Below are 57,018 nucleotides of genomic sequence, written 5' to 3'. Positions count from 1 at the left end.
CGCGCGTCGGTTCGCCGGGCAGCTCGATTCCACCGTCAGCCATGCTCATCATCATCCTTCCTGCCTGCGCCTCGACGCCCGCGGGCGTCGCCCGGCCTGCCGGGTGACACCGCCGTTCTTTGGACGAAATCGCCCGTGGTTGCAAGGCGGGCGGGTTGACAGCAGGCGCCCTACGGGCGCTTCTGGCCGCTCCACGACCGCCGGAGTGATCATGATAGAAGAACCGTCCCTGCTGACCATCGTCCGCCCCGCCGCGCGCCGCCGCCCGACGGCTGCACAGATCGCCGCCTTCGCCGACCTGCCCACCGGATTCGTCGTCGACGCGATGGACGGCCGCGGCGCGATGGACATGGCCATCAAGCCCGTGCCGGGCCTGCCAAGCCGGCTGCACGGGCCCGCGCTGACCTGCGACAACCGGCCCGGCGACGTGATGGCGCTGCTGGCCGCGCCGAGCCAGGCGCAGCCCGGCGACGTGATCGTCAACGCCGTCGCCGGCTGGCAGGGCTGCGCGGCGCTGGGCGACCGGATCTGCGGCATGGCGCGCAACGCCGGCGCGGCGGGCATCGTCACCGACGGCCCGGCGCGGGATCTGGCCGGGATCCAGGCCGCCGGCCTGCCGCTGTTCTGCACCGGGCTGACCCCGAACTCGCCGGTGACCAGCGGGCCGGGCGCGATCGGCCTGCCGGTCCTCGCCGGCGGCCTCCACGTCGAGACCGGTGACATCATCGTCGCCGACGAGGACGGCGTCGTCGTCGTGCCGTTCGCGCGCATCGACGGCGTGCTGGAGCGGGTCCGGCAGGTGATGGCGCTGGAGCAGGCGCTGGACGCCCGCGTGGCCGAGGGCGAGACCGGCATCGACCGCGTCCGCGCGATCCTCGACGGGCCCGGCGTCACCTGGATCGGCTGACGCCGCGGCCGCGCAACCGGCCGGCGACCCCCGGCCGGTGAAGCTCAGTCGGTGAAGCTCAGTCGGTGAAGCTCAGTCGGTGAAGCTGCGGCTGTCCTTGACCTGATCCCAGGCCCAGACGACCTCGGCCAGGCGATCCTCGTCGTCGCGCTTGCCGCCGTTCATGTCCGGGTGCAGCACCTTGACCAGCGCCTTGTAGGCGGCGCGCAGCTCGGACTTGGTCGCGGTGTCCGACACCTCGAGGATCGTCAGCGCCTTGCGTTCGGCCGGCGGCAGCCGGCGCTGCGGGCGGGCCTCGGCGTGCTGCGCGGCGCCATTCTGGGTGCCCTTGTCGCCCAGCACCTCGAACGGATCGTCGAAGCCGAAGCGCTGCCAGGCGCGGCCCTCGGGATGGCCCTCGGGGCCGTTCTTGAACGGCTTGGTCGGGCGTTCCCACACCTTGTCGGCGGCGAACTGGCGCTCCAGCTCGGCCTCGGAATGATTCTCGAAGAAGTTCCATTTCAGATTGTACTCGCGCACATGCGCCAGGCAGAACCAGTGGAACTCCTCCAGATTGTCCGGCGACTTCGGCGCGCGGTACTTGCCCGGGCTGTCGCAGGCGGGATGCTCGCAGGTCTTCGACGACGACTCGACGGCGCCGGTCATCCCGCGCGCGCGCTGTCGGCGGCGCTTGTCGGCGCTCACCGAGATGTCGAAATCGAAGGGCGACTTGCCTGTCCTGGGAGCCATCCTGTTTCCTCCTTCCCGAGTCGGAGCCGAGAGTTTAAAGGTTCTGGAGCCCGCGCCAAGGGCGCATGTCCACACAGCCGGAGCGGAAATGAATACCGCGGAAATCATTGAGAAAAAGCTGCGCGAGGCGTTCCGGCCCGCGCGGCTCGAGGTCATCGACGACAGCGAGGCGCACCGCGGCCACGGCGGCTGGCGCGAGGGCGGCGGCACGCACTTCAAGGTGGTGATCGCCGCGCCGGCGTTCAACGGCCTGGGCCGGGTGCAGCGCCAGCGGGCGGTGCACAAGGTGCTGGCCGAGGAACTGGCCGGACCGGTGCACGCGCTGTCGTTGCAGGTCGAGGACGGCTGAGACGGCTCAGTCCTCGCGCTCGCCCGGGGTCAGGCGCATGGCGCTGAGCGGCGGCTCGGTGGCGGCGCGGCCGGTGCGCGAGAAGCGCGGCTCCTTCGGCTCCTTCGGTTCCTTCGGGTTGGGGCGCGGGGTGTCCTCGACCTCGTCCTCGGTGGGCGCTTCGGCCTCGACGGCGCGGGCGGCGTTGCGGCGTGCGACAGCGGGCTCGGAGACCACCGAGGACACCGGCCGGCGGAACACCAGCACGGTCTGGTAGACCTCGGTCGGGTTCGACAGCATGCCCTTCTTCTCTTCGGCGGGCAGGGTGTCGGCGCGCAGGTATTCCCAGCCGTCGCGGGCCTCGGCGTTCATCACCTCGCTCAGCATGAAGGCGAAGCGCTCGGCGGGGGTCTTCGCGCCCTTGGCGCGCTTGGCGCGGCGCGGGGCGGCGACGACCTTGTATTCGAAGTGCTGCATCGGGGCCTCCGGTTGGGCGTGCCGGCGGACACTATAGTATCCGCCGGGTCCGGGGGAAGGGGGCATGGCGCGATCGGCGGCAATCCCCGAAATCCGGCGGATTTCACCGTGAAAACCCCATCAAGTCATTGAACTGGCTGATGAAATGAATGTGAAAACAGTGTTAACGCGCCTCAGTGCGCGACGTCGACCGGCCGGCCGGTCCTCGACGAGGTCTCGATCGCCTCGATCAGCCGGTGCGCGGCCAGCGCCTCGCGTCCCGGCACGATCGGCGCACGCCCGGCGCGGACGGCAGCGATGAAATCCTCGATCACGCCCCGGTGCCACGCGTGCTGCGCGACCAGCGCGCCGGAATCGTCCGCGTCTTCACCGGTGGCGGCGTCGGCCTCGAAGCGCCCGTCGCGCCAGGACAGTTGCAGGGAATTGCGGCCCAGACGCAGGGATGCATGTTCGCAATGCAGCGTGACCGCTTCCTCGCGGTGCGGAAAGGTCGCGGTGCTGACCACCAGCGAGCCGACCGCGCCCGAGGCGAAGCGCAGCCCGGCGACGGCCAGATCCTCGGCCTCCATCCGGTGCAGCGGGGTGGTCGCGGTCATCGCCTGCACGCTGGCGACGGGGCCGGTCAGGCTGAGCGCGAGGTCGATGGTGTGGATCGCCTGGGTGATCAGAACGCCGCCGCCGTCGCGCGCATAGGTGCCGCGTCCAGGCTCGTCGTAATAGGCCTGGTCGCGCCACAGGGGCGCGGCGATCTCGACATGGCCGAGCCTGCCCAGCCGGCCGCCGGCAAAGTGCCGCACCGCCGCCTTCGACGCCGGGCGCACCCGGTGCTGGAACAGCACGCCGAGGGTGACGCCGGCGCGCGCACAGATCTCGACGACCCGCTCGGCCTCGGCGGTGGTGCGGGCCACGGGCTTTTCCAGCAGGATGTGCTTGCCCGCGCCGGCGAGTTCCTCGATCAGCCCGATCCGCACGCTGGGCGGCGTCGCGACGATCGCCACCTGCACGTCCGCATTGCCGGTCACGGTTCCGAGGTCCGAGCAGAACCGGGGCGGCGGGCCGGCATAGTGCTCGGCAAGGTGTTCCGCCCGTTCGGGGTGGCGCGTGATCACCGCATCGAGCCGCACCCGGTCGCGCAGGTCCGACAGCGCCGCGACATGGGTCTTGCCGATCATGCCAGCGCCGATGAGGGCGACGCCGGTGCGCTGCGTGTCTGGTGTGTTGTTCATGATTTACGTTAACGATTTATGATATTATTGAGTAACATTGTAAGCTGCGTATATGGGGGCTTCAATGAGTAATTCGCATTACAGTTTTGATCGAGCTGCCCACTCAGATTTTCTAGTCCATTGGACCGGGCGGGATATTGATAGTTATGGTGATCATAATTGGTGCGACCGTGATCACAAGTCAATTACAAGTCAATCTGAGTGCGCGAAGTATGTTAAACGATTGAAAGATATACTGACCTATGGACTTTGGATGACTGAAGAGGATGCGCGTACGTATTTCGTGGGATCAAAGAAAGTTACAATCCCTCCCTCACCGCAATGCTGCTTCACGGAGTTGAAGCTGTCTGAGGCCAGGCGCCATGCTGCACGATACGGTCGTCTAGGCATAGGTGTGAAGAGACCGTTTTTATTTAATAGATTTGGCCGGCCAATGATCTATTTCGGATTCGATGCCAGTGCAACAAATGACAAATTTCTCAGTGCCTGCCTTGCAGATATAACGGAAAAATCACTTCTGAATTATTTCAAGCCAATGAACAGTAATATTAAAATGTTAAACTATGATTTTTATTCTGAATCTGAATGGCGAATTATACTATTTAATGAGTTGATTGATAAGGGGTATATAAAAGATCCGTCCGATCACCGTAACAAGAAGGAATTTGAATACTATAAAGGATTAAGTGATCAAGAAAAATCGAAGCTAAAATATCTTCTTCCTCTAGATCATTGGTTTTCGTTGATAATCTATCCGAGTGTTGACGTAAAGGTCATGTGCCAAGAGGGCAATGGTGAGTATATTTCAAACCAAATAAAAAGGATCAAGTCCGAGCGAGGAGCATCAGGCTCCACACTCGGCGGCGGCTGGCCAATTGAACTGGACTTGGATGCGTGTCGCAATTTCTAGTGAATTGCCTCACCAGTTGCTCAGATCCCCAGCTTGGCGCGGATGATCTCGTTCACCGCCTTGGGGTTGGCCTTGCCGCCGGTGGCCTTCATCACCTGGCCGACGAACCAGCCGGCCATCGACGGCTTCTCCCTGGCCTGCGCGGCCTTGTCGGGATTGGCGGCCAGCACGTCGTCGACCGCGGCCTCGATGGCGCCGGTGTCGGTGACCTGTTTCATGCCGCGGTCCTCGACGATCTGCGCAGGATTGCCGCCTTCGGTCCAGAGGATCTCGAACAGGTCCTTGGCGATCTTGCCCGAGATGTCGCCCCTGGCGATCAGGTCGATGATCGTGCCCAGCTGCGCGGCGCTGACCGGGCTGTCGGCGATGCCGTGGCCTTCCTTGTTCAGGCGGCCGAACAGCTCGTTGATCACCCAGTTCGCGGCGGTCTTGCCGTCGCGGCCCGTGGCGACCTGCTCGAAGAAGGTCGCGTTGGCGGTCTCGGCGGTCAGCACGCTCGCGTCGTATTCGGTCATGCCGTAGTCCTGCACGAAGCGGGCCTTCTTCTGGTCCGGCAGCTCGGGCAGGGAGGCCCTGATCCGGTCGACCCAGGACTGCTGGATGGTCAGCGGCAGCAGGTCGGGGTCGGGGAAATAGCGGTAGTCGTGCGCCTCTTCCTTGGAGCGCATCGAGCGGGTCTCGCCCCTGGTCGGGTCGTAGAGGCGGGTTTCCTGGTCGATCTTGCCGCCGTCCTCGAGGATCGCGATCTGGCGGCGGGCTTCAAAGTCGATCGCCTGCTGGATGAAGCGCATCGAGTTCATGTTCTTGATTTCGCAGCGGGTGCCCAGATGGCCGAAATCGCCGGTCTCGCGGTACGTCTCGTAGGCGCCGGGGCGGCAGACCGAGACGTTGACGTCGGCGCGCAGCGAGCCTTCCTGCATGTTGCCGTCGCAGGTATCGAGATAGCGCAGGATCTGGCGCAGCTTGCGGACGTATTCGGCGGCCTCTTCGGGGCCGCGGATGTCGGGGCGCGAGACGATCTCCATCAGTGCGACGCCGGTGCGGTTGAGGTCGACGAAGGACATGGTCGGGTCCATGTCGTGGATCGACTTGCCGGCGTCCTGTTCCAGGTGGATACGCTCGATCCGGACCCGGCGGGCGACGCCGGGTTCCATGTCGACGATCACCTCGCCCTCGCCGACGATGGGGTGGTAGAGCTGGCTGATCTGGTAGCCCTGCGGCAGGTCGGGATAGAAATAGTTCTTGCGGTCGAACTGGCTGAACAGGTTGATCCCGGCCTTCAGGCCCAGCCCGGTGCGGACCGCCTGCTCGACGCAGAACTCGTTGATCACCGGCAGCATGCCGGGCATCGCGGCGTCGACCAGCGCGACGTTGGTGTTCGGCTCGGCGCCGAAGGTGGTCGAGGCGCCGGAGAACAGTTTCGCCGTCGACTTGACCTGGGCGTGCACCTCCATGCCGATGACCAGCTCCCAGTCCTCGCGGGCGCCGGCGATCGTCTTCGGCTTGGGTTCGGTGTAGGACAGCTCGCTCATGGAAACCCCGTCTCGGTGCGTCGGGGCGGGTTTAGAGCGGCGGCGCGCAAACGGCAAGGGCCGGGGGGCGTCAGCCGTGCAGGATCCGCCGCAGGTCCAGCAGCCCGGCGGCGACGTCCTCGGGCAGGGCGCCGTTCTCGGCGAAGATGCGGTGAGTCATCCGCTCCATGTCGGGCAGCGTCGCGGCGCCGGTCAGCCGGTGCAGCCGGCGCGACAGCCGGATGACGGCCTGGCCCGGCGTGCCGCACTGGTCGGCTATCCAGCCGCCGAGCGCGGCCAGTTCGCGCGCCTCGGCGGCGGGGATGTCGATACACCGACTGCATCTGCAGCACCATCGCCGTCTGCCGCGAGTCGGTCAGCGGGCCGAGCGACCTGGCCAGCGCGTTGAGGATGCCGCTGGCGGCGACCCGTGCATCGTCGATGCTGTCGGCGGGGTGAAGGGTCGCGCGGCGGCGGAAGCCGAAGCGGCGGGCGGCGAGGCGCACGTCGCGGGCGGCGTCGGTCAGTTCCGAGGCGATGTCGGCGGCGTGGCGGGCGCGGTAGTACCAGACCAGCGCGGCGCCGGCGATGGCGAGCAGCCCGAGGATGATGTGCATGTGGCCGGTCCCGGTTCCCGTTGCGGGCGTTGCCTAGCACGAAAACCGGGGCGGAATGATGACCCGCCGGGACCGCCGGCGGGTCGGGATCCTGCGACGTGGCGCCGCGAAAGCCGGTCAGGCGGCCTTGCGCGGGTGGCGGCCTTCCTTGACTTCCTCGATGATCTTGGCGGTGAACGCCTCGAGATCGCCGGGGTTGCGGCTGGTGATGATGCCGTTCGAGATCGCGACGTCCTTGTCCACCCAGTTCGCGCCGGCGTTGATCACGTCGGTCCTGATGGAATGGTAGGAGGTCATCTCGCGGCCTTTCGCGACGCCGGCCTCGATCAGCAGCCAGGGCGCGTGGCACACCGCGGCGACGATGCGGCCGGTCTCGGTGAAGGCGCGGACCAGCGCCACGGCGGTCTCGTCGGCGCGCAGCAGGTCGGGGTTGATCTGCCCGCCGGGCAGCACCAGCGCGTCGTAGTCCTCGGGCGAGGCGTCTTCGATCTTCAGGTCGGCGTCGACGGTCCTGCCCCAGTCGTCCTTGTCCCAGCCCTTCGCCGGCTTGCCGTCGGGGGTGGCGACGTGGACCGTCGCGCCCGCCTCGCGCAGCCTTTCCAGCGGCGTGAACAGCTCGGACTGCTCGAAGCCGTGGGTGGTCATGATCAGGATGCTGGTGTCGGTGATGTCGGGCATGAAGGGCTCCTTTCCGGTTGCCTTGGCGCGACAACGCCCCGGTGGAGCCGATGTTCCTACGGCAGCGGCGGGTGTCGCCGCGTCAGGCGCCGGGAAGCGTCGCCGCGACGGCGCCGGGCAGCCGGTTGCCGAAGATGGCCAGGGCGATGCGCCGCTGCGCCGCGGGGGCCGGCCCGCCAAGCTGGCCGAGCCGGGCGGACAGCGCCGGCACCGCCTGCAGCGGCGAGGCGTACTGGTTCGCCACCCAGGCGCCCAGCAGCGCCAGCTCGCGCGCCTCGGCCGCGTCGATGGCGAAGGTGGCCTGCATCTGCGTGAGCAGGCCGCGCTGGTGCGCGGTGGAGGCGCCCTCGACCGTGATCATGGCGTGGAACAGCGCCGCGGCGGCGATGCGCGGGTTGTCCACCCCTACCACCGGGGCCAGCAACTCGGGCGCGGCCGCGCGGCCGCCGCCGGCCAGCGTGACCGCCGGGAACGCGCCGTTGCGCATGAAGTGCAGCAGCAGCAGGACGGTGGCGGCGAAAGCGAACAGCGCGGTCATCATGTCGGATCCTCCGAGGGCCGGTCGGTCCCGGCGACAGCTGCGGAGGGTGGCGGCGAATTGTGGCACCGCGGGGTCGGAACGGCGGTGGTTTCGTGCCGGTGGCCGCGGCCCGCGGTCAGTGGCCGGTCAGCGCCCGTTCAGCGCCCGCCGGAGACCTTGAGGATCTCGCCGGTGACGTAGGACGCCTTGTCCGAAAGCAGCCACAGGATCGCCTCGGCGACCTCGTCGGCGGTGCCGGCGCGCCGCATCGGCAGGTCCGGCGCCATCCGCGCGGCGCGGTCGGGGGCGCCGCCCTTGGCGTGGATCGGCGTCTCGATCACCCCGGGGCGGACCGCGTTCACCCGCAGCCCGTGCGCCGCCTGCTCGGCGGCGAGGCCGATGGTGAAGCTGTCGATCGCGCCCTTGGTCGCGGCGTAGTCGACATACTGGTTCGCCCCGCCCAGCACCGCCGCCACCGACGAGACGTTGACGATCGCGCCGCCCGGCCCGCCGTGTGCGCGCGACAGCCGGCGCACCGCCTGCGCCGCGCACAGGAAGCTGCCGGTGACGTTGACCGCGAACAGCTGCGACAGCCGCTCGGCGGTGATCTGCTCGACCCGCGCCGCGGGGGCGACGATGCCGGCGTTGTTGACCAGCGCGTCGAGCCGGCCGAGCCCCTCGTCGAGGCGGTCGAACATCGCCGCGACCTGCGCCGGGTCGGCGACGTCGGCCTGCAGCAGCAGCGCGCGCCCGCCGGCGGCGCGCACCGCCTCGGCCGCCGCCTCGGCCCCGGCCCGGTCGGAGCGGTAGTTGACGCCGACGTCCCAGCCGGCGCCCGCGGCAAGCCGGGCGGTGGCGGCGCCGATCCCGGCGGAGGCGCCGGTGACCAGCACCACGGGGCGGGCGGCGGCGTTTTCGGATGTGGGCATGGCGGCTCCTCAGGCTGCGGGGGCGTCGAGAATGCGCCCGACGATCTCGGTGGTGTCGCGCGACAGCGCGTCGCGGTCGGCGATGCGCTGCAGCTGGTGCAGGATCAGCGCCTGGCGCCCCTCGTCGAACTGGCGCCAGGTCTCGAACGCGCCGGCCAGCCGCGCGGTGGTCTGCGGGTTCACCGGGTCGAGCTTGATCAGCCAGTCGGCGAGGAAGCGGTAGCCGGCGCCGTCGGCGCGGTGAAAGCCGGCCATGTTGCCCATCGCGAAGCTGCCCACCACCGCGCGCAGCCGGTTCGGCGTCTTCCAGTCGAAATCGGCGTGCTCGGTCAGCGCCTGCACGGTCTCGACCGCGCGCTCGGGCGGGGTCAGCGCCGCCTGCACCGAGAACCACTTGTCCAGCACCAGCGGGTCGTCCTTCCAGCGGGCGTGGAACGCGGCCAGCGCGGCGTCGGCGTTGTCCGAACGGACCAGCAGGCCCAGCGCCTGCATCGTCTCGGTCATGTTGTCGGTGCGGGCGAACACCGCGCGCGCGGTGGCGGCGTCGGGTTCGAGCCGGGTCAGCAGCCCCAGCAGGCGGCCGCTGAGCGCCCGCCGACCGGCGCTGTCCGCGTCCGGGCTGTAGCGGCCGGGAACCGCCAGCGCACGGATCCGTTCGGGCAGGTCGGGGATCAGCCGCGCCAGCGCCGTGTCGAGCCGGATCAGCGCGACGCGCACCTCGGCCGGATCGGGCGGCGGGCTGTCCTGGCGCACGGTGCGGAACACGTCCTCGGCGGTGGGAAAGCCCAGCACCAGCGCCTTGAACGCCGGGTCCAGCGCCGGATCGTCGAGCGCGGCGACCAGCGCGGTCAGCAACTCGGGGTCGGCCGGGGTGTCCGGCGCGCGGACCATGCGGGCCAGCACGTCGCGGGTCAGCGCGTGCCCGGCCTCCCACTTGTTGAACGGGTCGGTGTCGTTGGCCAGCAGGAAGGCGCGCTCGGCGTCGTCGGCCGTGCGGTTCAGGATCACCGGCGCCGAGAAGCCGCGCAGCAGCGACGGCACCGGGCGTGCGGCGAGGCCCTCGAAGGTGAAGCTCTGCCGCGCCTCGGTCAGCTCCAGCATCCGGGTCGGCACGACCTCGGCACCCTGCCGGTCCAGCAGGCCGGCGGCGACCGGGATCACCAGCGGCCGCTTCTCGGCCTGGCCCGGCGTCGGCGGCGTGGACTGGGTCAGGGTCAGCGTGTAGGTGTCGCCCTCGAAGCTTTCCTCGACGCCGAGGCGCGGCGTGCCGGCCTGCGAGTACCAGCGCGCGAACTGCGTCAGGTCGCGGCCGGTGGCATCCTCGAACACCTCGATCCAGTCCTCGATCGTGCAGGCCTGGCCGTCGTGCCGCTCGAAATAGAGGTCGAGCGCGCGGCGGTAGGCGTCGGCGCCGACCAGCCGGTGCAGCATGCCGATCACCTCGGCGCCCTTCTCGTACACGGTGGCGGTGTAGAAGTTGTTGATCTCGATGTATTCCTGCGGCCGCACCGGATGCGCCAGCGGGCCCGCGTCCTCGCGGAACTGGCGCGTGCGCAGCATCTGCACGTCCTCGATCCGCTTCACCGGGCGGCTGCGCTGGTCGCCCGAGAACTGCTGGTCGCGGAACACCGTCAGCCCCTCCTTCAGGCACAGCTGGAACCAGTCGCGGCAGGTGATCCGGTTGCCGGTCCAGTTGTGGAAATACTCGTGCGCGATGATCCCCTCGATCAGTTCGTAGTCGCGGTCGGTCGCGGTCTCGGGGCTGGCCAGCACGTATTTCGAGTTGAAGATGTTGAGGCCCTTGTTCTCCATCGCGCCCATGTTGAAGTCGTCCACCGCGACGATCATGAACAGGTCGAGGTCGTACTCGCGGCCATATTCGGTCTCGTCCCAGCGCATCGAGCGCTTCAGCGCGTCCATCGCGTAGGCGCACTTGTGCTGGTCGCCGGGGCGGACGTAGATCTTCAGCGCCACCTCGCGCCCCGAGGCGGTGACGAAACCGTCGTCGTGCGAGACCAGATCGCCCGCCACCAGCGCGAACAGGTAGCTGGGCTTGGGGTGCGGGTCGTGCCATTCGGCCCAGCCGGGGCCCTGCGCGGTCGGGTTGCCGTTCGACAGCAGCACCGGCTGGTCGCCCTCGATCCGCACGGTGTAGGTTGCCATCACGTCGGGACGGTCGGGAAAGAAGGTGATCTTGCGAAAGCCCTCGGCCTCGCACTGGGTGCAGTACATGCCTTTGGACATGTAGAGCCCCTCGAGCGCAGTGTTGTCCTTCGGCGCGATCTCGACCTCGGCCTCCCAGGTGAAGGGTCCGTCCGGCAGCGCGCCGGCGGGCACGGTCAGCCCCTCGGCATCGGGGTTGAGCTCGATCCGCGCGCCGTCGATGGCGGCCGCGCGCAGCGTCAGCTTCTCGCCGTCGAGCCGCAGGTCCTGGCCCGGCGCGGCGTGCGGGTTGGGCCGCATCGACAGCCGCGCGGCAACGCGCGTGGCTGCCGGATCGAGCCGGAACGTCAGATGCACCGCGTCCACCAGGTAGGCGGGGGGCGCGTAGTCCGTCAGGCGGATGGTGGGGGGCGTGTCGGTGCGCATGGAAAACCTCGCTGTGTCGCCGCAGATGTAGCCCAAGGGGCGGCGGGTTGAAAGCCGGCGGCGGGCCCCGGTTCCGCCCCCGGCGGGACCGGGGAGAAAGGGAATGGCGCGTCAGCGCCTCCATCGGATCCGTCCGCTGGATCCGTCCGCTGGATCCGTCCGCTGGATCCGTCCGCTGGATCCGTCCGCTGGATCCGTCCGCTGGATCCGTCCGCTGGATCCGTCCGCTGGATCCGTCCGCTGGATCCGTCCGCTGGATCCGTCCGCTGGATCCGTCCGCTGGATCCGTCCGCTGGATCCGCATGCCGGCCCGGCCGGTGGCGGGAACGCGGGCGCGGGCTAGGTGGTTGTCCCGTTGCAATCCGCGCAGGAGGCCGAGATGAGCGCACCGCACGACAGCCCCGAAAAGCAGGCCAGGCGTCACAAGCCCGCGCTGGGCGGGATCGCGCTGAGCCTGATCGTGGGCGGCCTGTTCGCCCTGCTGATCGCCGCCTGGGCGATCCTGGGCGGCGATGATCCGGACGGCGCCGAGACCCGGATCGAGGGGCTGACCGGCGAGGAGGTCGAGGTCGAGGACGACGACCCGATCGAGACCGTGCCGGCGACCGAGACGCAGATCGATCCCGGCCAGTAGCGGCCAGTCGCGGCGCTTCACGGCACGGTGAGCGGCGCGGCCTGCTGACAGCATGCTGTCAGCAGGGCTGTGCGAGAACCATGGCACCGAAACGTGCTATGGGAGTCGCAGCATGACCTACCGACCCGACAACTTCACTGTCTGGACCGAGATCCCGGTCACCGACCTGGCCGCGGCGGTGGCGTTCTACAACGCCGTCACCGATGCCGGCCTCGAGATCGACGACAACGGCCCGAACCCGATGGCGATGTTCCGCCCGAAGGATCCCAGCGGCGGCGTCGCCGGGCATCTCTACCCGGGCAAGCCCGCCGCCGACGGCAGCGGCCCGACCGTGCACCTGGCGGCGCCGGGCCGGCTGGAGGACACGCTGGAGCGGGTGCGCAAGGCCGGCGGCCAGGTCGTCTCGGAGCCGATCGCGCTGCCGGTCGGGCGCTTCGCCTACATCCGCGATCCCGACGGCAACTCGATCGGCGTGTTCGAGACCCCGTGATGCGCCGCAGCGACCGCCTGTTCCAGATCGTGCAGTATCTGCGGGGCGGTCGCCTGACCACCGCGCGGCGTCTGGCCGCGCGGCTGGAGGTCAGCGAGCGGACGATCTACCGCGACATCGCCGACCTGCAGTCCTGCGGCGTGCCGATCGAGGGCGAGGCCGGCGTCGGCTACCTGCTGCGCGAGGGGTTCGATCTGCCGCCGCTGATGTTCACCCGCGACGAGGTCGCGGCGCTGGTCGCCGGCGCGCGGCTGGTGCGCGCCTGGGGCGGCGCGTCGCTGGCGCTGGCCGCCGAGGAGGCGCTGGTCAAGATCGAGGCGGTGTTGCCGCCCGAGGCGCGCGCCCGCGCCCGCGAGGTGCAGATCCACGCCGCCAGCTGGGACATGACCGACGCGCTGCGCGCCCGGCTCGACGCGATCGAGGCGGCGGTCGACGCGCGCACCCGGCTGGCGATCGCCTATGTCGACGCCGAAGGGCGCCCCACCGCGCGCACCGTGCGCCCGCTGGGGCTGTGGTTCTGGGGCAAGGTCTGGACCCTGGTCGCCTGGTGCGAGCTGCGCGAGGATTTCCGCATGTTCCGCATCGACCGCATCGGCGAGTCCGCCGACGCCGGCCGGTTCCGCGCCGAGCGCGGCCGCACGCTGGCGGATTTCTACCGCGCGATGCAGCTGAAGGGGCCGCCCGGCTGACGCCGGGACGAGGTCCGCCGCCTCGGCGGTTGCCTATCGGAAACGGAATCCCTTATTTGAGACCCATCCGAACCGGCCGGCGGTCCGGTGCCGCGGCCCGCAGGGGTCCGCGGTGCCGCCGCACGGGGCGGGCAGACACCTCAACTATTCGGTGCGGCTGTTCAGGGCGGCGCCGCGGAAATGGAGCGATTGATGACCGAGCGCGTCGAGAAGAGCGGATTGCAGGTGGAGGCCGCGCTGGCCCGGTTCCTCGAGCAGGAGGCGCTGCCGGGCACCGGCGTCGCGCCGCAGGCGTTCTGGGACGCGCTGGCCGGCATGGTCGCCGAGCTGGGGCCGCGCAACCGGGCGCTGCTCGAGACCCGCGAGCGGCTGCAGGCGCGGATCGACGACTGGCACCTCGAGCGGAAGGGCCAGCCGCACGACGCCGACGCCTACGAGGCGTTCCTGCGCGAGATCGGCTACATCGTCCCCGAGGGCGGCGATTTCACCGTCGAGACCGAGAACGTCGATCCCGAGATCGCCGCGATCCCCGGCCCGCAGCTGGTGGTGCCGGTGATGAACGCGCGCTACGCGCTGAACGCCGCGAACGCGCGCTGGGGCAGCCTCTACGACGCGCTCTACGGCACCGACGCGCTGGGCGACCGGCCCGCCGGCGGCGGCTACGACCCCGAGCGCGGCGCGCGGGTGATCGCCTGGGCCAGGGGGTTCCTGGACCGGGCGGTGCCGCTGCGGGGCGCTGCCTGGGCTGATGTCACCGGGCTGGCGGTCGCGGACGGCGCGCTGGTCGCGCGGATCGCCGGGGGGACCGCGGCGCTGGCCGACCCGGCGGCGCTGGCCGGCTTTCAGGGCACGGCGGCGGCGCCGGACAGCATCCTGCTGCGCCACAACCGCCTGCTGATCGAGGTGCTGATCGACGCGGACAGCCCGATCGGCAAGACCGATCCGGCGCACATCGCCGACGTGTGGCTGGAATCTGCGATCTCGACGATCATGGACTGCGAAGATTCGGTCGCCGCCGTCGACGGGCCGGACAAGGCGCTGGCCTACCGCAACTGGCTGGGGCTGATGAAGGGCGATCTGACCGAGGAGGTCCGCAAGGGCGGCCAGAGCTTCACCCGGCGGCTGAACCCGGACGCGAGCTACCAGACCCCGGACGGCGGCAGCCTCGAGGTCAAGTGCCGCAGCCTGATGCTGGTGCGCAACGTCGGCCACCTGATGACCACGCCGGCGGTGCTGGACGCGCAGGGCGCCGAGATCCCCGAGGGGCTGCTGGACGCGCTGTGCACCGTGCTGTGCGCGGTCCACGACCTGCAGAAGACCGGCGGGCCGCGGAACTCGGTCCGGGGTTCGGTCTATGTGGTGAAGCCGAAGATGCACGGGCCCGAGGAGGTCGCCTTCGCCGACCAGATCTTCGGCTATGTCGAGCGCGCGCTGCGGCTGCCGGCAAACACCGTCAAGATCGGCATCATGGACGAGGAGCGCCGCACCACGGTGAACCTGAAGGAGTGCATCCGCGCCGCGAAGCACCGGGTCTGCTTCATCAACACCGGCTTTCTCGACCGCACCGGCGACGAGATCCACACCTCGATGGAGGCCGGCGCGATGGTGCGCAAGGCCGAGATGAAGGGCACGAAGTGGATCGCCGCCTACGAGGACAACAACGTCGACGTCGGCCTGGCCTGCGGGCTGCGCGGCCGCGCGCAGATCGGCAAGGGCATGTGGGCGATGCCGGACCTGATGGCCGACATGCTGGAGCAGAAGATCGGCCACCCGAAATCCGGCGCGAACTGCGCCTGGGTGCCCAGCCCCACCGCCGCCACGCTGCATGCCACGCATTACCACCAGGTCGACGTGCCGGACCGGCAGGACGAGATCGCCAGGGGCGGACCGCGGGCCGCCCTGGGCGATCTGCTGACGATCCCGGTGGCGCGGGGCGTGAACTGGTCGGACGACGAGGTCCGCGCCGAGATCGAGAACAACGCCCAGGGCATCCTGGGCTACGTTGTGCGCTGGGTCGATGCCGGGGTGGGCTGCTCGAAGGTGCCGGACATCGACGACGTCGGGCTGATGGAGGACCGGGCGACCTGCCGGATCAGCTCGCAGCACATGGCGAACTGGCTGCACCACGGGGTGATCAGCGAGGCCCAGGTGATCGAGGTGATGAAGCGCATGGCCAAGGTGGTGGACCGGCAGAACGCCGGCGATCCGGGCTATGCGCCGATGGCGCCCGGCTTCGACGGGCCGGCGTTCCGCGCTGCCTGCGATCTGGTGCTGAAGGGACGCGCGCAGCCGTCGGGCTATACCGAGCCGCTGCTGCACCATTACCGGCTGAAGGCGAAGGAGGCGATGGCATGACGACGATTTCCCTCAAGGCCGCGCAGCGGATCATCGCCGCGGCGCTGGAAAAGGGCGGCGCGCTGTCGCTGAAGCCGCTGTCGGTGGTGGTGCTGGACCCAGGCGGGCAGGTGAAGGCCTTCGCCCGGCAGGACGGCGCATCGCCCGGCCGCTATGCCATCGCCCACGGCAAGGCCTATGGCGCGGTGATGCTGGGCATGGGCGGGCAGGCGCAGATGGCGCGGGCCGAGGCGCAGTCCTATTTCATGCTGGCCGCGAACGGCGCCTTCGGCGGCGCGGTGGTGCCGGTGCCGGGCGGTGTGCTGGTGCGCGGCGCCGAGGGCGCGGTGATCGGCGCGGTCGGGGTGACCGGCGATACCTCGGACAACGACGAGATCTGCGCCGTGACCGGCATCGAGGCGGCGGGGCTGACGCCGGAAGCCTGACCCCGGCCTAGATCCGGCCCGCCGCCGCAAGCCGCCGGAAGGCTTCGAACGTGTCCCGGATGCCCTGCGCCGGCGCGACCGACGGATAATCCCCGACCCGCGCGCGGAGCGGGGCGTCCGAAAGATCCGGCGGCACCGGCAGCGGCCTGCCGGTGGTCGTGATCCCGTGGCCGGGTGCGAGCTCGGACAGGATCGCCAGGCCGTCCTCGACCGACATGCAGGCGCCGTTGAGGTCGAACACGGCGGCGTCCGCGCCGTCGGTGCAGATCGCGGCGATGAACGCCGCGGCGGCCTCGCCGGCGTAGAGCCAGCTGACCGGGCCGCCGAAGGCGATCTCGAACGGCGCGCCGCGGGCGGCCGCCGCGATCGCCGCGCTGGTTTCCGAGGTCATCCCCTGGTCGCGCGCGACACCGTAGACGACGTTGGGCCGGATCCCCACCGACGGCACGCCCCAGTCCAGCCAGTAGACCTGCGCCGTGTGCTCGTTGGCGAGCTTGTAGGCGCCGTAGAGCGTGGCCATGAACCGGCCACCGGGCGGCATCCCGTGGACCGCGGTGGAGCTGGCATAGGCCAGCCGCAGCACTCCGCCCCGGCGGGCGGTTTCCAGGATGTTGATCGTGCCCTCGACGTTCACCCGCGCGCCGGCGGCGGGGGAGGCCTTGCAGAACGGCACCTGCAACCCCGCCAGGTGGATGATCGCGCGGATGCCGTGGCGGTCGCGGATGCCGTCCAGTGCTGCCGCGTCGGCGATGTCGCCTGTCTCCCAGGTCAGCGCGGCGGCGGCCTCGGGGCCGAGGAGCAGCGCCGGGCGGCGGCGGTCGTCGGTCAGGTCGAACGCCACCACCGGCACGCCGGAGCGGGCGAGGACGGCCACCGTCCAGGCGCCGATGCAGCCGCCGGCGCCGGTCACCAGCACCGGGCCGTCGATGCGCCCGGGTTCGACCAGAAAGGGATCGGTCAGGAAGTCCATGGGGTGTCTCCGTCGCTTTGCCTGACACCGGTCTAGCGCCTTTTTCGCGCGTTTGTCCGCAAACCGCGCACCTGCTGCCGCTTTTCCGGGCCGACACCGTGTTTCGATGAAACCACCGGCGCCGGGCCTTTTGCTTGGCTGCCGCGCGCGCTAGACCTTGAGTCGGCTATTGAGAAGGTGTTCGCATGTCCCGCCCCGTGGTCGGCATCGTCGGCAATTTCCACCTGGTCAACGACCAGTACCCGGCGCAGGCCTGCGGCGAGTCGAACATCGAGGCGGTGGCGCAGGTGGCCGGCGCTCTGCCGCTGGTGCTGCCGGCGCGGCCCGATCTGGCCGCCGTTCCCGACATCCTGGACGCGGTCGACGGCGTCGTGCTGCCCGGCGGCCGGCCGAACGTGCACCCCAGTTTCTACGGCCACGACGAGACCGAGGCGCACGGCACCTTCGATCTGAACCGGGACAACCTGGCGCTGCCGCTGATCCGCGCCTGCGTCGAGCAGGGGGTGCCGATCCTGGGCATCTGCCGCGGCTTCCAGGAATTCAACGTCGCCTTCGGCGGCACGCTGCACCCCGAGATCCGCGACCTGCCGGGGCGGATGAACCACCGCATGCCGCCCGACGGCACGCTGGAGGAGAAGTTCGCACATCGCCACGCCGTCACCCTGACGCCGGGCGGGCGCTTTGCCCGCATCCTCGGCGCCGACGAGGTGCTGGTGAACACGCTGCACGGGCAGGGCATCACCGATCCGGGCGCGCGGGTCGTGGTCGAGGGTCACGCCCCCGACGGCACCCCCGAGGCGATCCACATCGACGGCGCCCGCGGCTTCGCCATGGCGGTGCAGTGGCACCCGGAGTGGAACGCCGCCGCCGACCCGGTGTCGCGGCCGCTGTTCGAGGCGTTCGGCGCGGCGCTGCGCCGCGGCGCGTTGCGCCAGACCGGGTGAGGTCGCCCGCCGGCGGTGCTTGAATTGCACACGCGCCGCGACGTATACGTTGCGGCGGGACATTTTCCTTGAAGGATTCCAACGATGCGAGCCGAGGCATGACCGACAGGCGCGTGGCGGTGGTCGGCGGCGGCTATTTCGCCCGCTACCAGATCGCGGCCTGGACCCGCATCGCCGGGGTGGCGCTGACCTGCGTCGCGGACGGCGCCGCCGGTGCGCGGGCGCGGGTGCGCGCGGAATTCGCCGGGCTGCCGGTGGTCGAGGACGCCGAGGCGGCGCTGGATCTGGGGCCGCTGGACATCCTGGACATCGCCACGCCCCCGGCGGCGCATGCCGGGCTGATCCGCCGCGCGCTGGGCCGGGTGCCCTGCGTGATCTGCCAGAAGCCGTTCTGCAACAGCGTCGAGGAGGCACGCGACATCACCGCCGAGGCCGAGGCCGCGGGCACCCGGCTGGTGGTGCATGAGAATTTCCGCTTCCAGCCCTGGTATCGCGAGGCGGCGCGGCTGCTGGCCTCGGGGCGGCTGGGCGCGGTGGCGCAGGCGCGCTTCGCGCTGCGCCCCGGCGACGGCGCCGGGGCCGACGCCTATCTCGACCGGCAGCCGTATTTCCGCGCGATGCCGCGCTTCCTGATCCACGAGACCGGCATCCACCTGATCGACGTGTTCCGCTTCCTGTTCGGCGCGCCCGCGGGCGTCTATGCCGATCTGCGCAGGGTGAACCCGGTGATCGTCGGCGAGGACGCGGCACTGGTGATCCTCGATCTTGCCGGCGGCGGCCGGGCGCTGTTCGACGGCAACCGGACGCTGGACCACGCCGCGCACGACCCGCGCCTGACCATGGGCGAGCTGGAGATCGAGGGCGCCGCCGCCAGCCTGCGCCTGACCGGCGACGGCCGGCTGTGGCTGCGCGAACGGGGTGCGGCCGCGTGGGCCGAGCACCCGCACGTCTTCGTCGACCGCGACTTCGGCGGCGACTGCGTGCAGGCGTTCCAGCAGCACGTCGTGGACGCGCTGGACGGCCGCGGCGGCATCGAGACGCTGGCGCGGGACTATCTGGCCAACCTCGAGGTCGAGCGGCTGGTCTACCAGTCCGCCGCCGAAGGGCGGAAGATCGAGATCGGACCCCCGGGCGGAGACGGCCGATGAGCGACAGCTGGCAGATCACCGCCTTCAAGTACGCCGAACGCGGCGCGCGCACGCGGCGCGACAGCTTCGTGTTCGACGACGACCACGCCGCGCCGCACCCGATGGACTACTATGTCTGGCTGCTGGAGGGCGGCGGCCGGCGGATCCTGGTCGACACCGGCTACGACCGCGCCGAGGGCGCCGCCCGCGGCCGCCCGATCGAGACCCCGCCCGAGGTGATGCTGGCCAACCGCGGGATCGACCCGGGCAGTATCGAGACGGTGATCCTGACGCATCTGCACTACGACCACGCCGGCTCGCTGCACGCGTTCCCGAACGCGCGGCTGTGGGTGCAGGAGGCCGAGATGGCTTATGCCACCGGCCCGTGCATGTGCCACGACGCGCTGCGCATGCCGTTCACCGGCGCGCATGTCTGCGACATGGTCCGGGCGCTGTTCGCCGGGCGGGTGCGGTTCGTCTCGGGCAGCGCCGAGGTCGCGCCGGGGGTCGAGCTGCACCTGATCGGCGGCCATTCGCGCGGCCTGCAGGCGGTGCGGGTGCGCACCCGGCGCGGCTGGGTGGTGCTGGCCTCGGACGCCAGCCACTACTACGAGAACTTCCTGTCCGGAAAGCCGTTCCCGATCGTGGTCGACATGCAGGACATGCTGGACGGGTTCGCGCAGATCCGGGCGCTGGCTGACAGCGATGCGCACGTGATCCCCGGCCACGACCCGCTGGTCCGGCGGCTGTATCCGGCGCTGGGCGACGGCAACGTGCGCGCGCTGCACGCCGACCCGGCTCCGGGGCTGCTGCGGGCGGACGGCCGCGCGCGCTGAGCGCCGCGGGAACGGCCGCTCGCCGGTCGCGGCGCTGCGCGAAGCTGCTGCTTGTCAACCGGCCGTTCTGCCCGTACCCAACAGGGACGCAGAACGCGGGCGCGGCGCCTCGCACGGGCAGGCCGCCCCCCGGGTGCCGGTGTCGGCGGCGTGCCGCCGGGGATATGCCATGAAGCTGATACTGCACATCGGGACCGAGAAGACCGGTACCACCGCCTTCCAGATCTGGATGCACGAGAACACCCAGGCGCTGCGCCGGCAGGGCGTGTGGTACGCGCAGGCCTTCGACGTGCCCAACAACCGCAAGCTGTCGGTGATCGCGCGCAGGCCCGACGAGCGCGAGGACGGTTTCGGCTTCTACGGCATCCAGACCGAGGCGGACCACGAGGCGTTCCGCGACCGCACGCTGGCGGCCTTCGCCCGTGACGTCGAGGCGGCGCGCGCCGCCGGGGCGCACACCTATTTCGTCAGCTCCGAGCACCTGCACAGCCGCCTGCGCTTCCAGGAGATGGTCGACCGCACCGCGGGGATCGTGAAGCCGCAGTTCGACGCGGTCGAGATTGTCTGCTTCCTGCGGCCGCAGATCGACACCGCGCTGTCGCTGGCATCGACCGGCGCGCGGGTCGGCATGCACATCGACGAACGCTTCTTCGAGCGCGTCAAGCCGGGGAACCCGTACTACAACTACCCCGCGCTGCTGGAGCGATGGGCCAACGCCTTCGGCGAGCAGGCGGTGACGCCGGTGCCGTTCGTGCGCGAAAAGCGGCCGGTGGAGTATTTCAAGCGCCGGCTGGGGCTGGACCCGCAGGCCGACTACGCCCCCGACCGCCGCATCAACAGCACCGTCGATTATCGCGTGGTGGCGCTGATGAACGCGCTGGTGCGCGAGAACGCCACCAACAAGCCGCGCGAGCTGCACCCGATGTTCCGCACCTTCTTCATCGAGGAGTTGCCCTGCGAGGAGCCGCTTGCCGTCGGCCAGGAGACGGCGCGCGAGATCCAGGCCCGGTTCGACGCGCAGAACCGTCGCCTGGCCCGGCTGTGGCCGCAGATCTCGGAGCAGGACTTGCAGCCGGACTGGTCGCGCTACGGCGAGGGCAATTTCCACAAGCTGGAAACCGCGGACTACACGCCGATCGTGCGCCATGTGATCGGCCGCTTCAACGCCGACCTGGCGATGCAGCGCGGCCGCGTCAGCGTGATGGAATCCAGGCAGGCCGAGGCCGAAGGCAAGCTGGATCTGGCGATCCGCCACCAGAAGAAGGCGATCGCCCAGGTGGAGCAGGCCCGCGCCGTGGACAGCATGGCGAAGTGGGCCGATACCCAGCACGGGCATTACGTCGACCGGCTGGAGCGGCTGCACGCACTGCGCGCGGCCGCTTCGGCGGACCCGGGCGGGCAGGCGCCCTCTGGCGGCGCCGCCGGCGGGGCGGCCGGAGGAGGCGCCGCCGCGGGGAAGGCCGCGGCGCCCGAGGACGAGGAGACGGCCGCCGGCCGGCCCGGCGAGCCGTCGGCGCCACCGGCGCCACGCGGGATGCTGTCGCTGCTGCGCAACCTGGTGCCGCGGCGGAACTGACCGCAGATCGTGCGATCCGCCGGGTTGCGCCGTGCCGCCGGACCGGGTCAGATGGCGGCGACCGCCCGCCCGGGCCACGAGACAGGAGAGCCCCAAATGAGCTTCAACGCGCTGCTGGTGACCAAGGACGAGGACGGCAAGACCTCGGCCGCGGTGACCGAACTGACCGAGGACCGTCTGCCCGAGGGCGACGTGACCGTCGCCGTCTCGCATTCGACGCTGAACTACAAGGACGGGCTGTGCGTCGGCCCCGGCGGCGGGCTGGTGCGCAATTACCCGCACGTTCCGGGGGTCGACTTCGCCGGCACCGTCGAGCGCTCGGACCATCCCGGCTACAAGCCGGGCGACAAGGTGGTGCTGACCGGCTGGCGCGTCGGCGAGGCGCACTGGGGCGGCTATGCGCAGAAGGCGCGGGTCAAGGGCGACTGGCTGGTGCCGCTGCCCGAGGGGATGACCGCGCGCCAGGCGATGGCCGTGGGCACCGCCGGGTTCACCGCGATGCTGGCGGTCAACGCGCTGGAGGATCACGGCCTGGCGCCCGGCGACGGGCCGGTGCTGGTGACCGGCGCCGCGGGCGGCGTCGGCTCGGTCGCGACGGCGCTGCTGGCGGCGCTGGGATACGAGGTCGCGGCGGTCACCGGCCGCCCCGAGACCGAGGCCTATCTGCGCGATCTCGGCGCCGGTCGCATCATCCCCCGCGCGGACCTGGCCGAAACCGTCAAGCGGCCGCTGGAGAGCGAGACCTGGGCCGGCTGCGTCGACGCGGTGGGCGGCGCCATGCTGGCGCGGGTGCTGGGGCAGATGAAATACGGCGCCTCGGTCGCCGCGGTCGGCCTGGCGGGCGGCGCGCAGCTTCCGGCCACGGTGATCCCGTTCCTGCTGCGCGGCGTCAACCTGCTGGGCATCGACAGCGTGATGCAGCCCTACGACAGCCGGGTCCGGGCCTGGTCGCGCATCGCCGAGCTGATGCCGATGGACAAGCTCGAGGCGATGATCCAGCCGGCCACGCTGTCAGATCTGCCCGACCTGGGCGCGGCGATCCTGAAGGGCGGCGTCAAGGGCCGGGTGGTGGTCGACGTCAACGCCTGATCCGGGCGGCACCGTTCGCTTCCGTATCCGGTCCGGCACGGACGGGGCACGGACGGGGCACGGACGGGGCACGGACGGGCCCGGGCGGGGGGGGCCGGTTGACCGGGCGGGCCGGGCCGTGACACAAGCAATTCGCGGCCGCGCGGGTCGCAGACGGGCGATGGTCGTGCGCTTTCGGGGTCCCGGACCTGACCTGTTCCGCCCTATCCTTGGTCGCGGGGCGGTGTGCCGATCGCGCCGGGAACCGAAACGCAAACCGATAGCCAGGGGGCTGCAATGACCGAGACGACATCGGACGCGCCGAACGCCATCGACACCGACTACGAGATCGGTCAGGACAACATCGACGGCCAGCTGGGGCCGTTCGGGTTCGACATCCACAACCCGGTGTTCCTGATCTCGGGCCTGTCCATCGTCGCCTTCGTGTTCTACGCGCTGGCGCTGCCGGAACAGGCGGCGTCGATCTTCGGCTGGCTGCGGCCGTTCCTGACCAGCACCTTCGACTGGTTCTTCCTGCTGTCGGCGAACGTGTTCGTGCTGTTCTGCCTGGCGCTGATCTTCAGCCCCTGGGGCGGCGTGCGGCTGGGCGGGCCGGACGCCAAGCCGGACTACAGCTATGCCGGCTGGTTCGCGATGCTGTTCGCCGCCGGCATGGGCATCGGGCTGATGTTCTTCGGGGTGCTGGAGCCGGCCTACTACTTCGGCACGCCCTGGGGCGACGAGCCGCTGGGCGTGGTGCGGCCGTTCACCGAGGACGGCGCGCTGATCCCGGAGAACGTCGGCGAGGCGCGGCGCATGGCGCTGGCGGCGACCTCCTATCACTGGGCGCTGCACCCCTGGGCGATCTATGCGGTCGTGGCGCTGGCGCTGGCGCTGTTCAGCTTCAACAAGGGCCTGCCGCTGTCGATCCGGTCCGCCTTCTATCCGATCTTCGGCGAGAAGGTCTGGGGCTGGACCGGCCACATCATCGACACGCTGGCGGTGTTCGCCACGCTGTTCGGTCTCGCCACCTCGCTCGGGCTGGGGGCGCAGCAGGCGAACGCGGGGATGAACTATGTCTACGGCATCCCCAACAACCTCACCGTGCAGGTGATCCTGATCACGGTGATCACCGCGATCGCGCTGATCTCGGTGCTGCGCGGGCTGGACGGCGGGGTCAAGGTCCTGTCCGAGATCAACATGGTGATCGCGCTGCTGCTGCTGCTGTTCGTGCTGTTCACCGCCGGCGCCGTCCCGATCCTGGGCGAGTTCGCCAAGGGCGTGCTGGCCTACACCCGCGAGGTGATTCCGCTGTCCAACCCGTTCGGGCGCGAGGACACCGGCTACATGCAGGGCTGGACCGCGTTCTACTGGGCCTGGTGGATTTCCTGGTCGCCGTTCGTGGGCATGTTCATCGCCCGCGTCAGCCGCGGCCGCACGGTGCGCGAGTTCCTGATCAGCGTGCTGGTCATCCCCAGCCTGGTCTCCGTGCTGTGGATGGCGGTGTTCGGCGGATCGGCGATCAACGACATGATCGCGAACCCCGAGACCTCGGCGGTGATGGCCAACGTGATCGAGACATATTCGCCCGAGCTCTCGCTGTTCGCGATGCTGGACAGCCTGCCGTTCTCCGCTGTTACCTCGACCATCGGCATCATCCTGGTGATCGTGTTCTTCGTGACCTCGTCGGATTCCGGCTCGCTGGTGATCGACACGATCACCGCCGGCGGCAAGGTGGATGCGCCGGTGCCGCAGCGCATCTTCTGGTGCACCTTCGAGGGCGCGGTGGCCATCGCGCTGCTGATCGGCGGCGGCCTGAACGCGCTGCAGGCGATGGTGATCTCGACCGGGCTGCCGTTCACGCTGGTGCTGCTGCTGATGTGCTGGGCGATCCTGAAGGGGCTGATGTCCGAGCAGCGCTGAGTCGCACCGGCGGCCGGTCCCTGTGTGCCGGGTTCCCGTGATCCGGCGCCCTCTGGGCGGCGGCGCGGCGGTTCGCGGCGTCTCCGGGCGGACCCCAGGGAAGGAGCTTGCGGCGCGATGACCGACCCGGTGCTGTTCTGGTTCCGCCGCGACCTGCGGCTGAGCGACAACCCCGGCCTCGTGGCCGCCGCGGCGGCGGGGCCGGTGCTGCCGGTATTCATCCTCGATCCCGAGACCGAGGCGCTGGGCGCGGCGCCGAAATGGCGACTGGGCGAGGGGCTGGCCGCGCTGGGGCAGGCGCTGGAGGCCGCCGGCAGCCGGCTGATCCTGCGCCGTGGCGACGCGCTGGAGCAGTTGCGCACGCTGGCGCGGCAGACCGGCGCGCGGGCGGTGCACTGGTCGCGGCTGTACGATCCGGCCGCGGTCGCCCGCGACACGCGGGTGAAGGCCGCGCTGACAGGCGACGGTCTGGCGCCGTGCAGCCACGCCGGCCACCTGCTGTTCGAGCCGTGGGCGGTCGAGACCGGCGCCGGCGGCCACTACAAGGTCTACACGCCGTTCTGGAAGGCGGTGCGCGGGACCGATCCGGGCGCGCCGGTCCCGGCGCCGGATCTGGCGCCGCCGGCGGGCTGGCCGGACGGCGACCGGCTGCACGGCTGGAACCTCGGCGCGGCGATGCGGCGCGGCGCGGCGGTGGTCGCGAGACATGCCCGCGTCGGCGAGCTTGCCGCCCACGCCCGGCTGGATGCGTTTATCGCCGACGGCATCGACCGCTACCGCGCGCGCCGCGACCGTCTGGACCTGGACGGCACCTCGGGTCTGTCCGAGAACCTGACGCTGGGTGAGATCTCGGTCCGGAGCTGCTGGCACGCGGGCCGGCGCGCGCTGGAGGACGGTCGGCAGGGCGCCGAGACCTTCCTGAAGGAGCTGGTCTGGCGCGACTTCGCCTACCACCTGCTGTGGCACACGCCGCGGCTTGCGACGCGCAACTGGCGCGAGGAATGGGACCGGTTCGCGTGGCGCGACGCCGGCGCGGACGCCGAGCGCTGGCGCCGCGGCATGACCGGCGAGCCGGTGATCGACGCCGCCATGCGGCAGATGTACGTCAGCGGCACCATGCACAACCGCGCGCGGATGCTGGTGGCGAGCTATCTGACCAAGCATCTGCTGACCGACTGGCGCGTGGGCCAGCGCTGGTTCGCGGACTGCCTGATCGACTGGGATCCGGCGTCGAATGCGCTGGGCTGGCAGTGGACCGCCGGCTCGGGGCCCGACGCCGCGCCGTTCTTCCGGATCTTCAACCCCGCCACCCAAGCCGGGAAGTTCGACCCCGAGGGCGCCTACCGCCGCCGCTGGGTGGCCGAGCTGGCGGACCGGCCGGGGCCGGAGGCGCTGGACTATTTCGACGCGGTGCCGCGGTCCTGGCGGCTATCGCCGGAGCAGGACTACCCGTTGCCGATGGTGGACCTGGGCGCGGGCCGCGCGCGCGCGCTGGCGGCGTACCAGGCCAGCAGGGGCTGAACGGCGCGGCGCGGGTCCGGGCCCAAATCCGGCCACAAACCGGCGCTAGGCTTTCGCGACTGTGGCGATCGGGCCCGGCCGCGCACTGCGGTGCCGGCGGGCGCGGGCGCGCCGCAGCGGGCGCCGGGCGGGCCGGCGCCGTCGAGACAGGAGGCCCGGAAGATGCCGCAACCCGTGATGCCGACCGCCGCGCGCATGGTCGCCGCTCTGGCGCTGTGCGCGGTCAGCCTGCTGATGGTGCTGGTCCTGAACAGGTTCTACCCCGAGGAGGAATTCTGGCGCGACTGGCCCGAGATGTTCTATCTGTTCGGCGCCGTCGGCTTCCTCGTCGGCTGGAAGAGCACCGGGCGCCGCATCGCCGAGGAGGGCGGCACCGGCATCGGCCTGGGGCTGCGCGCCGCGGTCACTGTGGCGGCGTGGATCCTGTTCATCCTGTCGGCGAACCACCTGTGGCAGCAGATCGGCAAGGCCAGGCTGCGCGGCGAGGATCCCAAGCAGGCGGTCTATCTGATGGCCGAGAAGTTCATGGAATACGGCACCTTCATGCTGAACCTGAAGCTGGTGCTGATCGCCGCCTTCATGGGCATCACCGTCGGCGTGCTGGTGCGCAACACCCACCACCGCTGGCGCTGAGCGCCGGGTCTTGCGGCCGGCCCCGGCTTGCGGCAGGGGTTGGACACCGCTGCCGTCAAGGATGACCCGATGAACCGGACGATCGCCGCCGACCCCGATACCGCCGTGGAGGCCACCCGCGAGGACACGCCGGCCGCCGCGCCGGCGGCGCCGCCGATCTTCGTCTTCGGCACGCTGCGCGATCCGGACGTGCTGGCGGTGGCGCTGGGCCCGGAGCATGCCGGCATCGCCGCAACGCCCGCCCGCCTGCCGGGATACCGTGCGCTGACCGCCGCTGCCGGCCCGTTCCCGGCGCTGCGCCCGGCGCCCGGCGACGCCGGCGCGCCCGGGCTGCTGCTGAGCCCCGCCACCGCCGAGGTGCGCCGCCGGCTGGATGCGTTCGAAGGCCCCTTCGCCTTCGCGCTGGCGCCGGTGACGGTCGAGGGGCCGCAGGGCCCGGTGCGGGCGCTGGCCTATCTTGCCGACGAGGTCGCGGTGACGGGCCGGCCCTGGGTGCTGGAGGAATGGGCCGCCACCGACAAGCCGCTGTTCCTGGAGATGGCGCGCGAGGCGGCGGCGTTCGGCCCGGTGCCGCTGCACGCCCGCGGCGGTCTGATCCGGCGCGCGCTGGCGCGGCTGAGCGCCCGCCGCCGGACCATCGCGCCGGTGCTGCGCACCGGGTTCGGCCGCGGCGACATCGCCGAGCACGCGGTCACCCGCCGCCACAGCGGCTTCTTCGTCACCGAGGAACACGTGTTCCGCCACCGCCGGTTCGACGGCAGCATGAGCCCGCCGATCTCGCGCGAGACCTTCGTCACCGGCGACACCGTCGCGGTGCTGCCGTGGGATCCGCGCAGCGACCGGGTGCTGCTGATCGAGCAGGTTCGCGCCGGACTGCTGGCGCGGGGCGAGCCGGACCCCTGGCACCTGGAGGTCGTCGCCGGCTTCATCGACCGCGGCGAGCGGCCCGAGGACGCCGCCCGCCGCGAGGCGGCGGAGGAGGCCGGGCTGACGCTCGGCCGGCTGCACCGGATCGGCAGTTTCTATCTGTCGCCCGGCGCGCTGACCGAAATGATGACCAGTTTCATCGGCGAGGCCGACCTGTCGGGCGTGGCCGAGGGGGTGCACGGCGTCGCCACCGAGCACGAGGACATCCGCGCGTTCGTGGTGCCGCGCGCCGACGCGGTCGCGGCGCTGGACACCGGCGAGGCGGGCAACGCGCCGCTGGCGTTCTCGCTGATGGCGCTGGAGCTGCACCGCGCCCGGCTCACGGAGGCGTGGGGCGGATAGCCTTCCGGTTGCGGCGCGCGCCGTGCCGGTCTAGGGTCCGGTCCGTTCCGATAGCCTGCGGGGACCCCATGCAGATCAAGCGCGACTTCGCCGATACCATCGGCAATACCCCCCTCATCCGCCTGCGCGGTGCCTCAGAGCGCACGGGCTGCGAGATCCTGGGAAAGGCCGAGTTCCTGAATCCCGGCCAGTCGGTCAAGGACCGCGCCGCGCTGGGCATCATCCGCGACGCCATCGGCCGCGGTCAGCTGCGCCCCGGCGGCGTGATCGTCGAGGGCACCGCCGGCAACACCGGCATCGGCCTGGCGCTGGTCGGCGCCTCGATGGGATTCCGCACGGTGATCGTGATCCCCGAGACGCAGAGCCAGGAAAAGAAGGACATGATCCGCATCGCCGGCGCCGAACTGGTCGAGGTGCCGGCGGTGCCGTACCGCAACCCGAACAACTACGTGCGCTATTCCGAGCGGCTGGCGCAGGCGCTGGACCGGCAGGTGCCCGGCGGCGCGATCTGGGCGAACCAGTTCGACAACGTCGCCAACCGGCAGGTGCATGTCGACACCACCGCCCCCGAGATATGGGAGCAGACCGGCGGCGCGGTCGACGGGTTCGTCTGCGCGGTCGGCACCGGCGGCACGCTGGCCGGGGTGGCCGAGGGGCTGCGCGCGCGCAAGCCGGACGTGAAGATCGGCATCGCCGATCCCGACGGCTCGGCGCTCTACCACCACTATGCGCACGGCGAGCTGAAGGCCGAGGGCTCCTCGATCACCGAGGGCATCGGCCAGGGGCGGATCACCCGCAACCTCGAGGGGCTGGAGCTGGACTTCGCCTACAACATTCCCGACACCGAGGCGATGGAGCGACTGAACGAGATGCTGTCCGACGAGGGCCTGGCGATGGGCACCTCGAGCGGCATCAACGTCGCCGGCGCCGAGCGGTTGGCCCGCGACATGGGCCGCGGGCACACCATCGTTACCGTGCTGTGCGACTACGGCACCCGCTATTCGGCGAAGCTGTACGACGCCGGGTTCCTGCGCGCGAAGAACCTGCCGGTGCCGGGGTTCCTCGAGCGCGAGCCGATGCAGGTGCCGGACGTGACCGAACAGGTGCCGACGTGACCGCCGACGCGACAGCCGCCGCGACGGCGGCGCTGTACCGCGACGACGCCTATCTGCGCGAGGCCGGGGGCCGGGTCGCGGCGCTGACCGGGCGCGGCGGCGTGGTGCTGGATGCCAGCCTGTTCTACCCCACCGGCGGCGGCCAGGCGGGCGACGCCGGGCGACTGGAGTGGGACGGCGGTGCGACCGCGATCGCCACCACCGTGCGCGACGGCGACGCCATCGTGCTGGTCCCGGCCGAGGGCGCGCCGCTGCCGCCCGCCGGCGCGGCGGTGCGGCAGGTGCTGGACTGGCAGGCGCGGCACCGGATGATGCGGCTGCACACCGCGCTGCACCTGCTGTCGGTGGTGATTCCGCTGCCCGTGACCGGCGGACAGATCACCCCGGACAAGGGCCGGCTGGATTTCGACATGCCCGAGGCGCCCGAGGACAAGCAGGCGCTGGAGGCGGCGCTGAACGCGCTGATCGCCGCCGATCACCCGGTGGGCGAGACCTGGATCAGCGATGCAGAGCTGGCCGCCAGCCCCGGGCTGGTGAAGACGATGTCGGTCAAGCCGCCCACCGGCGCCGGACGGGTGCGGCTGGTGCGGATCGGCACCGGGGCGGCGCAGATCGACCTGCAGCCCTGCGGCGGCACCCATGTCCGCACGACCGGCGAGATCGGCCCGGTGAGCCTGGGCAAGATCGAGAAGAAGGGCCGCCAGAACCGCCGGGTGACGGTTCGGCTGGCCTAGCCGGTCCGGTCCTCGAAGCCGAACGGCACCGGCCGCGCGCCGCCGATCCAGGCGGCGGCCTGCATCGGCGCGCGGTTGACCTCCATCCACAGCCGGCGCAGGCGGGCGGGCAGGGGCTTGGGATCGCTGCTGCGCTCGGCGGCGATGTCGGAGGCGAACGCCTCCTGCCGTTGTACCGCCAGCGCCGGGGTGACGATGGCCACCCCGACCGCGCCGAACACCCAGCCTGCGTTCGGGCTGAACAGGAAATGGTCGATCGGCACGTCCAGCACCCCCTTGCGCGCGATGATCGTGCGCGCCGCCGTCCGGGTGACGATGAACGCGCCCGCGCCGCCGGTGCGGCTGTAGAGCCGGCGCACCTGCCGCCCCGGCACCGGGCTTTCGCCCAGCGGCGGCCCGGCCAGTCGCGTCGAGGTCTTGCGGCCATATTTCTCCAGCTGGATCAGGCCGATGCCCTCGGGCAGCCAGCCGTCGTTGCGCAGGAAGGGCACCAGTTCGGGCGACAGCTGTACGTCGTCCTGCAGGATCAGCGCCGCCAGCGCGTCGCCCCGGGCCAGTTCGCGGAAGATGCGGAAGTTGGTGACCGCGCAGCACTGGCTGCCGCGCCCCATGCGCACCCGGTGCCCGGCAAGCGCGACCTCGGGGGCAAGCTCCGCGTCGGCCACGGTCTGCGCATCGACCGCCGCAACCTGCCGCCACGCCAGCCCCAGCGCGTCGAGCTGCCCGGCCATGAACGCCAGCCGGTCCGGCCGCCGGTCGAGGTTGATGACGTAGATGGCAATGTCCTGGCCCACGCGCGCCTCCTGTCTGGCCTGGCCCCGGTGATGCGGCACCGCGGGCGCGCGCGCAACCGTCAATCGGGCCTTGAACCCGCCCCCCGCTTGTGGCTATCACCTGTGCCCAGCGGAGAGGTGGCCGAGTGGTCGAAGGCGCACGCCTGGAAAGTGTGTATACGGGCAACCGTATCGAGGGTTCGAATCCCTCTCTCTCCGCCACTTGCCCCAGCGAAAGCGTTCTCCCGATCCGACTGCTGCCGGATTTTCTCGTTGTTTTCGAGGGTTATGCAGGAGGGGCTGAGCACCGGCCTCTGCGCCCGAAGGCCCGAAAGCGGTGTCTCAGGGCCGATATTCTCTGGACCTCATGACTATGCCGATTTGGTGAATAGCTTATAAGCCATTGGCAGAACGTTATTTTTCTTGGCTTCGGCCTGAACACTTCGACGTCGGTGGCGTTCGGCAAGAAGGAACTGAAATCGTACGTTCGCTTCTTGCTGACCAGGCGGCGTCGATCAAGTTCCGGGGTTGTTCACACTTCACCGCATCAGAAGGAACGGCGGATTCCGGACCTTCGTTGGACACGCAGTCTACCGAGTTGAAAACGGCGCGCGCCCGCGACGAGATCGGCGCGTGGCGGCGCCATTACAATGCCGAGCGCCCGCATTCGGCGCTCGGATACCTCTCGCCGATGGAGTTTCTCAGCACGACCGCCGCGCCGTCGCTTGAGCCTCTTGCGGGCTCCGCGCCGGCGCTCATCACCCAACCCCAGCCGGAGAATTCCAGTTCAACCCGGTCCTGATCCAGGGGGAAGGTCATCCGCACCCCTCTCGTGGTCAAGTCCGCTTGGTGGTCAACAGACTGTTGGACATACAACATGAAGTGGGGCTATGTAAAGTTGTGAGCAGATCATGAGAAATCTCGCCCGATCAGGCAGAGACGGAGGGGGCCAAAAAAATGGGAACCAGTGAAGAGGCATTCCATTTTGTCGACCTCTTCGCTGGGCTGGGTGGCTTCCACGTCGCGCTCGAGGAGTTGGACGGGCGTGGTGTGTTCGCTGCAGAGAGGGAGCCCAAACTGAAGGCCCTCTATAAGGTCAATTTCGGTATCGATGCTTGGGGTGACCTCAATGAGTTGAGCAGCGACGAAATCATAGCCCTCAATGTGCCCGATCACCACGTACTTACAGCAGGCTTTCCTTGCCAACCGTTCTCTAAAGCGGGAGACCAACTAGGCTTTAAAGACACAAATCAGGGCAATCTCTTCTTCAAGGTGCACGACATTTTGCGCGTTAAGCGGCCACTACATTTCATCTTGGAGAATGTTCCCAATATCCTCAAGCACGACGGCGGCCGCACCAAGACTACGATCATTCGCTTGTTGGAGGAACTCGGCTACTCCGTCGCAGTAGAGCACTTCTCGCCCCACGATTTCGGCATTCCACAGGTGCGAGACCGCGCATATTTTGTAGGATCGCTACAGGGTCTCGATAATTATGAGTGGCCCGCGAAGCATAAAGGTCCAACCGAAATCCAATGGGTGCTGCGCCAAGAAGGGCATTCCGGGCGTGCCATCCCGGAACAGACGTTGCGAGCCATTGACATGTGGGGCGACTTCCTACGAAGCTCGCCGGCTTCGCTGAAGCTCCCTTCTTTCCCGATCTGGTCGATGGAATTTGGGGCGACCTATCCCTACTTGGACGAGACACCAGCAGGGGTCTGGGTTCGGAGACCTGTGTGGGGTTTTAGGCGGTTGGGTTTCAAGGGCAGCTTCGGCCAGTCCCTAGATTGCTCGCTCGACGAACAACTTACGAGGATACCGAGTCATGCTAATCGCCCAGGCGACTTGAATTTTCCGCAGTGGAAGCGGACTTTTATCAGGCAAAACCGCGAGTTCTACCAAGCCAACTGCCACTGGATCGATCCTTGGATCTCAAGATGGAGCCCACAAAGCTTCCCGTCTAGCTTCCAGAAGATGGAGTGGAACGCGCAAGGTGAGAACCGTGACATTGACAACTTCGTGCTACAGGTGCGTGCGTCAGGACTACGGATCAAGCGTCCCACTACCTCCCCAAGTCTTGTCTCCTTCACGCAGACCCAAGTGCCCATCCTCGGTGCCAATCTGGCCGGCGAGCGTCGTTACATTACGCCAGCCGAATGCGCTGAACTTCAGAGCCTCGGTGGTATCCAACTGCCCGCGTCCGACATCGACGCGTACAAAGCTTTGGGAAACGCAGTGAACGCTCGCGTTGTCAAAGCAATTGCCGAACGGTTGTTGCACGGGCTCATCCGGCCCACGTCGAGCATAACCTCTGACTTCGAACCCTTAAGAGCTGCTGAATGACTGATCATATCGAACAAGAAAACGACTTCGACGAGGAAGACCAACGGGTTCTCTTCCTGGAAAGCATCGCCAACGGGCTGGCAACACTTTCCGAGGCTTCTGACACGCCCGACGGCGTTCGCTCGGTTTCGTCAATTTTCAGCAGCGGTGACGTCGACTTCGCCTCTGCCTCGTGGATGAGCAAAGTGGCTGAGGTTCAAGGCTGGCTGAGCCTAAGCGAGGACCTTCCGCTAACAGGCGGCGAACGATTCCTTCAGGCACTAATCGCTGAGTTCAACCTTGAACCGACCGACCTCCTTGCTCCCGGAGGCGCCAACCCGCCGCTGAGTCTTCGCGCGCTTGAGCGCCTAAACGAGCGTGTGGAAAAAGCGGTAAGACTCCAGGAAAATTTTCTCGAAGAATTCGAGGCCAAGGGCACTAACCGCGCAACCGCAACCCAGTCATGGGCTGACGCTTGGGCCGAGATCGACGGGATCGAGGAAGTGGTAAGCCCAGAGCCTGTCACGGCAAAGGCCGACGTATGGCCGATCTACCAACTCACCATGAGGGCGCCCAACCTGACGCCGTCGTACCAGCGTGGTGATGTATGGACCAACAGCGACCGTCAGTCCTTGCTGGAGTCCATCCTGCGTGGCGTACCTTTGCCATCCATCATTTTGCTGCGAACCGGACCTTCGACACCGCATGAGGTCGTTGACGGCAAGCAGAGGCTCACGGCCATTCTCCGGTTTGTAGGAAAGCACCCTGCCGCAAAGCAGAAGGTTGCGGAGGTCACTGCTCGTCACAAAGATAAAAGATTCAACGAACAAGGACGTCTTGATGACCAGGGTAAGAGGAATCTGACAGATCTTTTTAACGACGATTACCCTGCGTTTCGCCGCGCGTGGAAAGCGCTAGAAGGTAGCCCACTCAAATCCGCAGATGAGAACGAATACTACTTCCCATTCAAGCTGCGAACGACCGGAGACGGCGGGCTGGTTGGCTCCTACCTTGAGCCTCTCCGCGGAAAGTACTACACGCAAATCAAGGCGCAGGTGATCGACGTCGCTGGTGAGCAAACCACCATTGAGTACCTGTTCGAGGGAACGGCACAGTACAAGATCCCCGTCATCGAATACACTAAGGCCAGTCAAGCCCAGATCCATGAAGTCTTTCGCCTCTACAACAAGCAGGGTGTGCACCTGAATGCTGAAGAGATCCGTAACGCCGTCTACCACGAGGTCGAACTTACTCGCGCGACCCTAGCCGCCGCCGGCGACGCCGACCCAAACACTGATGTCGCCAAAATCTCCGGGTCGCTTGCCGGCATCCACGATCTTGACCGCCTTGGTGAGGCGCTGACAGACTACGGTTTTGGCGGCACGCGCTATAAGCGCACTAAGGTTCTCGCCTGGGTCATCTCGGTCTTGGTGCATGACACCAAAGATAAAGACTTGGCATCGACTAGCCGCAACATCGACCAGTTGCTGATCGCGATCCAGAAGAACAAGCAGCACCCGTTAGCCGACTCATCGACATTAAACAAGCTGTTCAAGCTGCTGCTACACGCTGTCGAACTCCACTCAGCGCACGATGAGTTGTGGTCTGATCAGTTCAAGGATGGCGGCAAGGGCGCCAAGTGGCAGGAACTCCAACTCGTAGGTTCACTGGTCGGCATTGCCATGGCCTTGGCGGCCTCGCCAGACGACATCGAGGATCGCATCGAGGCTAACGCTGATACTATCCGAAAAGCGAGCGAGGAAGCTGAGGACTGGGAACGTCCCGAAAAGACGCAGACGAAAACCCAGTGGGATTACATCGCCAAGATCAGCAAAAGTCTGCTCGAACTATTGGAAATCGACCCTGATCAAGCAGCTGAGGCAGTCCGTCTGCAGTTTGGAACCTCTGGGTACGCGTCGTTGCAGCGGATGCGCATCGAACCGAAGAGTTGAGAGCGGTGCCAGGACATTCCCCACTCGTCGAGCACGTCTACTTCAATCCACCCGCTCCCCAAGAGGTGGACTCTTGGTGGGCAAGGTACAAGGCTCAACTCGCCGGCTTGACCGACACAGCGCGTGCCGCAGTTGAGGCAGACTCTCGCTACATTTTGCAGCGCGGAATATTGGCCGCCGACACCGCGAAGCCCGATGAGTGGTCATTCCGCCGCTCGCGCACGGGACTCGTCATGGGTTCGGTTCAGTCTGGCAAAACCGCTTCAATGCTGGGTGTCTCAGCCTTGGCCATCGACAACGGCCTCGACATCATCGTTGTACTCGCCGGGACCCGCCTCTCCTTGTGGCGCCAAACCTATGAGAGGCTGCAGCAGCAGTTGGACTCTGGCGAGGAAAACGCACAGAAAGTTAAACGCCGCCTGCTGTGTCCTGCGCCTGGCATCGCTCTGTCAGAACAGGCCCACTCGCTGACAACCACCTACCGTTTGTCGTCTGCACAGGTTCGAAAACGGCTGCGTCAGGGCATGCCTCTGATCATCGTGGCGATGAAGCAGACTGACCATCTGCATGCCCTCGCAGCAAGCCTCCGCGACAACGTTTTTAAAGAAGTTAAGGAGCTTGGTCGGACCGTCCACATGCTCGTGCTTGACGATGAGGCCGACGATGGCTCAATTCTCGACGCCGTAGTTGAGTCCTCGCAGGACCCCATTTACGGCAACCTAAAGCAGATCCCGCGTGCGATCGCCAACCTCTGGGATCCTCCACAAGGTTCGCCTGAAAATCTCTTCTCGACCTACATCGCCTATACGGCGACACCCCAGGCCAACCTCCTTCAGGAGGATCACAACCCCCTGGCACCACGAGACTTCCTGATCTCTCTTCGCACGCCACTTGACGTCGGCCATCCAGTAGACACGACCGACCCTGGCAATCTCAACGCACCTCGCTCATCGACTTACCCCGAGGCGGCTGGGATACGTTCATGCTACACTGGCGGTGAGGTATTCTATCGCCGCGCGGAGGCAGCCAAACTTTGCGTGCCCACCACCAACTCCGTGCAGCAGGACCTCGCCGACGCCGTCCGAGCATTCTTGGTAGCGGGCGCCATCCGCCTTTACCGCTCTGGAAAGCTCGGCCCGGCGTCCGCACTCGCAATGCAGTTCGACACCAAGGAAGAAGCCCTTACCAACGCGTCTTCGCCGCACTCGATGCTGTATCACCCTTCTGCAGCAATCCAGCACCACTTCAAGGGTGCTGAGGATCTCTTGATCTGGGCAGGGTTTCAGGATCGAGCGACGGCTCGAGATATGCTCGATGAGGGAGATGCCAGGCTTCCGCACGCCTTGGTGGAACAACTTCTGGCGGATCCCGCCCCATGGGCGCAATGGCTTAAAAAGTATCGTGCCTCCGCCAAAGTGATCGAGGAGGAGTTCGACCTCCTGCCACCGGCGAGTTTCCCGGACTGGCAGACGGTCGAAGAGCTATTGGTTAGGGAGATGATCCCTGGAACTAGGATCGCAGTGGTTAACAGCGACCCTAACGCTGACGATCGCCCTGCATACGCACCAACCCTGGATGCAGAAACCGGTAAATGGAGAGCAGCTCGCGACCTTTGCACGATCTTTGTCTCAGGAAATGTCATGGCGCGGGGGCTGACGCTGGAAGGGATGACCACAACGTTGTTTCAGCGCTCATCGGCCAACCCGTTGGCAGACACCCAGATGCAGATGCAGCGCTGGTTCGGCTACCGCGGGTCATATATTGAGTTGTGCCGCGTCTTCGCCTCCAGCGACCAACTCTCCCTCTTCAGTGCTTATCACGATGTCGACGAAGCAGTTCGAACTGCCATCATCGAGCGCATGGTGAGCGACGCTCCTAAACCTACCGTCTTGCAGGGGCTAAATTTCGAAGCCACAGGCAAGATCGCAGGCCTGGGTAACCTTCCGCTATCACCGGGAGCCCGCCCCTTCGTGACGGTCATCAATGACAGCCACCGGCCGGATCCCAATGCAGACGTCGTGGCTGGACTCTTTGTTCGGCCATCCGAATCCAGCGACCTCACTGTCGCCAATGTGCTGCGGGGCCGGATCCTAAATGTTCCACTCGAACTGACCGAGGCCGCCGAACTCTTGGATAGCCTCAACTTCGCGGATTACCGTCCCGGGAGCGAGGGGCTTTACGCGAACTTCTGGAGCGATATCGAAGCTCGCGCAAACGCAGTCGCCCCACTGACGGACGCACCTTTCTATCGCCCACCGGTGAGGCATAGTGAGGGAAATGAGCCGAGGCGAGCCTGTCCCTATGCCATCGCCGCTTACCTTCGGCTTTGGTCGGCCAGTCTCTCTCGGCCGATTACGGGCCTATTTGTCACCGGCCAGCCCAGCAATCTGTGGTCCTACGCCGATCTCACGCGAAAGAACGCTGAGCAACCACGGTTCTGGATCGGCATTCGTTACGGAGGTGGCGCCACCATATCCAAAGGTCCATTGGCACAGCTCCCATTCAACATACGCGCCACCACAAAGAGGGTGGCGGGAGGCGAACTCCAGACCACTTGGGGTGCGAGTGACCCCAACGCCGGCCCGGGTCAGTATCGCGGCGACGTCTACTTCGACTACTATCACCGTTGCGCTGACGTGCCGTCCAGCAGCAACACAGGATGGCGACCCAGCGGCTCCGACGGTCAAATTCTCTTCTACGTCAATCAACACTCGGACGACGAGCATCCCACGGTCGCAGTTGGAGTCTGTCTCCCTGCGGGAGGTCCAGAGCAGTTTTCTGCCACCCGTGCTGGGGCGACCATCATTAAGTAGAAACTCCCATGACCAGCTACGAAGCAGTTCTAAACCAGATCAACGTCGTTCCGGCGGGCACAAATGGAGAAGACCGAGCCATTACTTGGTTGACGGATGCGAAAGTGGTCGGGATCGCTCGGAATAGTCGCGGCCATTTGGAACTGTTCCTTGCAGGCGAAGAGTTAAGCCCCCGGACCGGCGCAGTGAAGACTGCGCTTCACTACCACTCCTGGCACCGTGAAACTCTGCCTCCGCTGAACGCAAACCGCATTTGCTTGCCTGCGCTGGGGCATTTCGACCAGGTCGGTGCATTTATTGCCGCTGAACTGCTGCGCGAGAAGGCTGATGCTAATTTAGAGCGCGCCTTTGCCGTCACCGAGCCGCTGATCGAACTTGCCATTAAGCGCTTGGAGATCTCCGAGAATGCGATTCTCGGACTTGTTGGGGAACTGCTACTACTCGACGCTCTGTGCCGACGGGCTACCGATCCTCAGGTCGGACCAATCGTCCAAGCTTGGGATGGCTGGCGCCGCTCGGCAAGGGACTTCACATGGGAAGGCACGGGCGTAGAAATAAAAACCACTACTGGCACCACCTCAAGTCACGCAATCCATGGCATCCACCAGATTGAACCTACCCCTGCCAGTGATGACACGGCAGGTGAAGCGCGTCTGCTCCTCGTAAGTATCGGCCTGTGCCAAGCTGATCTCAATGCGCCTGCTTTGTCGATCCCTTCCTTGGTGGAGAGCATCCTCGAGCGTCTCAAGGCCACCGGGGCTAGTGGCTTGGTCGACGAGTTTCTCACGCGGGTGTCTGTGTACGGCGCAGAGTCAGGCATCGGATACGAGCATGCCACGATGGTCAAAGAGGCACCGTTTACGACTAAATTCAGCGTGACTTTCGTTCGTGGGTACGACATGGCAGATCCAGGGGTCGAGGTCCTGAGGCGCGATGACGTCATCGCCCATCAGCACGTGGATGCACATTCAGTCACTTTTCGTATGGAACTTCCCGCTACGATCAGTTCGGACAATCCCATCGTAGGCGTCCGACGCGTGGTGGAAGCGATCCTAAGACCGCACAGTTTGGGACTGTTTACTTCTGAGCAAAACTGACCCCCGGAGGATAGGTTGGCCTTGGCTTGAATGGCCGCCCTGCGTGCGGCCCTGGATGTCCGCTTCAGTGAAGCTGCACCTTATCAAATCGCGAAACGGCCAACGGCAGCTGAGGGCAGTTCAGGTAGTTTCTATCTTTGAAAATCGTTGCTTCTCCCACTCAACTGGGAAAGGCTCCAGCACTCTCACCAGCGTCACCTCTCGCCCCTGCTGCCCATCCAGGATCGCCTCCACGATGTCAGGCGCAAGTAGGGCGAGCCGTAGGACGCGGGTCATGTATGAAGGTGCAATGCCCTCGTGCTCGGCCAGTTCGGCGATGGTTGCGAACTCGCCTGACTCCAGCAACCTCTTCCAACGGAATGCACGGGCCAACGCTTTGACCAGTGTGCCGTCGGTCCGGCACGGTTGCTTGACGCCCGCCGGCAACTGCATCTCCTTACGGCCGCCGCGCTTCACGATCCGGAACGGGACGTGGAGTGTCACGGTGTCGGGGATGGCAGCCCCGCGTGTCATGCTGCGGCCTCGATATCGCCGGCAAGCATCTCGCGCGTGAGGTCACTAAGGCCGTCCACGCGTAGCCGGATGTTCAAGCCATCAACGCCGATGTCCACGCACTCGACCAGCAGCGCGACGATCCGTGCCTGCTCGGCGGGGAACAGTTCGTCCCACAGGGGATCGACCTGCTGCAGGGCCGCGCGGGCGTCGGATTCGGTTATGTCGTCGGCGTGGGCGCGCGCCGCCTTCCACGTGCCCGCGACGATCTCCGGCTGGCGAAACACGGTGCGGAGTTGGTCAATGACGGCCGCCTCGATCTCGCCGGCGGGCACGCGGCCGACCGGACAGGCTCCCGCGCCGTGCTTCAGCACTGTCTGGCTGACGTAGTAGCGGTAGAGCCTGTCGCCCTTGCGGGTGTGCGTCGGCGAGAAGGCCGCGCCGTCCGGTCCGAACAGCAGTCCCTTCAGCAGCGCGGGCGTCTCGGCGCGGGTGCGCGCGGCGCGCTTGCGGGGGCTTTCCTGCAGGATGGCGTGGACGCGGTCCCATGTTGGGCGGTCGATGATCGCGTCGTGCTCGCCGGGATAGCTCTCTCCCCTGTGGACCGCCTCGCCGATGTAGGCGCGGTTGTTCAGCAACCGGTACAGGTACTTCTTGTCGATCCGGTTGCCACGCGGCGTGCGGAGGCCGCGTATCGCGACCTCCCGCGCCAGTTCCGTCCCCGATCCGATCTCGAGGAAGCGGGCGAAGATCCAGCGGACATGCTCGGCGGCGTCTTCGTCGATCACCAGCTTCCGGTTCTCGACGCGGTAGCCGTAGGGCGGCACCCCGCCCATCCACATGCCCTTCTTCCGACTGGCGGCGACCTTGTCGCGGATGCGTTCGGCTGTGACCTCCCGCTCGAACTGGGCGAAGGACAGCAGGATGCCCACGCGGCCTGACGACGTGGATGGCGTGGCTCTACCTTCCTCCGGCCTGTCTGCCGGAGCCGGCGACGCGTGCCTCTTCGGCCTCTCGCTCTGCTCCGGCGCCGGCGGGCTCGACCTCGGGCTGCACCTCGCATGCCCCGGATATCGCACTGTCGGTCATGTCGAGCGGGACGCCTACGCCGCGGCCATCCTCGTGGCGCGGATGGAAGACGCGGCCCTGGATCGGGCGCCTGTCTGGGACGACGTTGCCACCTTCGACGGCCGCCCGTGGCGCGGCGCGGTGGACATCGTCACTGCGGGCTATCCGTGCCAGCCGTTCTCCGTCGCGGGCAAGCGCCGGGGCGCGGACGACCCGCGCCACCTCTGGCCGCATGTCGCCCGCGTCGTCGGCGAGACCGAGCCGCCCTTCGTCTTCCTCGAGAACGTCGCGCATCATCTCCGCCTCGGCTTCCCCGAAGTCGCCGGAGGACTGGTCGGCATGGGCTACCGCCTTGCGGCGGGCCTCTTCACGGCGGCGGAAGTCGGCGCGCCCCACCGGCGCGAGCGGCTCTTCATCCTCGCCCACCGCGAGCGCGACGAGTTGGCCGACCCCGCGTGCCTGCTCCGGGACGCGGTCGAGCGGCGGGAACAGGACCGAGATGATGCGGCTCTGGCCGACGCCGCTGGCGGGCGACAGCAAGGGAACGCGGAACTCGACGAGCAATCGCAGCGAGACGGCGCGCCCGCGCAACGACGGGTCGACGCTCTGCGATGCGACCCGGCTCTGGATGACGCCGACAGCGCGGGATCACAAGGACGGGGCGACGAGCCTCGCGAACACGCCGGTGAACGGGCTGCTTGGCCGCCAGGTCCTGGTGACGCCGACGGCTGGCGGGAGTTCCTGCGACACGCCCCGGACCTTGAACCCGCTGTTCGTCGAGGCGCTGATGGGCTGGCCTACCGGGTGGACAGGCTTCGGCTCTGTGGCAACGGAGTGGTCCCGCTGGTCGCGGCGCATGCGCTCCGAACTCTCGCAGCTCAACTGCTGGCCGATGGATGAGGGAGTGCGATGAAGCAGAGCCGGGCCATGTCGCTGGTTGAGGCCATCGCCAACGTGGCGGTGGGCTACGGCGTCGCGGTCGTGACGCAGATCCTGATCTTCCCGGTCTTCGGGCTGCACACGACACTCGCGCAGAACCTGAAGATAGGCGCGGTGTTCACGGTGGTGAGCATCGCGCGGTCCTTCGCCCTGAGGCGGCTGTTCGAGGCGATCCGGGTGCGCGGGGCACGATGAGATACCGCCGCCCCATGTGGGACGGCGGCATTGGGACCATCGTGGTGTGCGGCTTCAGTTGTCTGTGATGCGGTAGGCTCTACCGCGCCCCTCGATTTTCTCGGAGGTGATGGTCAGGCCGAGCTTCTTTTTCAGCGCGCCGGACATGGCGCCCCTAGCCGTGTGAGCTTGCCAGTCGAGGGCCGCAACGATCTCGTCGATGGTCGCGCCGCCCTCCGCGCGGAGCATCTCGATCAGCTTCGCCTGCTTGGTGCCCGCGCGCGGTGTGCGCGCCTTGGGCGCGGGGTCGGCCTCCGCGGGAGCCCCCGCACTCGGCGCTTCGTCGGCGCCCGTGGGCGCACTGGCGCCGCCTTCCGGCTCGATCCCGATGGCGGCGAGGCCCGCGTCGGTGATGTGCAGCAGGATGGCGCGGCCGTCCGCGTCGTTGCGCCAGATGCGGTTGAGCGCGGCGTCGGCCTTGGTCTGGCTGTCGGTCGCGGTCTCCGCGATCAGCCCGCGCTTCAGCAGCGCGCCGACCACCTTGGCGGCGGCGCCGCCGCGGAGCGAGCCGGGGAGTGGCAGGACGTTGCGGTCCTCGCGCTGCGCGGCGGCGCTGAGGATCACGAGCTGGGTGTCGGAAAGCTTGGTCATCTGGGGTCTCCGGTTTCGGGGCCGCGACCGTCGCGACCCTCCTACGACCCCGAGCCGCGCGGCGGCGCGGCGGGAGTTCCGGCTGGGCCGGAGATTATTCGGCGTGTTCGCCTTCGCCGAAGGCGCTGTCGGTGATGCGCTTCAGGAGGCTGGCGTAGTGTTCGAGGGTGCCGACATGGCCCCAGTTGATCTCTTCGGGGTGGGCGTTGAAGTGGTCGTCGCTGAGCACCTGCAGCCGGGCGAGCATCTCGTCGATCTCGGCCTTCCTTCCGATGAAGGCGTTCAGGGCGGCGTCGCGGTTGCGCCGGGCCTTCTCGGCGCGGGCCTCAAAGCGCGGGGTGGTGATCGGGTTCAGGCGGCTGGTCATCGTGTTGCCTCCGGGTGAGTTGCATCGTCCTTGTGGGATGAACGTTCGCTCCGCTGGCCCGGCTTATCAACTCGATAAGCTCCTGGTTTTGAATGATAATCGGAGCTGGCGATGCAGGGCATGAGCGAGCGCCAGTACGCCGCCCATGTCGGGCTGTCGCGCGGCGCAATCCAGAAGGCGAAGGCCGCCGGTCGGCTCGTCCTGCACGAGGATGGCAGCATCGACGCCGCGGCTTCGGACCGGCTGCGGGCGGAGACGACCGATCCGTCGAAGACCAGAAAAGCGCCCGCGCCGAAGCTGAAGCCGGTGCCGGAGGCGGCGGTCTCGGCGGTCGGCGACACGCTGAAGGAACAGGGCCTCGCGGCTCCTGCGACGGGCGGAGGCACGACGTTCCTGCAGGCGAAGACGGCGCATGAGGTGCTGAAGGCGCAGGAGCGGCGCATCCGGCTCGCCAAGCTGAAGGGTGAGCTGGTCGACCGCGACCGCGCCACCGCGCTGGTCTTCCGGCTCGCGCGCGAGGAACGCGACGCGTGGGTGAACTGGCCGGCGCGGGTGGCTGCGCTGATGGCGGCGGAGTTGACGGCCTCAAGCAGCGAAGCGGTAGGCCACGAGGTGACCATCGAGACGGCGGCCATGCAGAAGGTTGGCGCGCGGCGTCTGGCGAGAGGTGGTGGGCCCCGAGCCGTTCCCGATCCCGCCCTACAGCCGCGACTGGGGCGAGACCGGACCGCGCGAGGTTCTGGCCGAGGGCGCGCGGCGGATGATGATCGAAGTGGAACCTGCGGCAGCCGGTCCGGGAACGCTGGTCCTCTTCCGCATGAAGCCCCGCGCCATTGCCAAGCATGTCGGGATCCTCACCGGGCGCGACAGCTTCCTCCACGCCTATGAGCGACTCGGCGTCATCGAGGAACCGCTCACCGCTGCCTGGCGGCGGCGCATCGCCTTCGCCTTCCTGTTTCCAGCCAAGGTCTGATCCGAAATGGCCTCTCTCGTTCTCGGCGTCGCCGGCTCCGCCATCGGCGGCAGCATCGGCGGCACGATCCTCGGCGTCAGCGCCGCGACCATCGGCGGCTTCGTCGGATCGGCCGTCGGTTCCGTGGTCGACAGCTTCATCGTCTCGTCCCTCGCACCTGCGCAGCGGATCGAGGGCCAGCGGCTCGACAGTCTGCGGATCACCTCGTCGACGGAAGGCGCGGTCATCCCGCGGGTCTTCGGGCGCATGCGCATGGGCGGCAATGTGATCTGGGCGACCGATTTCCGCGAGGAGACGCGGACCACGACGCAGGGCGGCGGCAAGGGCGGCAGTGGCGGGAAGGTCCAGACCACCGAGCATCTCTATTACGCGAGTTTCGCGGTTGCCTTGTCAGAGGGTCCAATCACCGGCATCGGGCGTATCTGGGCCGATGGCAAGCCGATGGACCTCTCGGGCGTTACCTGGCGCTGGTATCCCGGCGACGAGGCGCAGACGGCGGACCCGTTCATCGCGGCCAGGATGGGCGCGGCCAGCACACCCGCCTGGCGCGGCACCGCCTATGTCGTCTTCGAGGAGCTGCCGCTCGCCAGCTTCGGCAACCGTCTGCCGCAGCTCAGCTTCGAGGTGTTCCGCCCGCTCGCCGATCCAGACACCGCCGAGGGGGTCGTGCGCGCGGTCACAATGATCCCGGCGTCGGGCGAGTTCACCTATGCCACCGAGGGCATCCGCAAGGGCGGCGGCGATTCCTCCGACCCGGACAACCTGAACGCGCGTGCCGACACCGCCGACATGGTGATGGCGCTCGACCGGCTGCAGGCGAGCGCGCCCGCGGTCGAGAGCGTCAGCCTCGTCGTCGCCTGGTTCGGGGACGATCTGCGCGCGGGCGACTGCCGGGTCATGCCGGGGGTCGAGCTGGCGGCGAAGACCACCATCCCGATGACATGGAGCGTGAACGGCGTTGCCCGCGCCAATGCCCATCTCGTGAGCCGCGATGCCGAGGACCGGCCGGTGTTCGGCGGGACGCCGGCCGACTTCGCGGTGGTGCAGGCGATCCAGGAGATGAAGGCCCGCGGCCTGCGCGTGACGCTCTCACCCTTCCTGCTGATGGACGTGCCGCCCGGCAATACGCTGCCGGACCCCTACAGCGACAACGCGGCCGGGATCGGCCAACCCGCCTTCCCGTGGCGCGGCCGGATCACCGTCTCGCCCGCGGCGGGATATGCCGGGAGTCCGGACCGGACCGCCGTAGCGGCCTCGCAGGTCGCGGCTTTCTTCGGCGCCGCCAGTCCCTCCGACTTCGCCGTGTCGGGTGAGACCGTCAGCTGGACCGGCGCCGCGGGTGATTGGGGCCTGCGCCGCATGGTGCTGCATTACGCCCATCTCTGTGCCGCCGCGGGCGGGGTCGATGCCTTCCTGATCGGATCCGAGATACGGGGGCTCACCACGATCCGCTCTGACGCCTCGACCTATCCGGCTGTGCAGGCCCTCCGGGGGCTCGCAGCCGACGTCCGCGCCATCCTCGGCGCGGGCACGCAGATAAGCTACGCCGCCGACTGGTCGGAATATTTCGGGCACCAGCCCGCCGACGGCAGCGGCGATGTCCATTTCCATCTCGATCCGCTCTGGGCCGACCCGGCGATCGACTTCGTCGGCATCGACAACTACATGCCGCTCTCCGATTGGCGCGACGGCTTCGACCATGTCGATGCGCAGGACGGCTGGACCGCGATCTACGACCGGGCCTATCTGCAGTCGAACATTGCGGGCGGCGAGGGCTTCGACTGGTTCTACGCCTCCGACGCGGATCGTGCCGCGCAGCTCCGAACCCTGATCACCGATGGTGCTTACGGAGCGCCATGGGTCTTCCGCACCAAGGATCTGCGGAGCTGGTGGTCGAACCCGCATCACGACCGCCCGGGCGGAGTGGAGAGTGCTGTGCCCACAGGCTGGGTGCCGCAATCGAAGCCGATCCGCTTCACCGAGCTCGGCTGCCCCGCCATCGACCTCGGCACCAACCAGCCGAACGTCTTCTTCGACCCGAAATCGTCGGAGAGCTTCACGCCGCATTTCTCGCGGGGCTGGCGCGATGACGCGATCCAGCGCGCCTATCTGGAGGCGACGTATCTCTGGTGGGGCGAGGCCGCGAACAACCCGGTGTCCGTCATCTATGGCGGGCCGATGGTGCATGTGCCCGAATGCGCCGCCTGGACGTGGGACGCGCGGCCGTACCCGTTCTTCCCCGCACTGACCGACGTCTGGACGGACGGCGCGAACTGGCGGCTCGGGCACTGGCTGACCGGACGGCTCGGGGCGGTGTCGCTGGCGGCGCTCGTCCGTCACCTCTGCCTGCGCGCAAGAATGCCTGAGGCGCGGATCGACGTCACCGGTCTCTGGGGCGCGGTCGAGGGCTACGCCATTACGGCGCTGGAAAGCCCGCGCGCGTCGATCACCGCGCTGTCGCGCCACTTCGGCTTCGACGCCGTTGAGACCGAAGGGGTGATCCGCTTCGTGATGCGCGCCCGGGCTTCCGTTGCCACCCTCGTACCCGACGATCTGGTGGCCGCCCGCGAGGGCGACGTGCTGGAACTGACCCGCGGCCAGGAGACCGAACTGCCGCAGGCCCTGAAGTGGCAGGTCGCCCGCGCCGACGAGGATTACGACGCGGCCCTCGTCGAGGCGCGGCGCATCACGGTCGACACGACGCGCATCGCCTCCGAGTCCTTCCCGATGGCGGTGCCGCCCGAGGAAGCCGAACGCCGCTGCCGCCGCGCGTTGATGGAGGCATGGGTGGGGCGCGAGACGGCGGCGTTCCGTCTGCCGCCCTCGCGCCTCGCGCTGGACCCGGCCGATGTGGTGGCGCTCGACCATGACGGCCGGCAGGTCGCGCTGCGTCTGGTCTCGATCGCCGACGCCGAGGCGCGCGGCGTCGAGGCCGTGCGCCAGGATCGGGAGGCCTACGACCTGCCGCCCGGGCAGGCGCGGTCCTCGGCGCTCTCCCGCGCCGTCGTCTTCGGCCCGCCCGCGGCGGTGCTCATGGACCTGCCGCAGATCAGCGAGGACCAGCCGGCGCACCGGCCGCTCATCGCGGCCCATGCCATCCCCTGGCCGGGCGAGATCGCCGTTTTCCGCAGCCCCTCGACGGACGGCTTCGAGCTGCTGACCACGTTTGGCAGCCGCGCCCGGATCGGGGTGCTGGTCGCAGATTTCTACGCCGGGCCTACGTCGCGCTTCGATCTCGGCAATGCGCTGGTGGTCGATCTGCTGACCGGCACGCTGGAAAGCATCACCGACCTTGCCCTCTTCGGCGGGGCGAATGCGCTCGCCATCGAGAGCGCGCCCGGCGTCTGGGAGATCGTGCAGGCGGGCGCGGCCGAGCTGCTGGCGCCGGGCCGGTATCAGCTCACCCGGCTCCTGCGTGGTCAGCGCGGCACCGAGGGCGCCATGGGCAACCCGGCTCCGGAAGGCGCCCGGGTCGTTGTGCTGGACACCGCGCTCGCCTCGCTGCCCGTCGCCGAGGCCGATCTCGGCATGCCGTGGAACTGGCGCATCGGCCCGGCAAGCCGGCCGGTCAGCGACGACACCTATGTGGCCACCACCTTCACGCCCGCGGGCGTAGGGCTGCGGCCATTCTCGGTCGCCCATGTCGAGCAGCCGTGGCGCAAGCCGCGTACGCCCGGCGATCTGACGATCCGCTGGACGCGCCGATCCCGGGCGCTCGCGGCCGACAGCTGGGGCGCGCTCGAGGTGCCGCTTGCCGAAGAGATCGAGGCCTACGAGGTCGAGATCCTCGCGGGCAGCGAGGTCAGGCGGGTGCTCAGCAGCACGACGACCAGCGTCACCTACACCGGCGCCGAGCAGACCGCCGACTGGGGCGCACCGCTCGACCCCGGAGACAGCCTGGACATCCGCATCTTCCAGCTCTCCGCCCTCGTGGGACGGGGCGCGCCCAAGACCGTCACGCTAACCTTCTGAGGCCCCCATGTCCGACGCCACGTCACATCTCCTGCTGCCCTACATCCTGGCGGCGCAGGCCCAGAAGCACGTCACCCACAACGAGGCGCTGCGGATCCTCGACGGGCTGGTGCAACTCTCCGTGCTCGACAGGGACCTGACCGCGCCGCCCGCCAGCCCCACTGATGGCGACCGTTACATCGTCGGCTCGGGCGCGACGGGGGACTGGGCGGGCTGGGACCTGAACGTGGCGCTCTGGACCGACGGGGCCTGGCTGCGCCTGCCGCCGCGGACAGGCTGGCGGGCATGGGTCGAGGACGAAGGTCTCCTGCTGGTCTATGACGGCGGGGGCTGGGTCGGAACCACACCGGCCGCGCTGCAGAACATCGCGCTGCTCGGGTTGGGCACGACAGCGGATGCCTCGAACCCGTTCTCGGCCAAGCTCAACGCCGCGCTCTGGACGGCGAAGACCGTGGCCGAGGGTGGCACCGGCGATCTCTTCTACACCATGAACAAGGAGGCTGCGGGCGACGATCTCGGGCTGACGCTGCAGACCGGCTTCGTGACCAAGGCGCTGGTGGGGCTCTTCGGCTCCGACCGCTTCCGCCTCGCGGTCTCCGCCGACGGCAGCACCTTCTTCGACGGGCTGAGCGTCGACAACACGAACGGCATCGTCGACCAGCCGCAACTGCCGCGCTTCAAGGCCTGGACGAACTACGACAACTATGTCGGCGTCGGAGCCTGGACGAAGATCGGCCTCAACAACACCGACTACAACGATCAGGGCTGTTTCGATTCCGGGACCAACCTCTTCACAGCACCTGTGGACGGCACTTACCTCTTCGGCGCGACGCTGCTCTACAAGATCAACGCCAGCGCCACGGCTCGCATGCGCGGGCGGCTCGTGTTGAATGGCACGACGGAAATCCGCGGCTCCCTCGGCGAAATCTCGGCCACCCATGTCTCGCTCGCCACCGCGATCTGGTTGCAGACCATGGTGCCGCTGACTGCGGGCGATACCGTCGAGCTGCAGGGGTATTTCCGGGTCGCGGACGGCTACTTCGCCGCCGATCACACGTCCTTCTGGGGCTGCAAGATCGGCTGAGCGGCGGAAGGAGGCTCCGATGACACCACCCCGATCCGAGGGCTTCGTGCGCATGCCCGACGCCGAGTTCGAGGCAATCCTGACCCGAGCAGCCGAGGAAGGCGCGAAGCGTGCGCTCGCCGATGTCGGGCTCGACGGCGACGAGGCAGCGCTCGACATCCGCGATCTGCGCTCCCTGGTGGACTGCATCCGGCTGGTGCGCCGCACCGCCATGCAGACGGCCGTCCGCATGATCACCACCGGCGTCATGCTGGCGTTGCTCGCGGGCATCGCCATCAAGCTGAAGATCTTCGGCGGCAGCCCGTAGCTGCGCCCCATCCCCATTCATCGGCCCGCAATGACCCGCCCTCGTGGCGGGGTGAGCCGTGGTCTGCCTGTCAGGCAGACGGGAAGGTCCAGTGGACCTTCCCGTGCGGCGAACGCACCGAGCCCTGCGAGGGGCCGGAAACTCGTTTTCGGAGGACCTCATGACCACGACCTTCCACCGACATTGGCGCGACGTGCCCGAGAGCAGCTGGCGCTGGCCGAACTTCTCGCCAGCCGAGATCGCCTGCCGGGGCACCGGCAAGCTGCTGGTCAACGAACCGGCCCTCGACAAGCTGCAGGCGCTGCGCGACCGGCTGGGCAAGCCGCTGATCGTCCGCTCCGCCTATCGTAGCCCCGAGCACAACCAGGCCGTCGGCGGCGCGACCCGCTCCAAGCACCTCGACGGCGCCGCCTTCGACATCGCCATGGCGAACCACGACCCGGCGGCATTCGAGGCTGCGGCGCGCGCGGTCGGGTTCCTTGGCTTCGGGTTCTACCCGCGATCCGGGTTCATGCACATCGACCTTGGCCCCGAGCGTCAGTGGGGCGAGCGGTTCCCGGTCCGTGCGACGGCATTTGCAGCCGAGACGCCGCCCGCACGCGAAGTGCTTGCCGAGAGCCGCACCATGAAGGGCGGTGGCGCGGCTGGCGTGGCGACGCTGGGCGCAGCTGGCGTCGAGTTTGCGCAGAGCGTCCTGGCCGAGACCCAATCCGCAATCCTGCCGCTCGTGCCATACCTCGACACACTCCGTTGGGTGTTCATCGCCGTGGCGCTCGTCGGGATCGGCGTCACGATCTACGCCCGCCTCGATGACTGGCGTCGGGGGCAGCGATGATCGGCGGGCGCCCTGCTACGCTCGCCGGATCGGCATGGGCAAGCACGGCGCTCCACTACAGCGTCACTGCCCTCGCGATCCTTCTGTTTCTGCTGGCCCTCCGCTGCTCCGGCGAGCGCGCCGGGAGTCTGGCCCGACGGCTCGAGGCCATGGAGAAAACCATGACGTACAAAGGTGGATGCCCAAGGCGGCGGCGCGTCGCCCTCTCGATCGCAAGGAGCTTGCTGAGCGGCGGTAGCATCTGTGACGAGAAACTTGGGAATGCCCATCGAGCCTTAAGAATATACCTGAGCATGTGCATACTTCTGACCGTGAGATCATCACCCATAGCGACCGGCGGCCGCGCTCGTCATCATACGAGAAGCTGCGGATCGTCGAGGAGACGCTGGATAACACCGCCTGCATTTTCATTTAGAGCGCCGCAATGGCGTCGCTCCGAACCTGCTGTATCGTTGACCGCGTCTGATGCCGGAGGGAGGGGCCGTGGATGTTTCAGGAGACGAAGCCGTCACAAGCGATCGCTCCGCCAAGCAGATGGAGGACCGCACTCGCGAGATGAAACGTCAGCTAGGGCGCAAGACGCTGGAGGGCGAGAGCAGCCAGCGAGAGTTGCCTTTCTATCGCCAACGATTTAGGATGATCTCGTAAGATAACTTCGCGACTAAGACACTCGAAATTTCGCACGACCGAATGTGTTGCCAAGTGGCATGGATCGATGCCGGTTTTGCAACAATAGAAGTACTGTTTGAGCAAAAGCGCAATGTTTTTTCAAAACGCATGAAAGCCAACAGAAAAGCCGGCAGTCAATGAGTGTAGCTGAAAGCAGACACAGAGAATACTGGCTCTCCAAACTTGAGATACCTTCAGAAAATTCGCCGACCGCTCTAATAATTTACGGTACTAGATATCTTGGCGAAAACCTGAGTCGCATGGCCTCGAATTTCAATCACGTCAAATACATTACTGGCCGAGGGAAATTTCTCGACGATCTTTTTATTACCAATATTAGCGGCCGCTGTGTCGCAATTGCCACCGCCTATGGCGCTCCAATGGCCGCTGAGCTCGTTCACGTTTTTTGTGAAATCGGAGTCGATGTAGTTATCCATACGGGAAGCTGCGGGTCTTTGACATCGGACTTGGAGTTAGGAACCGTTCTAGTCGTTTCCAAGGCGTGGTCTGGAGAAGGCGTTTCGCAGTACTACTTACCCAAAAAGCCGTTTTTCAAAAGCACTCTTTCCGTACCTATTCTCGCCCGCGCCATAAAAACCAGCCATTTAACGGTCAAAACAGGTCCAGTTTTTACCACTTCAGCATGCCTAATGGAAAGCGACAAGGATAAAAATACATGGCGCTCTAAAGGGTGCCTAGCCGTAGATATGGAGTGTGCATCTGTTTTCTCAGTCTGCCATTACTATCATGTTCAATGCGCGGCGTTGCTGTGGGTTTCCGATCTAGTTAACGGTCAATGCGCTGCACCAATTTCTCCGATCGACGGCGAAGAATTGAACTCCCTAAAGAACCGACTTCTAGAAATTTCGATAGAAATTATGCTCAATGCGACCGATAACAAAATACAAATCTCGAGAGACTAGCGACGACCTTATCGTATAGGAATGAGCTTCTATGAGTTCCAAGAGTAGAGAAGAATTCGCTGCTGCACACAGGATTTGTGCTTCCCTTAACTTACACGACGCAATAGACGGACATATGAGTTATCGGGCCGCCTGCGACTGTGATGAGATGCTATTATCGCCATATCCTTTGCACTGGTCCGAAGTTACTAACACGGCAATTGTTCGCGTAAATCTATCGACTAAGAGTGTCATATATCCGAAAAACTATAATGTCGATGTACCAGCATGGTCACTACACCATCCTCTTCAATCGTTGCACCCTCGGCATAGCTGCTTTATTCACGCGCACCCACCGTTCGCTACCGCAATTACATGCCGTAGAGATGGAAGAGTGCTACCAATTCATCAGAACTGCCTATCGATTTGCTCTGACATTACTTATTATGATAATTACGATGGAGAGATCGAAGACGAAGCTACAGGAATTGATATCGCCAAGCAGATGGAATCTAACTCAATTGTCATGCTGAAAAGCCACGGAGTAGTAACAGGTGGCGCTAATCCTGCGCACGCGCTGAAACGACTCTACTATCTGGAGAGAGCGTGTCAATATCAAATTCTCGCTGAAAGAACGAACATTGAACTATGTGATTTAAGTCACCTCTTGAGTTCGGCTGAAACTCATGCACCTGACCCAGAGGGAGAGTCACATGCGACGCGGTTGTTTGCCGCTTGGTGGCGAACTGTCGAGAAACTTAGCTGAGCCGATTCGTCGCGTTCCAATTGGTTAAGATCAGGAGAATATTTTTTACGGAAGATCGTCATCAACGCTGAAAGTGCCTTCATTCCCGCATTGATTTGTTTGTCACTGAGCCATGACTTTCGGAAACTATAATCGTCATCGTCACCAGGCAAGGTGCTCCCGACATCGCCCCCGCGGCGGCCGGGATAGACGGACAGATTCGCGTAGTTGAATGTTGAGATTACGTCTATATACTCATCAATAAAACGCAACGTTTCCGCGTAATCATCGCCTGGGATGCCAAAAATCAAATTAGGAATGAGATAAACGTTGTCACTGTTTCTTTCAGCGCCACAATTTCCATTGTGGGCTCTAAGAATTTCACATACTTCACGCACATGTTTCATGCGGTGCGGTTTCTTCAAAGATCGCAGCAAGTCATCTCGACAGGTTTCTATGCCAATTTCGATGTACTTCACGCGCAGGTCAGAGATTGCCTCCGACAGGAGTTGACCACCATTTGCTAATAGTTGTGTGGCCGTGGATTGTACTATAAAGCCTCGGAATTCCTTGTTTACCTTACTAATTTCGACGAATAGGTCACTCAGTGTGCGGTAGTTGTCGCACTGGCCAAACGTCTTATCGTCTATATATAGAAGTGAGTGTTTGATGCCAGTTAAGGAAGCCAACTGCTTGTCAATACTCTTTTGATCAACTGGCTCGACCAAGCGCGGGACCGAGCAAAAATTGCAATGGTGCTTGCAGCCCGTACTCAATGTAAATCTCGGGATGTACTCCATCCCATCGTTGAAGAGATGGTATCGCGGCCCCAAGTCTGCCTGATAGTTCAGCAACGGAAACAGTAGCAGCTGCTTTGGATCGTCCAGAAAAGTACAGTTTGGAAATTGAGAAAATTCCGTGGCGTCGACGTACCCGCCTAGCAGGAACTTTACGTCTGCACATTCGGAAATAATCTTCATTATAATTTTTGCGTTAACATTCATCACCGAAAATAGTACATAGTCGAATCGTTCAGAGCGTATCCTATTGATACCGGCCTCAATATTTTCGACGATAATGAGGGTCTGCTCAATGCTTCTATCAACGCGGCCTGATATTATTGGTATCCAATGGGGGATGTCCAGAAAGTCTTCCCTAAAATGAAAGCCCGGCATGGATCTGTAGCACGTACTATAGAATTGACGGTACTCATGATCGCTAGGCTTAATGAGCTTGTCGCTTACTTGACAGAAGGCGATGCGGATACGCTTCGGGATGTGCGAGTGCTGCAAGTCGTTATCCAGTCTCAAGAAATCGACTCCGAGGCGGCAAAAAATAGCGGAGGCCTTACTCAACCCTAACCTTTCCCAGGCCACAGTTGGCACGCTTAACGCAAGCTTGACAAAAATTTGACCATACGGCAAGCTATTCTGGCGGACTCTGGGCAGCCCTAGCAGATTGTCGAAGGCGCTGTAGCCGTCACTCTAATTTCAAGCCTACAGAGAATGAGGAGTTACACAATGTCCAAGAACAACGAGACTGTTGCTAAGGCCAAGAAAGAGATCGAAGCAGCCAAAGCCGAGAGCGATATCAACGCGGTGAAGGCTCGGCTGGACAAAATCTCAAATATGCTGGATGCAGTTCAGATATGAATACGGTCTATTGAACAGCTGGTGAAGCTACTTCGCAGCGGCAAGCCGAAGAGACGCGCGGATGGCGCTGTGATCCCCGCTTCCACCTCCATCTTGAATTGAGTACGGCCGAACTATAGGACCGGGCTGTGAAGTGATCGAAGTTCAGTGATGAGCGGGACGGCGTTGTGCGCGAGCAGCAGACCGTTGCGATGATCGCCAAGGTGTGCCGGCAGCACGAGTTCAGCAGTTCTGCGTTGTACACTGGGAAGTCGAATTGCGGCGGCCTGGGTGTATTCGCTGCGAAACGGCTGAAGGCCGTGGAAGAGGGGGAGTTCCAAGTTGAAGCGGCTGCTCGCCGACGCCATGCTCGATAGCGCCGCGCTGAAGGATCTTCTGGCGCGAGAGTTGTAGCGCCTGCCGCCAATCGGACAGCTGTCGCTCACCTGGTGCAGACGCACGAGATGAACGAGCGGCGGGCGTCCTCCTTGGTCGGGGCGGACCGGATGATAATTCGGTGTCGCTGCTGTAGTACCGTCGATACGATCTTAGCAAGCGACTTCGTGAGTTGGAGGGCGCGCGACTGCGCTTCTTCTATCGGCGCTTGCAGGTTCTCTTGCGCCAGGAGGGGTGGTCCATGAACCGCAAGAAGACCCAGCGGCTCTATCGCGAGGAGGGTCAGTCGATGCGCCGCCGACTTGGCCGCAAGCACACGACGGGGACGCGCACGCCGATCCTGACGGCGATCGCGCCGAACGCGCGCTGGTCGGTTGGCTTCGTTGTACGACTAGCTAGTCGCCGGCCGGCGGCTGCGCATCCTCAACGTGGTGGACGAGGTGATTAAGGAACGCCTAGCCGCCGTCGTCGACACGTCGACCTCGGGGAAGCTTGCGGCGCGAGCGCTGAGCGCGCTCGTGGCGGTGCGCGGCAAGCCCGACCTGATTGTCAGCGACCACGTCATCGAGTTCACCTCGAACGCCATGGTCGCTTGGAGGGAGGCCACCGGCGTTGCCTGGCATTTCTTCGCGCCGGGCAAGCCGATGCACAACGGCATCTGCGAAGCCTTCAGCGGTCAGATGCGGGACGAGCTTCTCAACGAGACGCTGCTCTTCGACCTCGGCCACGCCTGCGACGAAGTCGCGAACTGGGTCACACACTATAGCCACATCCGGTACCATTCTGCGATTGGCTACGAGACGCCGGCAGGCTACGCGGCCCAACTAGCCGCAATGGACGGTCGGCTCTGCGAAGCGAAAGCGCTCCGCCGGCCGTCCATTGCTCCATCGGCGCTTCAGCGCCCAACTGAAACGCCGACTTCGGCTTCAGCTGAATGAAAGTCCGCGGTCACAGCGATGTCGTTACTAAAATATTTCTATATGAGCGCACAAATACTTGCGCTTGCGCCGATGAATTGAATCTCGCGCAACCAAACGAATTACAATCTGCCCTTTCGACGATCGAACGCGGTTTCGTGGTAGTTGTCGGTGAGTGGGAGCAGCTCGATTCTTCAGTTGCTCGGAGTTTGATTTCGTGGGCTTCGGTTTCCAGAAATCGAGCGTATGGTATACAGGAGAGGGGGTTCTTCGAGCGTTCGAGCAGGGGGAAGTTTTTGCTACCTTCGGCCACTGTTGCGGAGGTGGATCCTAGTAGGGCAGTTGTTCACTCGGTAGGTGGATCAGCACCGACTACTGTGGCGGAAGTATTATTACTTCAGGAATCCCCCAATCCTCCCTTTGCGATTTCGTTAACAAACCATGGCGCAGAGCACTGCATCGTTTTGGAGGATCGGTGGATTGTTGCCGATGAAGATGTTCTTCAGTCAGTCAAAGGTATTCTTTCTAGTCGAATTTCAAGTCCAGTCATCCTTTTAAACGCATGCGGATCGTTAAGACTCGGCGACTCATGTGTTCCGAAGAAGTACTCGGTGGCCGCTGCGCTAGCAGAATCGGGTGCCAATGTTATCGGGCCTATGAGGATCGTTCCCATCTTTCCTGGCCTTGCTTCGCTCTTCTCAACGCTGATTCTATCGGGTGAGCCGCTAGGAAGAATCGTGAATGCCCTAAATTTCCACATTGAAGAAGCCTACGGTGAGCGAGGTGCCTATCATCTGCTGGGAGACCCGACATTCGCACTAGGTTCTGATACTGTCGTTGCGTTACTACCTAAAGAGCCTAAGAGCTACACACAAGATATTTGCCCCGTACAGAAATCGGTTGCTGCGCTGGAAGCATGTATCAATCTGTTTGAAGTTCTCGATAGGTGCGGAGCTTGGGATGCAGGCTCAAAAGCGGCCATGGAAAGCGTTTTTGAGGCTCATCGTACAGGAGTTCTCTCTACTCGCGCTAAACATGCTATTTTGGATTCACCGGATAGTGTGACCATCTTGAAGGACTATTTAGACGGTGCGGTTTCCCATTTTTCCACTACGTTGGTTGATCTCGTTAGTACATGTATTGGCGCGGGCCAATGGATAGGAAGTTTATACGCGCAATTCTCAGCTGAAAGGGACGGCAGCTGGGGGGCTTGTGCGAGATGCAGCGACGAAGCGATCACCATCCGATTTAAGCCATTTGGGCTTGGCGGCGGTCATTTTAGCCGTACTGAGTGCGACCGATGTGGTACAACAATTGACAAAATTGGGAATCACGTGGTTGACGAGTTAATCAGCGTAAATGTTACGCCTACTGAGTTAGAAATCTTTCTCCCGAAACGGAGGGTCGATGGGATTGCAAGGGTACTGATACACCGTGGAGGCTTGGATAAGGGTGTCCACTGGCCAGAAGAAGGTGGCATCATTGCCTTTCCCAGGGACCATCTTGGAATCCACGGACGGGTGACGATTGTGGCGCTTTGCGTGTCTGGAGCTGAACTTACCGCCTTGTATCATACAATTTTTGTACCGAAGTTTTTGAGTTAGTCCGAGTTTGGCCTTCCGGATGAGTTTATCGATCGCATTTCTGTTTATACAACAGACATCTGGCCCAGGAGCCATCGGCGCACCATCATCCCCGCGGCTGCGCTGGCGGGACTACCGGCGGCGGGGCGCGTCATAGATGATGCCGGACGCAGTGCTCTGGACGGACGGCCACACGACCTACGCGCGGATCGGGAAGGACGAGCGCATCCCACACTTCGCGCTCAACGCCGGGTGGCGCACCCCGCACAGCTATTACATCATAACCGTAAACGCCCTCATTGGCCGGTTCCGCAGCTTGATGCAGCCATTCTGCGGCCCCACCTCTAGGAACCTCGGCGCCTACGGTCCCTGGCACGCCGCCCGCGACAACTTGGGGCGCGGCCATCGGCACCCAGATGGCTGCACGCGTCAGGCTGTCGCGCCAAGACGGTTTGCTGACACCGCCCCGCGATGCATGAATAGGGCTTGACCCATCGGCGGACCGCCGAACGGATCAGGGCGAGCGCCGCGAGCGTGAGCCCCAGAATTGATAACGTAAAGAATCTTTCGCACTTTCAGATTTGACGGCTCCTTCTACAGTGAAGGAGCGACGGGATGGACGACGA

Annotated in this window: 49 protein-coding genes, 1 tRNA gene and 5 pseudogenes (1 of these 55 only partly in view); 38 read left to right on the top strand and 17 right to left on the bottom strand. The window is 66.3% G+C overall.

The window, feature by feature from the left end; all coding sequences use genetic code 11:
- Window positions 1-43, bottom strand: the 5' portion of a protein-coding gene (cobS, locus tag GE300_RS13185; protein ID WP_154447042.1) for a cobaltochelatase subunit CobS. The gene continues 944 nt to the left of window position 1, outside the view; the window shows 43 of its 987 coding nt (coding positions 1-43); the start codon lies at window positions 41-43; its stop codon lies off the left edge, out of view.
- Between the two features lie 168 nt (window positions 44-211).
- On the opposite strand from cobS, the gene GE300_RS13180 reads away from it, so the two are divergent.
- Window positions 212-907, top strand: a complete 696-nt coding sequence (locus tag GE300_RS13180; RefSeq protein ID WP_154447041.1) for an RraA family protein — start codon at window positions 212-214, stop codon at window positions 905-907.
- Window positions 908-979: 72 nt separating this feature from the next.
- On the opposite strand, the gene GE300_RS13175 is transcribed toward GE300_RS13180, so the two are convergent.
- Complete coding sequence (locus GE300_RS13175) at window positions 980-1,636, bottom strand: J domain-containing protein (protein WP_154447040.1); 657 nt, start codon at window positions 1,634-1,636, stop codon at window positions 980-982.
- Window positions 1,637-1,724: 88 nt separating this feature from the next.
- Between GE300_RS13175 and GE300_RS13170 the strand changes: the two genes are divergently transcribed.
- Window positions 1,725-1,985 carry a BolA family protein gene (locus GE300_RS13170; RefSeq protein ID WP_154447039.1) on the top strand — a complete coding sequence of 87 codons (261 nt, stop codon included), beginning with the start codon at window positions 1,725-1,727 and terminating at the stop codon, window positions 1,983-1,985.
- 6 nt (window positions 1,986-1,991) lie between these two features.
- On the opposite strand, the gene GE300_RS13165 is transcribed toward GE300_RS13170, so the two are convergent.
- Window positions 1,992-2,441, bottom strand: a complete 450-nt coding sequence (locus tag GE300_RS13165) for a hypothetical protein (RefSeq protein ID WP_154447038.1) — start codon at window positions 2,439-2,441, stop codon at window positions 1,992-1,994.
- Window positions 2,442-2,614: 173 nt separating this feature from the next.
- Window positions 2,615-3,667 (bottom strand): Gfo/Idh/MocA family protein, encoded by a 1,053-nt coding sequence (locus GE300_RS13160; protein ID WP_154447037.1) that lies wholly within the window; start codon window positions 3,665-3,667, stop codon window positions 2,615-2,617.
- A gap of 253 nt (window positions 3,668-3,920) precedes the next feature.
- Between GE300_RS13160 and GE300_RS13155 the strand changes: the two genes are divergently transcribed.
- Complete coding sequence (locus tag GE300_RS13155) at window positions 3,921-4,577, top strand: abortive infection system antitoxin AbiGi family protein (protein ID WP_233416994.1); 657 nt, start codon at window positions 3,921-3,923, stop codon at window positions 4,575-4,577.
- Window positions 4,578-4,597: 20 nt separating this feature from the next.
- Here the strand turns inward: GE300_RS13155 and gatB are convergent, their stop codons facing one another.
- The 5 genes from gatB to pepN form a co-directional block, all read right to left on the bottom strand.
- On the bottom strand, window positions 4,598-6,109 hold the full coding sequence (gene gatB, locus GE300_RS13150; RefSeq protein ID WP_154447035.1) for an Asp-tRNA(Asn)/Glu-tRNA(Gln) amidotransferase subunit GatB: 1,512 nt from the start codon (window positions 6,107-6,109) through the stop codon (window positions 4,598-4,600).
- 713 nt (window positions 6,110-6,822) lie between these two features.
- The gene (locus tag GE300_RS13145) at window positions 6,823-7,383 is read right to left on the bottom strand and encodes a type 1 glutamine amidotransferase domain-containing protein (protein ID WP_154447034.1); all 561 of its coding nucleotides are present in this window, start codon (window positions 7,381-7,383) and stop codon (window positions 6,823-6,825) included.
- A gap of 82 nt (window positions 7,384-7,465) precedes the next feature.
- Complete coding sequence (locus GE300_RS13140; protein ID WP_233416993.1) at window positions 7,466-7,924, bottom strand: hypothetical protein; 459 nt, start codon at window positions 7,922-7,924, stop codon at window positions 7,466-7,468.
- 137 nt (window positions 7,925-8,061) lie between these two features.
- Complete coding sequence (locus GE300_RS13135; RefSeq protein WP_154447032.1) at window positions 8,062-8,832, bottom strand: SDR family oxidoreductase; 771 nt, start codon at window positions 8,830-8,832, stop codon at window positions 8,062-8,064.
- 9 nt (window positions 8,833-8,841) lie between these two features.
- The gene (pepN, locus tag GE300_RS13130) at window positions 8,842-11,421 is read right to left on the bottom strand and encodes an aminopeptidase N (protein WP_154447031.1); all 2,580 of its coding nucleotides are present in this window, start codon (window positions 11,419-11,421) and stop codon (window positions 8,842-8,844) included.
- 379 nt (window positions 11,422-11,800) lie between these two features.
- On the opposite strand from pepN, the gene GE300_RS13125 reads away from it, so the two are divergent.
- The 5 genes from GE300_RS13125 (at window position 11,801) to GE300_RS13105 (ending at window position 16,014) form a co-directional block, all read left to right on the top strand.
- On the top strand, window positions 11,801-12,055 hold the full coding sequence (locus GE300_RS13125; RefSeq protein ID WP_154447030.1) for a hypothetical protein: 255 nt from the start codon (window positions 11,801-11,803) through the stop codon (window positions 12,053-12,055).
- Window positions 12,056-12,167: 112 nt separating this feature from the next.
- Complete coding sequence (locus GE300_RS13120) at window positions 12,168-12,545, top strand: VOC family protein (protein WP_154447029.1); 378 nt, start codon at window positions 12,168-12,170, stop codon at window positions 12,543-12,545.
- Window positions 12,545-13,234, top strand: coding sequence for a helix-turn-helix transcriptional regulator (locus GE300_RS13115; protein WP_154447028.1), 690 nt, complete (start codon window positions 12,545-12,547; stop codon window positions 13,232-13,234). The genes GE300_RS13120 and GE300_RS13115 overlap by 1 nt, the downstream gene beginning before the upstream one ends.
- Window positions 13,235-13,426: 192 nt before the next feature.
- Entirely contained in the window at window positions 13,427-15,589 is a 2,163-nt protein-coding gene (locus tag GE300_RS13110; protein WP_154447027.1) for a malate synthase G, read from the top strand.
- Window positions 15,586-16,014: a GlcG/HbpS family heme-binding protein gene (locus GE300_RS13105; RefSeq protein ID WP_154447026.1), complete on the top strand. Its 429-nt coding sequence runs from the start codon at window positions 15,586-15,588 to the stop codon at window positions 16,012-16,014. Before GE300_RS13110 ends, GE300_RS13105 begins: the two co-directional genes overlap by 4 nt.
- Window positions 16,015-16,021: 7 nt before the next feature.
- Here the strand turns inward: GE300_RS13105 and GE300_RS13100 are convergent, their stop codons facing one another.
- Window positions 16,022-16,984 (bottom strand): NAD-dependent epimerase/dehydratase family protein, encoded by a 963-nt coding sequence (locus GE300_RS13100; RefSeq protein ID WP_154447025.1) that lies wholly within the window; start codon window positions 16,982-16,984, stop codon window positions 16,022-16,024.
- Between the two features lie 185 nt (window positions 16,985-17,169).
- On the opposite strand from GE300_RS13100, the gene GE300_RS13095 reads away from it, so the two are divergent.
- The 11 genes from GE300_RS13095 (at window position 17,170) to GE300_RS13045 (ending at window position 29,730) form a co-directional block, all read left to right on the top strand.
- Complete coding sequence (locus GE300_RS13095) at window positions 17,170-17,928, top strand: gamma-glutamyl-gamma-aminobutyrate hydrolase family protein (protein WP_154447024.1); 759 nt, start codon at window positions 17,170-17,172, stop codon at window positions 17,926-17,928.
- A 98-nt stretch (window positions 17,929-18,026) separates the two neighbouring features.
- On the top strand, window positions 18,027-19,076 hold the full coding sequence (locus GE300_RS13090) for a Gfo/Idh/MocA family protein (protein WP_154447023.1): 1,050 nt from the start codon (window positions 18,027-18,029) through the stop codon (window positions 19,074-19,076).
- Complete coding sequence (locus GE300_RS13085; RefSeq protein WP_154447022.1) at window positions 19,073-19,891, top strand: N-acyl homoserine lactonase family protein; 819 nt, start codon at window positions 19,073-19,075, stop codon at window positions 19,889-19,891. The genes GE300_RS13090 and GE300_RS13085 overlap by 4 nt, the downstream gene beginning before the upstream one ends.
- Window positions 19,892-20,060: 169 nt before the next feature.
- A complete protein-coding gene (locus GE300_RS13080) occupies window positions 20,061-21,467 on the top strand; it encodes a hypothetical protein (protein WP_154447021.1) in 1,407 nt (468 codons plus the stop codon).
- Between the two features lie 96 nt (window positions 21,468-21,563).
- The gene (gene acuI / locus GE300_RS13075; protein WP_154447020.1) at window positions 21,564-22,556 is read left to right on the top strand and encodes an acryloyl-CoA reductase; all 993 of its coding nucleotides are present in this window, start codon (window positions 21,564-21,566) and stop codon (window positions 22,554-22,556) included.
- 276 nt (window positions 22,557-22,832) lie between these two features.
- The gene (locus GE300_RS13070; protein ID WP_154447019.1) at window positions 22,833-24,458 is read left to right on the top strand and encodes a BCCT family transporter; all 1,626 of its coding nucleotides are present in this window, start codon (window positions 22,833-22,835) and stop codon (window positions 24,456-24,458) included.
- A 117-nt stretch (window positions 24,459-24,575) separates the two neighbouring features.
- Complete coding sequence (locus tag GE300_RS13065) at window positions 24,576-25,979, top strand: cryptochrome/photolyase family protein (protein ID WP_154447018.1); 1,404 nt, start codon at window positions 24,576-24,578, stop codon at window positions 25,977-25,979.
- 162 nt (window positions 25,980-26,141) lie between these two features.
- Entirely contained in the window at window positions 26,142-26,612 is a 471-nt protein-coding gene (locus GE300_RS13060; RefSeq protein WP_154447017.1) for a TrgA family protein, read from the top strand.
- 69 nt (window positions 26,613-26,681) lie between these two features.
- Window positions 26,682-27,881 carry an NUDIX domain-containing protein gene (locus tag GE300_RS13055; protein ID WP_154447016.1) on the top strand — a complete coding sequence of 400 codons (1,200 nt, stop codon included), beginning with the start codon at window positions 26,682-26,684 and terminating at the stop codon, window positions 27,879-27,881.
- Between the two features lie 68 nt (window positions 27,882-27,949).
- Complete coding sequence (locus tag GE300_RS13050; protein ID WP_154447015.1) at window positions 27,950-28,996, top strand: cysteine synthase A; 1,047 nt, start codon at window positions 27,950-27,952, stop codon at window positions 28,994-28,996.
- Window positions 28,993-29,730, top strand: coding sequence for an alanyl-tRNA editing protein (locus GE300_RS13045; protein ID WP_325063224.1), 738 nt, complete (start codon window positions 28,993-28,995; stop codon window positions 29,728-29,730). The genes GE300_RS13050 and GE300_RS13045 overlap by 4 nt, the downstream gene beginning before the upstream one ends.
- Here GE300_RS13045 and GE300_RS13040 read toward each other — a convergent pair.
- Window positions 29,727-30,524 carry a glycosyltransferase family 25 protein gene (locus GE300_RS13040; RefSeq protein ID WP_325063223.1) on the bottom strand — a complete coding sequence of 266 codons (798 nt, stop codon included), beginning with the start codon at window positions 30,522-30,524 and terminating at the stop codon, window positions 29,727-29,729. The two genes, GE300_RS13045 and GE300_RS13040, sit on opposite strands and share 4 nt — an antisense overlap.
- Before the next feature lie 111 nt (window positions 30,525-30,635).
- Between GE300_RS13040 and GE300_RS13035 the strand changes: the two genes are divergently transcribed.
- From GE300_RS13035 to GE300_RS13010, 6 genes and pseudogenes are all read left to right on the top strand, one after another.
- Window positions 30,636-30,725 (top strand) — tRNA-Ser (locus GE300_RS13035).
- Window positions 30,726-31,110: 385 nt separating this feature from the next.
- Window positions 31,111-31,305 (top strand): annotated as a pseudogene (locus GE300_RS23010) (integrase core domain-containing protein); the annotation flags it as partial.
- Window positions 31,306-31,460: 155 nt separating this feature from the next.
- Window positions 31,461-32,846: a DNA cytosine methyltransferase gene (locus GE300_RS13025; RefSeq protein WP_154447012.1), complete on the top strand. Its 1,386-nt coding sequence runs from the start codon at window positions 31,461-31,463 to the stop codon at window positions 32,844-32,846.
- A complete protein-coding gene (locus tag GE300_RS13020) occupies window positions 32,843-34,777 on the top strand; it encodes a GmrSD restriction endonuclease domain-containing protein (RefSeq protein ID WP_154447011.1) in 1,935 nt (644 codons plus the stop codon). The genes GE300_RS13025 and GE300_RS13020 overlap by 4 nt, the downstream gene beginning before the upstream one ends.
- A 107-nt stretch (window positions 34,778-34,884) precedes the next feature.
- Complete coding sequence (locus GE300_RS13015) at window positions 34,885-37,590, top strand: Z1 domain-containing protein (RefSeq protein WP_233416992.1); 2,706 nt, start codon at window positions 34,885-34,887, stop codon at window positions 37,588-37,590.
- An 8-nt stretch (window positions 37,591-37,598) separates the two neighbouring features.
- Window positions 37,599-38,687, top strand: a complete 1,089-nt coding sequence (locus GE300_RS13010; RefSeq protein WP_154447009.1) for a PD-(D/E)XK motif protein — start codon at window positions 37,599-37,601, stop codon at window positions 38,685-38,687.
- A 120-nt stretch (window positions 38,688-38,807) separates the two neighbouring features.
- Here GE300_RS13010 and GE300_RS13005 read toward each other — a convergent pair whose 3' ends face one another.
- Entirely contained in the window at window positions 38,808-39,200 is a 393-nt protein-coding gene (locus GE300_RS13005; RefSeq protein ID WP_154447008.1) for a hypothetical protein, read from the bottom strand.
- Window positions 39,197-40,129, bottom strand: a pseudogene (locus GE300_RS13000) (recombinase family protein); the annotation flags it as partial. The gene GE300_RS13005 and the pseudogene GE300_RS13000, both read right to left, overlap by 4 nt.
- Here GE300_RS13000 and GE300_RS12995 point away from each other — a divergent pair.
- Window positions 40,104-41,147 (top strand): DNA cytosine methyltransferase, encoded by a 1,044-nt coding sequence (locus GE300_RS12995; protein ID WP_154447007.1) that lies wholly within the window; start codon window positions 40,104-40,106, stop codon window positions 41,145-41,147. The pseudogene GE300_RS13000 and the gene GE300_RS12995 overlap by 26 nt on opposite strands.
- Window positions 41,148-41,156: 9 nt before the next feature.
- Entirely contained in the window at window positions 41,157-41,381 is a 225-nt protein-coding gene (locus tag GE300_RS12990) for a DUF7220 family protein (RefSeq protein WP_154447006.1), read from the top strand.
- Between the two features lie 54 nt (window positions 41,382-41,435).
- Here GE300_RS12990 and GE300_RS12985 read toward each other — a convergent pair whose 3' ends face one another.
- Together GE300_RS12985 and GE300_RS12980 are read right to left on the bottom strand one after the other, a co-directional pair.
- A complete protein-coding gene (locus GE300_RS12985) occupies window positions 41,436-42,011 on the bottom strand; it encodes a DUF3489 domain-containing protein (protein ID WP_154447005.1) in 576 nt (191 codons plus the stop codon).
- A 94-nt stretch (window positions 42,012-42,105) separates the two neighbouring features.
- Window positions 42,106-42,378 carry a hypothetical protein gene (locus GE300_RS12980; protein ID WP_154447004.1) on the bottom strand — a complete coding sequence of 91 codons (273 nt, stop codon included), beginning with the start codon at window positions 42,376-42,378 and terminating at the stop codon, window positions 42,106-42,108.
- A gap of 634 nt (window positions 42,379-43,012) precedes the next feature.
- On the opposite strand from GE300_RS12980, the pseudogene GE300_RS12970 reads away from it, so the two are divergent.
- A pseudogene (locus tag GE300_RS12970) lies at window positions 43,013-43,351 on the top strand (NlpC/P60 family protein); the annotation flags it as partial.
- Here the strand turns inward: GE300_RS12970 and GE300_RS23005 are convergent.
- Window positions 43,261-43,491 (bottom strand): hypothetical protein, encoded by a 231-nt coding sequence (locus GE300_RS23005; protein WP_233417012.1) that lies wholly within the window; start codon window positions 43,489-43,491, stop codon window positions 43,261-43,263. The pseudogene GE300_RS12970 and the gene GE300_RS23005 overlap by 91 nt on opposite strands.
- Between GE300_RS23005 and GE300_RS12965 the strand changes: the two genes are divergently transcribed.
- The 7 genes and pseudogenes from GE300_RS12965 to GE300_RS23885 all read left to right on the top strand — a co-directional run bounded on the left by GE300_RS12965 (window position 43,394) and on the right by GE300_RS23885 (window position 51,886).
- A complete protein-coding gene (locus GE300_RS12965; protein WP_456064538.1) occupies window positions 43,394-47,323 on the top strand; it encodes a baseplate multidomain protein megatron in 3,930 nt (1,309 codons plus the stop codon). The two genes, GE300_RS23005 and GE300_RS12965, sit on opposite strands and share 98 nt — an antisense overlap.
- A gap of 7 nt (window positions 47,324-47,330) precedes the next feature.
- Window positions 47,331-48,407, top strand: coding sequence for a DUF2793 domain-containing protein (locus tag GE300_RS12960; RefSeq protein WP_154447001.1), 1,077 nt, complete (start codon window positions 47,331-47,333; stop codon window positions 48,405-48,407).
- 19 nt (window positions 48,408-48,426) lie between these two features.
- Window positions 48,427-48,714 (top strand): DUF6127 family protein, encoded by a 288-nt coding sequence (locus GE300_RS12955; protein ID WP_085378178.1) that lies wholly within the window; start codon window positions 48,427-48,429, stop codon window positions 48,712-48,714.
- Between the two features lie 160 nt (window positions 48,715-48,874).
- Window positions 48,875-49,549 (top strand): YcbK family protein, encoded by a 675-nt coding sequence (locus tag GE300_RS12950; protein WP_154447000.1) that lies wholly within the window; start codon window positions 48,875-48,877, stop codon window positions 49,547-49,549.
- 283 nt (window positions 49,550-49,832) lie between these two features.
- Window positions 49,833-50,143 (top strand): annotated as a pseudogene (locus GE300_RS23000) (IS3 family transposase); the annotation flags it as partial.
- A 212-nt stretch (window positions 50,144-50,355) separates the two neighbouring features.
- On the top strand, window positions 50,356-51,141 hold the full coding sequence (locus tag GE300_RS12945) for a phosphorylase family protein (protein ID WP_154446999.1): 786 nt from the start codon (window positions 50,356-50,358) through the stop codon (window positions 51,139-51,141).
- 31 nt (window positions 51,142-51,172) lie between these two features.
- Window positions 51,173-51,886 (top strand): class II aldolase/adducin family protein, encoded by a 714-nt coding sequence (locus GE300_RS23885; protein WP_154446998.1) that lies wholly within the window; start codon window positions 51,173-51,175, stop codon window positions 51,884-51,886.
- On the opposite strand, the gene GE300_RS12935 is transcribed toward GE300_RS23885, so the two are convergent.
- Window positions 51,805-53,175: a radical SAM protein gene (locus GE300_RS12935; RefSeq protein ID WP_154446997.1), complete on the bottom strand. Its 1,371-nt coding sequence runs from the start codon at window positions 53,173-53,175 to the stop codon at window positions 51,805-51,807. The genes GE300_RS23885 and GE300_RS12935 overlap by 82 nt on opposite strands.
- A 210-nt stretch (window positions 53,176-53,385) precedes the next feature.
- On the opposite strand from GE300_RS12935, the gene GE300_RS23565 reads away from it, so the two are divergent.
- From GE300_RS23565 to GE300_RS12925, 3 genes and pseudogenes are all read left to right on the top strand, one after another.
- Window positions 53,386-53,517: a hypothetical protein gene (locus GE300_RS23565; protein WP_267905447.1), complete on the top strand. Its 132-nt coding sequence runs from the start codon at window positions 53,386-53,388 to the stop codon at window positions 53,515-53,517.
- Window positions 53,518-53,654: 137 nt separating this feature from the next.
- Window positions 53,655-54,830 (top strand): annotated as a pseudogene (locus tag GE300_RS23880) (IS3 family transposase); the annotation flags it as partial.
- Window positions 54,831-55,186: 356 nt separating this feature from the next.
- Window positions 55,187-56,413, top strand: a complete 1,227-nt coding sequence (locus GE300_RS12925; RefSeq protein WP_154446996.1) for a hypothetical protein — start codon at window positions 55,187-55,189, stop codon at window positions 56,411-56,413.
- Window positions 56,414-57,018 lie beyond the last annotated feature (605 nt).

It is taken from the genome of Halovulum marinum (genome assembly GCF_009697225.1).
Classification (GTDB): Bacteria; Pseudomonadota; Alphaproteobacteria; order Rhodobacterales; family Rhodobacteraceae; genus Halovulum; species Halovulum marinum.
Note: the sequence above shows the minus strand (reverse complement) of the source record. Positions and strands in the feature narration are given on the sequence as shown.

Excerpts from the sequence above, each read along its gene's own strand:
- GE300_RS13170 (WP_154447039.1), top strand. The coding sequence starts at position 1,725 with ATGAATACCGCGGAAATCATTGAGAAAAAGCTGCGCGAGGCGTTCCGG.
- GE300_RS13145 (WP_154447034.1), bottom strand. The coding sequence starts at position 7,383 with ATGCCCGACATCACCGACACCAGCATCCTGATCATGACCACCCACGGC.
- GE300_RS13060 (WP_154447017.1), top strand. The coding sequence starts at position 26,142 with ATGCCGCAACCCGTGATGCCGACCGCCGCGCGCATGGTCGCCGCTCTG.
- GE300_RS12990 (WP_154447006.1), top strand. The coding sequence starts at position 41,157 with ATGAAGCAGAGCCGGGCCATGTCGCTGGTTGAGGCCATCGCCAACGTG.
- GE300_RS12960 (WP_154447001.1), top strand. The coding sequence starts at position 47,331 with ATGTCCGACGCCACGTCACATCTCCTGCTGCCCTACATCCTGGCGGCG.
- GE300_RS13065 (WP_154447018.1), top strand. The coding sequence starts at position 24,576 with ATGACCGACCCGGTGCTGTTCTGGTTCCGCCGCGACCTGCGGCTGAGC.
- GE300_RS12950 (WP_154447000.1), top strand. The coding sequence starts at position 48,875 with ATGACCACGACCTTCCACCGACATTGGCGCGACGTGCCCGAGAGCAGC.
- GE300_RS13160 (WP_154447037.1), bottom strand. The coding sequence starts at position 3,667 with ATGAACAACACACCAGACACGCAGCGCACCGGCGTCGCCCTCATCGGC.
- GE300_RS13080 (WP_154447021.1), top strand. The coding sequence starts at position 20,061 with ATGAAGCTGATACTGCACATCGGGACCGAGAAGACCGGTACCACCGCC.
- GE300_RS13105 (WP_154447026.1), top strand. The coding sequence starts at position 15,586 with ATGACGACGATTTCCCTCAAGGCCGCGCAGCGGATCATCGCCGCGGCG.
- GE300_RS13115 (WP_154447028.1), top strand. The coding sequence starts at position 12,545 with ATGCGCCGCAGCGACCGCCTGTTCCAGATCGTGCAGTATCTGCGGGGC.
- GE300_RS13165 (WP_154447038.1), bottom strand. The coding sequence starts at position 2,441 with ATGCAGCACTTCGAATACAAGGTCGTCGCCGCCCCGCGCCGCGCCAAG.
- GE300_RS12945 (WP_154446999.1), top strand. The coding sequence starts at position 50,356 with ATGAGTGTAGCTGAAAGCAGACACAGAGAATACTGGCTCTCCAAACTT.
- GE300_RS12995 (WP_154447007.1), top strand. The coding sequence starts at position 40,104 with ATGCCCACGCGGCCTGACGACGTGGATGGCGTGGCTCTACCTTCCTCC.
- GE300_RS13005 (WP_154447008.1), bottom strand. The coding sequence starts at position 39,200 with ATGACACGCGGGGCTGCCATCCCCGACACCGTGACACTCCACGTCCCG.
- GE300_RS13135 (WP_154447032.1), bottom strand. The coding sequence starts at position 8,832 with ATGCCCACATCCGAAAACGCCGCCGCCCGCCCCGTGGTGCTGGTCACC.
- GE300_RS23565 (WP_267905447.1), top strand. The coding sequence starts at position 53,386 with ATGTCCAAGAACAACGAGACTGTTGCTAAGGCCAAGAAAGAGATCGAA.
- GE300_RS23005 (WP_233417012.1), bottom strand. The coding sequence starts at position 43,491 with ATGAAGCTGTCGACCACGGAACCGACGGCCGATCCGACGAAGCCGCCG.
- acuI (WP_154447020.1), top strand. The coding sequence starts at position 21,564 with ATGAGCTTCAACGCGCTGCTGGTGACCAAGGACGAGGACGGCAAGACC.
- GE300_RS13085 (WP_154447022.1), top strand. The coding sequence starts at position 19,073 with ATGAGCGACAGCTGGCAGATCACCGCCTTCAAGTACGCCGAACGCGGC.
- GE300_RS13110 (WP_154447027.1), top strand. The coding sequence starts at position 13,427 with ATGACCGAGCGCGTCGAGAAGAGCGGATTGCAGGTGGAGGCCGCGCTG.
- pepN (WP_154447031.1), bottom strand. The coding sequence starts at position 11,421 with ATGCGCACCGACACGCCCCCCACCATCCGCCTGACGGACTACGCGCCC.
- GE300_RS13140 (WP_233416993.1), bottom strand. The coding sequence starts at position 7,924 with ATGATGACCGCGCTGTTCGCTTTCGCCGCCACCGTCCTGCTGCTGCTG.
- GE300_RS13050 (WP_154447015.1), top strand. The coding sequence starts at position 27,950 with ATGCAGATCAAGCGCGACTTCGCCGATACCATCGGCAATACCCCCCTC.
- GE300_RS13175 (WP_154447040.1), bottom strand. The coding sequence starts at position 1,636 with ATGGCTCCCAGGACAGGCAAGTCGCCCTTCGATTTCGACATCTCGGTG.
- GE300_RS13020 (WP_154447011.1), top strand. The coding sequence starts at position 32,843 with ATGACTGATCATATCGAACAAGAAAACGACTTCGACGAGGAAGACCAA.
- GE300_RS23885 (WP_154446998.1), top strand. The coding sequence starts at position 51,173 with ATGAGTTCCAAGAGTAGAGAAGAATTCGCTGCTGCACACAGGATTTGT.
- GE300_RS13025 (WP_154447012.1), top strand. The coding sequence starts at position 31,461 with ATGGGAACCAGTGAAGAGGCATTCCATTTTGTCGACCTCTTCGCTGGG.
- GE300_RS12955 (WP_085378178.1), top strand. The coding sequence starts at position 48,427 with ATGACACCACCCCGATCCGAGGGCTTCGTGCGCATGCCCGACGCCGAG.
- GE300_RS13155 (WP_233416994.1), top strand. The coding sequence starts at position 3,921 with ATGACTGAAGAGGATGCGCGTACGTATTTCGTGGGATCAAAGAAAGTT.
- GE300_RS13095 (WP_154447024.1), top strand. The coding sequence starts at position 17,170 with ATGTCCCGCCCCGTGGTCGGCATCGTCGGCAATTTCCACCTGGTCAAC.
- GE300_RS13055 (WP_154447016.1), top strand. The coding sequence starts at position 26,682 with ATGAACCGGACGATCGCCGCCGACCCCGATACCGCCGTGGAGGCCACC.
- GE300_RS13125 (WP_154447030.1), top strand. The coding sequence starts at position 11,801 with ATGAGCGCACCGCACGACAGCCCCGAAAAGCAGGCCAGGCGTCACAAG.
- GE300_RS12985 (WP_154447005.1), bottom strand. The coding sequence starts at position 42,011 with ATGACCAAGCTTTCCGACACCCAGCTCGTGATCCTCAGCGCCGCCGCG.
- GE300_RS13120 (WP_154447029.1), top strand. The coding sequence starts at position 12,168 with ATGACCTACCGACCCGACAACTTCACTGTCTGGACCGAGATCCCGGTC.
- GE300_RS12980 (WP_154447004.1), bottom strand. The coding sequence starts at position 42,378 with ATGACCAGCCGCCTGAACCCGATCACCACCCCGCGCTTTGAGGCCCGC.
- GE300_RS13100 (WP_154447025.1), bottom strand. The coding sequence starts at position 16,984 with ATGGACTTCCTGACCGATCCCTTTCTGGTCGAACCCGGGCGCATCGAC.
- gatB (WP_154447035.1), bottom strand. The coding sequence starts at position 6,109 with ATGAGCGAGCTGTCCTACACCGAACCCAAGCCGAAGACGATCGCCGGC.
- GE300_RS13090 (WP_154447023.1), top strand. The coding sequence starts at position 18,027 with ATGACCGACAGGCGCGTGGCGGTGGTCGGCGGCGGCTATTTCGCCCGC.
- GE300_RS13010 (WP_154447009.1), top strand. The coding sequence starts at position 37,599 with ATGACCAGCTACGAAGCAGTTCTAAACCAGATCAACGTCGTTCCGGCG.
- GE300_RS13070 (WP_154447019.1), top strand. The coding sequence starts at position 22,833 with ATGACCGAGACGACATCGGACGCGCCGAACGCCATCGACACCGACTAC.
- GE300_RS13180 (WP_154447041.1), top strand. The coding sequence starts at position 212 with ATGATAGAAGAACCGTCCCTGCTGACCATCGTCCGCCCCGCCGCGCGC.